Source organism: Macromonas nakdongensis, assembly GCF_002837145.1.
Classification (GTDB): Bacteria; Pseudomonadota; Gammaproteobacteria; order Burkholderiales; family Burkholderiaceae_C; genus Macromonas_B; species Macromonas_B nakdongensis.
In genome coordinates this window covers 1-49,810 of the sequence record NZ_NWMV01000054.1, presented here as the reverse complement: position 1 = coordinate 49,810, position 49,810 = coordinate 1, and the positions used below count along the sequence as shown (strand labels likewise).

45 protein-coding genes, 9 tRNA genes and 1 pseudogene are annotated in these 49,810 nt (G+C 67.0%); 14 read left to right on the top strand and 41 right to left on the bottom strand.

The annotated features are described in order from the left end of the window. Nucleotides 1-23 precede the first annotated feature (23 nt). The 24 genes from CON77_RS08610 to tsaD form a co-directional block, all read right to left on the bottom strand. Nucleotides 24-500 (bottom strand): DUF1178 family protein, encoded by a 477-nt coding sequence (locus CON77_RS08610; protein WP_101048748.1) that lies wholly within the window; start codon nucleotides 498-500, stop codon nucleotides 24-26. After that, on the bottom strand, nucleotides 497-1,099 hold the full coding sequence (locus CON77_RS08605; protein ID WP_101048747.1) for an NUDIX domain-containing protein: 603 nt from the start codon (nucleotides 1,097-1,099) through the stop codon (nucleotides 497-499). Before CON77_RS08605 ends, CON77_RS08610 begins: the two co-directional genes overlap by 4 nt. A gap of 4 nt (nucleotides 1,100-1,103) precedes the next feature. Next, complete coding sequence (locus tag CON77_RS08600) at nucleotides 1,104-1,406, bottom strand: DUF2818 family protein (protein WP_101048746.1); 303 nt, start codon at nucleotides 1,404-1,406, stop codon at nucleotides 1,104-1,106. A gap of 11 nt (nucleotides 1,407-1,417) precedes the next feature. After that, nucleotides 1,418-2,902 carry an NADH-quinone oxidoreductase subunit NuoN gene (gene nuoN, locus CON77_RS08595; protein ID WP_101048745.1) on the bottom strand — a complete coding sequence of 495 codons (1,485 nt, stop codon included), beginning with the start codon at nucleotides 2,900-2,902 and terminating at the stop codon, nucleotides 1,418-1,420. A 43-nt stretch (nucleotides 2,903-2,945) separates the two neighbouring features. Then, nucleotides 2,946-4,421, bottom strand: coding sequence for an NADH-quinone oxidoreductase subunit M (locus tag CON77_RS08590; RefSeq protein WP_101048744.1), 1,476 nt, complete (start codon nucleotides 4,419-4,421; stop codon nucleotides 2,946-2,948). Between the two features lie 13 nt (nucleotides 4,422-4,434). After that, nucleotides 4,435-6,474 (bottom strand): NADH-quinone oxidoreductase subunit L, encoded by a 2,040-nt coding sequence (nuoL, locus tag CON77_RS08585; protein ID WP_101048743.1) that lies wholly within the window; start codon nucleotides 6,472-6,474, stop codon nucleotides 4,435-4,437. A 30-nt stretch (nucleotides 6,475-6,504) separates the two neighbouring features. Further along, nucleotides 6,505-6,813 (bottom strand): NADH-quinone oxidoreductase subunit NuoK, encoded by a 309-nt coding sequence (nuoK, locus tag CON77_RS08580; RefSeq protein WP_101048742.1) that lies wholly within the window; start codon nucleotides 6,811-6,813, stop codon nucleotides 6,505-6,507. Beyond that, complete coding sequence (locus CON77_RS08575) at nucleotides 6,810-7,454, bottom strand: NADH-quinone oxidoreductase subunit J (RefSeq protein ID WP_101048741.1); 645 nt, start codon at nucleotides 7,452-7,454, stop codon at nucleotides 6,810-6,812. The genes nuoK and CON77_RS08575 overlap by 4 nt, the downstream gene beginning before the upstream one ends. A 19-nt stretch (nucleotides 7,455-7,473) precedes the next feature. After that, nucleotides 7,474-7,983, bottom strand: coding sequence for an NADH-quinone oxidoreductase subunit NuoI (nuoI, locus tag CON77_RS08570; protein WP_101048740.1), 510 nt, complete (start codon nucleotides 7,981-7,983; stop codon nucleotides 7,474-7,476). Between the two features lie 13 nt (nucleotides 7,984-7,996). Beyond that, nucleotides 7,997-9,073 (bottom strand): NADH-quinone oxidoreductase subunit NuoH, encoded by a 1,077-nt coding sequence (gene nuoH / locus CON77_RS08565; RefSeq protein ID WP_101048739.1) that lies wholly within the window; start codon nucleotides 9,071-9,073, stop codon nucleotides 7,997-7,999. Next, nucleotides 9,070-11,205 (bottom strand): NADH-quinone oxidoreductase subunit NuoG, encoded by a 2,136-nt coding sequence (nuoG, locus tag CON77_RS08560; RefSeq protein ID WP_101048738.1) that lies wholly within the window; start codon nucleotides 11,203-11,205, stop codon nucleotides 9,070-9,072. Before nuoG ends, nuoH begins: the two co-directional genes overlap by 4 nt. A gap of 12 nt (nucleotides 11,206-11,217) precedes the next feature. Beyond that, a complete protein-coding gene (gene nuoF, locus CON77_RS08555; protein ID WP_101048737.1) occupies nucleotides 11,218-12,570 on the bottom strand; it encodes an NADH-quinone oxidoreductase subunit NuoF in 1,353 nt (450 codons plus the stop codon). Then, a complete protein-coding gene (gene nuoE / locus CON77_RS08550) occupies nucleotides 12,567-13,091 on the bottom strand; it encodes an NADH-quinone oxidoreductase subunit NuoE (RefSeq protein WP_198552315.1) in 525 nt (174 codons plus the stop codon). Before nuoE ends, nuoF begins: the two co-directional genes overlap by 4 nt. Further along, the gene (locus CON77_RS08545; protein ID WP_101048736.1) at nucleotides 13,088-14,341 is read right to left on the bottom strand and encodes an NADH-quinone oxidoreductase subunit D; all 1,254 of its coding nucleotides are present in this window, start codon (nucleotides 14,339-14,341) and stop codon (nucleotides 13,088-13,090) included. Before CON77_RS08545 ends, nuoE begins: the two co-directional genes overlap by 4 nt. Nucleotides 14,342-14,367: 26 nt before the next feature. Further along, nucleotides 14,368-15,009 carry an NADH-quinone oxidoreductase subunit C gene (locus tag CON77_RS08540; RefSeq protein ID WP_101048735.1) on the bottom strand — a complete coding sequence of 214 codons (642 nt, stop codon included), beginning with the start codon at nucleotides 15,007-15,009 and terminating at the stop codon, nucleotides 14,368-14,370. Between the two features lie 22 nt (nucleotides 15,010-15,031). Next, complete coding sequence (locus CON77_RS08535; RefSeq protein WP_101048734.1) at nucleotides 15,032-15,511, bottom strand: NuoB/complex I 20 kDa subunit family protein; 480 nt, start codon at nucleotides 15,509-15,511, stop codon at nucleotides 15,032-15,034. Nucleotides 15,512-15,538: 27 nt separating this feature from the next. Next, nucleotides 15,539-15,898: an NADH-quinone oxidoreductase subunit A gene (locus CON77_RS08530; protein WP_101048733.1), complete on the bottom strand. Its 360-nt coding sequence runs from the start codon at nucleotides 15,896-15,898 to the stop codon at nucleotides 15,539-15,541. Nucleotides 15,899-15,939: 41 nt separating this feature from the next. Next, nucleotides 15,940-16,024: transfer RNA gene (locus CON77_RS08525), tRNA-Leu, on the bottom strand. A 108-nt stretch (nucleotides 16,025-16,132) separates the two neighbouring features. Then, on the bottom strand, nucleotides 16,133-16,495 hold the full coding sequence (gene secG, locus CON77_RS08520; RefSeq protein WP_101048751.1) for a preprotein translocase subunit SecG: 363 nt from the start codon (nucleotides 16,493-16,495) through the stop codon (nucleotides 16,133-16,135). 20 nt (nucleotides 16,496-16,515) lie between these two features. After that, complete coding sequence (gene tpiA, locus CON77_RS08515) at nucleotides 16,516-17,265, bottom strand: triose-phosphate isomerase (protein ID WP_101048750.1); 750 nt, start codon at nucleotides 17,263-17,265, stop codon at nucleotides 16,516-16,518. 41 nt (nucleotides 17,266-17,306) lie between these two features. Then, nucleotides 17,307-18,299 carry an NAD(P)H-quinone oxidoreductase gene (locus CON77_RS08510; RefSeq protein WP_198552316.1) on the bottom strand — a complete coding sequence of 331 codons (993 nt, stop codon included), beginning with the start codon at nucleotides 18,297-18,299 and terminating at the stop codon, nucleotides 17,307-17,309. Nucleotides 18,300-18,327: 28 nt separating this feature from the next. Then, on the bottom strand, nucleotides 18,328-20,457 hold the full coding sequence (gene pnp / locus CON77_RS08505) for a polyribonucleotide nucleotidyltransferase (RefSeq protein WP_101048731.1): 2,130 nt from the start codon (nucleotides 20,455-20,457) through the stop codon (nucleotides 18,328-18,330). Nucleotides 20,458-20,675: 218 nt separating this feature from the next. Continuing rightward, nucleotides 20,676-20,942, bottom strand: a complete 267-nt coding sequence (gene rpsO, locus CON77_RS08500; RefSeq protein ID WP_101048730.1) for a 30S ribosomal protein S15 — start codon at nucleotides 20,940-20,942, stop codon at nucleotides 20,676-20,678. A 176-nt stretch (nucleotides 20,943-21,118) separates the two neighbouring features. Next, the gene (gene tsaD, locus CON77_RS08495; RefSeq protein WP_101048729.1) at nucleotides 21,119-22,165 is read right to left on the bottom strand and encodes a tRNA (adenosine(37)-N6)-threonylcarbamoyltransferase complex transferase subunit TsaD; all 1,047 of its coding nucleotides are present in this window, start codon (nucleotides 22,163-22,165) and stop codon (nucleotides 21,119-21,121) included. A 61-nt stretch (nucleotides 22,166-22,226) separates the two neighbouring features. Between tsaD and CON77_RS08490 the strand changes: the two genes are divergently transcribed. The 9 genes from CON77_RS08490 to cobA all read left to right on the top strand — a co-directional run bounded on the left by CON77_RS08490 (nucleotide 22,227) and on the right by cobA (nucleotide 34,606). Beyond that, on the top strand, nucleotides 22,227-23,516 hold the full coding sequence (locus CON77_RS08490) for a nitrate regulatory protein (RefSeq protein ID WP_101048728.1): 1,290 nt from the start codon (nucleotides 22,227-22,229) through the stop codon (nucleotides 23,514-23,516). Nucleotides 23,517-23,809: 293 nt separating this feature from the next. Beyond that, entirely contained in the window at nucleotides 23,810-25,090 is a 1,281-nt protein-coding gene (locus CON77_RS08485; protein WP_101048727.1) for a CmpA/NrtA family ABC transporter substrate-binding protein, read from the top strand. Nucleotides 25,091-25,103: 13 nt separating this feature from the next. Continuing rightward, the gene (ntrB, locus tag CON77_RS08480) at nucleotides 25,104-26,015 is read left to right on the top strand and encodes a nitrate ABC transporter permease (RefSeq protein ID WP_101048726.1); all 912 of its coding nucleotides are present in this window, start codon (nucleotides 25,104-25,106) and stop codon (nucleotides 26,013-26,015) included. Then, a complete protein-coding gene (locus tag CON77_RS08475) occupies nucleotides 26,012-26,839 on the top strand; it encodes an ABC transporter ATP-binding protein (protein ID WP_101048725.1) in 828 nt (275 codons plus the stop codon). Before ntrB ends, CON77_RS08475 begins: the two co-directional genes overlap by 4 nt. Nucleotides 26,840-26,937: 98 nt before the next feature. After that, nucleotides 26,938-29,463, top strand: coding sequence for a nitrite reductase large subunit NirB (gene nirB / locus CON77_RS08470; protein ID WP_101048724.1), 2,526 nt, complete (start codon nucleotides 26,938-26,940; stop codon nucleotides 29,461-29,463). Then, nucleotides 29,460-29,852, top strand: a complete 393-nt coding sequence (gene nirD / locus CON77_RS08465; protein ID WP_101048723.1) for a nitrite reductase small subunit NirD — start codon at nucleotides 29,460-29,462, stop codon at nucleotides 29,850-29,852. The genes nirB and nirD overlap by 4 nt, the downstream gene beginning before the upstream one ends. Before the next feature lie 26 nt (nucleotides 29,853-29,878). Then, entirely contained in the window at nucleotides 29,879-32,818 is a 2,940-nt protein-coding gene (locus tag CON77_RS08460; protein WP_232788457.1) for a nitrate reductase, read from the top strand. A gap of 34 nt (nucleotides 32,819-32,852) precedes the next feature. Continuing rightward, the gene (ybiB, locus tag CON77_RS08455; protein ID WP_101048722.1) at nucleotides 32,853-33,809 is read left to right on the top strand and encodes a DNA-binding protein YbiB; all 957 of its coding nucleotides are present in this window, start codon (nucleotides 32,853-32,855) and stop codon (nucleotides 33,807-33,809) included. After that, nucleotides 33,806-34,606 carry a uroporphyrinogen-III C-methyltransferase gene (gene cobA, locus CON77_RS08450; protein ID WP_101048721.1) on the top strand — a complete coding sequence of 267 codons (801 nt, stop codon included), beginning with the start codon at nucleotides 33,806-33,808 and terminating at the stop codon, nucleotides 34,604-34,606. The genes ybiB and cobA overlap by 4 nt, the downstream gene beginning before the upstream one ends. 22 nt (nucleotides 34,607-34,628) lie before the next feature. Here cobA and CON77_RS08445 read toward each other — a convergent pair whose 3' ends face one another. The 15 genes from CON77_RS08445 to folC all read right to left on the bottom strand — a co-directional run bounded on the left by CON77_RS08445 (nucleotide 34,629) and on the right by folC (nucleotide 43,572). Then, a complete protein-coding gene (locus CON77_RS08445; RefSeq protein ID WP_101048720.1) occupies nucleotides 34,629-35,813 on the bottom strand; it encodes an MFS transporter in 1,185 nt (394 codons plus the stop codon). 137 nt (nucleotides 35,814-35,950) lie between these two features. Then, nucleotides 35,951-36,027: transfer RNA gene (locus CON77_RS08440), tRNA-Asp, on the bottom strand. 47 nt (nucleotides 36,028-36,074) lie between these two features. Further along, nucleotides 36,075-36,150: transfer RNA gene (locus CON77_RS08435), tRNA-Glu, on the bottom strand. A gap of 14 nt (nucleotides 36,151-36,164) precedes the next feature. Beyond that, nucleotides 36,165-36,241: transfer RNA gene (locus CON77_RS08430), tRNA-Asp, on the bottom strand. A 47-nt stretch (nucleotides 36,242-36,288) separates the two neighbouring features. After that, nucleotides 36,289-36,364, bottom strand: a tRNA-Glu gene (locus tag CON77_RS08425). A gap of 14 nt (nucleotides 36,365-36,378) precedes the next feature. Next, nucleotides 36,379-36,454 (bottom strand) — tRNA-Ala (locus CON77_RS08420). Between the two features lie 6 nt (nucleotides 36,455-36,460). Beyond that, nucleotides 36,461-36,537: transfer RNA gene (locus tag CON77_RS08415), tRNA-Asp, on the bottom strand. A gap of 3 nt (nucleotides 36,538-36,540) precedes the next feature. Further along, nucleotides 36,541-36,616 (bottom strand) — tRNA-Glu (locus CON77_RS08410). A gap of 40 nt (nucleotides 36,617-36,656) precedes the next feature. Then, nucleotides 36,657-36,732: transfer RNA gene (locus CON77_RS08405), tRNA-Ala, on the bottom strand. Nucleotides 36,733-36,808: 76 nt separating this feature from the next. After that, nucleotides 36,809-38,215, bottom strand: coding sequence for a glutamate--tRNA ligase (gltX, locus tag CON77_RS08400; RefSeq protein WP_101048719.1), 1,407 nt, complete (start codon nucleotides 38,213-38,215; stop codon nucleotides 36,809-36,811). After that, nucleotides 38,212-39,429 (bottom strand): O-succinylhomoserine sulfhydrylase, encoded by a 1,218-nt coding sequence (locus CON77_RS08395; protein WP_101048718.1) that lies wholly within the window; start codon nucleotides 39,427-39,429, stop codon nucleotides 38,212-38,214. Before CON77_RS08395 ends, gltX begins: the two co-directional genes overlap by 4 nt. Before the next feature lie 3 nt (nucleotides 39,430-39,432). Beyond that, a complete protein-coding gene (gene purF / locus CON77_RS08390) occupies nucleotides 39,433-40,938 on the bottom strand; it encodes an amidophosphoribosyltransferase (RefSeq protein WP_101048717.1) in 1,506 nt (501 codons plus the stop codon). Between the two features lie 15 nt (nucleotides 40,939-40,953). Continuing rightward, nucleotides 40,954-41,439: a CvpA family protein gene (locus CON77_RS08385; RefSeq protein ID WP_101048716.1), complete on the bottom strand. Its 486-nt coding sequence runs from the start codon at nucleotides 41,437-41,439 to the stop codon at nucleotides 40,954-40,956. Between the two features lie 2 nt (nucleotides 41,440-41,441). Then, on the bottom strand, nucleotides 41,442-42,176 hold the full coding sequence (locus CON77_RS08380; protein ID WP_101048715.1) for an SPOR domain-containing protein: 735 nt from the start codon (nucleotides 42,174-42,176) through the stop codon (nucleotides 41,442-41,444). A gap of 64 nt (nucleotides 42,177-42,240) precedes the next feature. Further along, nucleotides 42,241-43,572 carry a bifunctional tetrahydrofolate synthase/dihydrofolate synthase gene (folC, locus tag CON77_RS08375; protein ID WP_101048714.1) on the bottom strand — a complete coding sequence of 444 codons (1,332 nt, stop codon included), beginning with the start codon at nucleotides 43,570-43,572 and terminating at the stop codon, nucleotides 42,241-42,243. Nucleotides 43,573-43,659: 87 nt separating this feature from the next. Between folC and CON77_RS08370 the strand changes: the two genes are divergently transcribed. The 4 genes and pseudogenes from CON77_RS08370 to CON77_RS08355 form a co-directional block, all read left to right on the top strand. Then, complete coding sequence (locus tag CON77_RS08370) at nucleotides 43,660-44,007, top strand: arsenate reductase (protein ID WP_232788456.1); 348 nt, start codon at nucleotides 43,660-43,662, stop codon at nucleotides 44,005-44,007. Nucleotides 44,008-44,136: 129 nt separating this feature from the next. Next, a complete protein-coding gene (gene ppnP, locus CON77_RS08365; RefSeq protein WP_101048712.1) occupies nucleotides 44,137-44,454 on the top strand; it encodes a pyrimidine/purine nucleoside phosphorylase in 318 nt (105 codons plus the stop codon). A gap of 17 nt (nucleotides 44,455-44,471) precedes the next feature. Next, entirely contained in the window at nucleotides 44,472-45,800 is a 1,329-nt protein-coding gene (gene argG, locus CON77_RS08360; protein ID WP_101048711.1) for an argininosuccinate synthase, read from the top strand. A 20-nt stretch (nucleotides 45,801-45,820) separates the two neighbouring features. Then, nucleotides 45,821-47,071 (top strand): annotated as a pseudogene (locus CON77_RS08355) (MFS transporter); the annotation flags it as partial. Nucleotides 47,072-47,084: 13 nt separating this feature from the next. On the opposite strand, the gene CON77_RS08350 reads toward CON77_RS08355, so the two are convergent. Continuing rightward, nucleotides 47,085-48,080, bottom strand: a complete 996-nt coding sequence (locus CON77_RS08350; RefSeq protein WP_157826885.1) for an alpha/beta hydrolase — start codon at nucleotides 48,078-48,080, stop codon at nucleotides 47,085-47,087. A 16-nt stretch (nucleotides 48,081-48,096) separates the two neighbouring features. Further along, nucleotides 48,097-49,152: a UDP-N-acetylmuramate dehydrogenase gene (gene murB, locus CON77_RS08345; protein WP_101048708.1), complete on the bottom strand. Its 1,056-nt coding sequence runs from the start codon at nucleotides 49,150-49,152 to the stop codon at nucleotides 48,097-48,099. Nucleotides 49,153-49,183: 31 nt separating this feature from the next. Here murB and CON77_RS08340 point away from each other — a divergent pair, with 31 nt between their 5' ends. Continuing rightward, nucleotides 49,184-49,669, top strand: a complete 486-nt coding sequence (locus tag CON77_RS08340; protein ID WP_101048707.1) for a YajQ family cyclic di-GMP-binding protein — start codon at nucleotides 49,184-49,186, stop codon at nucleotides 49,667-49,669. Nucleotides 49,670-49,810 lie beyond the last annotated feature (141 nt).

The following is a 49,810-nucleotide window of genomic DNA, read 5'->3' as shown; positions in this document are numbered from 1 at the left end:
CCTGCGGGAGGTGCAGCGGTGGATCACTGCAAGGGTCCGTCGAACACCGGCAGGTCGGGCAGGGGCAGCACCACGATGCCCTCCTCCAGCAATTCCAGGGCCTGCGCGCCGCTGGCGCGGCCCCGGATGTCGCGGCGTTCGGCCTCGCCGTGGTGCATGCGCCGGGCCTCTTCGGCAAAACGCTCGCCCACGTCCTCGGTGCGCGCCGCCACCTCGCGCATGGCCTGCCACCAGGCGGCCTGCAGGTGTGCCGGCAGCCCACCGGGCGCCGCCTGCGGGGCGGAACCGGACGGCGCCGGCTTCACGGCCGATGCGGCCGGCTCGGGCGCCGAGCGCCCCAGGTTCAAACGCGGTGCACTCAGGCGCTTTTCGATCTGGCGGTCGCCACAACAGGGGCATTCGACCAAACCACGCGTGCGCTGGTCCAGAAAATCGGCTTCGGAGGCGAACCAACCCTCGAACACGTGCGCCTGTGCACACGCCAGGTCGAGCACCTTCATGGCGCCACCCGCTGCCAGTCGAGCGACCAGTCGCCGCGCAGCACGTTCTGCAACCAGAGCGCGCCGCTCAGGGTCTTGGCGTCGGTGACCACGCCGTCGCGGCAGGCGCAGAACAGTTCGTCCGGCGTCACCGCCAGCACGTCCAGGAACTCGCCGGCATCCAGCCGGCGCTCGCCCAAGGTCAGCCCGCGGGCAAACCAGATGTCGATGAATTCGGTGGCATAGGCAATCACCGGGTGCAGCACACCGGCACGCGCCCATTCGGCCGCGCGGTAACCGGTTTCCTCCCACAGTTCGCGCTGGGCACAGGCGAGCACCGACTCGCCCGGGTCCAGCTTGCCGGCGGGAAATTCGATCATGGCCCGCTGCAGGGGGTAGCGGTATTGCCGCTCGACGACGACGCGGCCGTCGTCCAGCCAGGGAATGACCATGACGGCGCCGGGATGCAGCACGTACTCGCGCACGCTGTCGGAGCCGTCGGGCAGGCGCACCGCGTCGCGCTGGACGCGCAAAAAACGGCCCTGGAACACCGTTTCGCTGGCCAGCGGTGTTTCCTTCAGGTGGCCCGGTTGCGGTTCGGGCAACAGGGGCGCCTGCATGGATTCAGCGCCGCCGCGCCAGGTAACGGTAGACGAAACCCGGGAAGGCGAAGGTCAGGAACATGGCGGCGGTCACCGCGTAGAACTCCCAGCCCTGCGGGTAAATCTGGCCCGCGTGCTGCTCCAGGGCCAGGCCCAGCCCGCCGACCACGGCGTACCAGACGAGCATCTCGAACAGCCGCAGCCACAGGCTCTTGTGCGGAGCCCGCGTGGGCCAGAAGGCCAGCACCCGTTCGTTGACAAAAGGCAGGTTGGCGGCCAGGAAACCCAAGGCCACCACCAGCCACACAGACACAGAGTCGTTCATGGCAGGGTGGTTCAGACCAGCAAGGCGCGGATGGCGTCGGCGCACAAGGCCATCAACCCGCCGGGCAGCAGACCCAGCACCAGCACCAGGGCGCCGTTGATGGAGAGCACCACGCGCACGTCCAAGGGGGCGGCTACGGGCGCCGTCTGGCTGGGCGCGTCAAAATACATGACCTTGACGATGCGCAGGTAGTAGAAAGCACCGATCAGCGACATCAGCACGGCGAACACGGCCAGGCCGACGTACAAGCCGCCACCGGCCTGCAACAGGGCCTGCAGCACGGACAGCTTGGCGTAGAAACCGACCAGGGGCGGCACACCGGCCAAGGAGAACATGCAGGCCGCCAGCACGCCGGCGTACAGCGGGCTGCGCTGGTTCAGGCCGGCCAGGTCGGCGATCTCTTCGGACTCGAAACCTTCGCGCGACAGCAACAGCACCACACCGAAGGTGGCCAGCGTGGTCAGCACGTAGGTGACCACGTAGAACATGGCCGCGCCGTAGGCGTTGGCGGCGTTGCTGGCATCGCCGTTGACCACGCCACCGACGAAGGCCAGCAGCATGAAGCCCATCTGTGCGATCGTGGAGAAGGCCAGCATGCGCTTGAGGTTGGTCTGCGCCACGGCGGCCAGGTTGCCAACGACGAGCGACACCACGGCCAGCACCGCCAGCATCTGCTGCCAGTCCACGGCCAGGGGCATCAGGCCCTCGACCAGCAAACGCATGACGATGGCGAACGCCGCCAGCTTGGGGGCACCACCGATCATCAGCGTGACGGCGGTGGGAGCGCCGTGGTACACGTCGGGCACCCACATGTGGAAGGGCACCACCCCCAGCTTGAAGGCCAGGCCGGCGACCACGAACACCAGGCCCAGCACCAACACCTGGGACTTGACGCCATTGGCCGCGATGGCCTGGGCCACCACGGCGATGTCCAGAGAACCGGTGGCGCCGTACAACAGCGACAGGCCATAGAGCAGGAAGCCGCTGGCCAAGGCACCGAGGACGAAATACTTCATGGCCGCTTCGGTGGCGCGTGCGTCGTCGCGGCGAAGGGCCACCAGGGCGTAGCCGGCCAGGGTCAGCAGCTCCAGACCGAGGTAGACCACCAGGAAGTGGTGGGCCGAGATCATGATGAACATGCCCAGCAGCGAGTACGAGGCCAGCGAGAACAGCTCGCCACCGCGCAGCATGCCGCGCTGCTGCGCATAGGGGCGTGCGTACACCAGGGTCACGATCATGGCCACCGCGGCAAAGCACTTCAGCCACGCGGCCATCGGATCGTTCACCACCATGCCGCCAAAGCCGCTCAGGGTCTGGCCGCTGCTGGCCATGTAGGCCTCCAGGCCGGCCACCACCGCCAGGGTCAGCAGGGTGAGGCGGTGGGTCGAGGCACGACCGGGCGACTGGATGAACAGGTCGTAAATCGCGATCAGGCTGGTCATCACCAGGAGGATGATCTCCGGCATGACCATGGCCAAGCTGATACTGTCAATCATGGAGGGCTCTCTCAAATCTGTGTCAGGCGTGGGCGTTCACGCCTCAGGGCAGCTTGGACACGGCCACGTGCTTGAGCAGCTCGGCGACCGAGGGGGTCATCACGTCGGTGAAGGGCTTGGGGTGGATGCCCATGTACAGCACCATCAGGGCCAGCAGCGACATCACCAGGAATTCGCGCGCGTTGATGTCCAGCAGGGCCTTGACGTGGTCGTTGCCGACCGGGCCCAGGTAGACGCGCTTGAACATCCACAGCGAATACGCCGCGCCGAAGATCAGGGCGGTGGCCGCGGCCATGCCCACCCAGAAGTTGGCCTTGACCGCCCCCAGAATGACCATCCACTCACCCACGAAACCGGCCGTGCCCGGCAGGCCGGCGTTGGCCATGGTGAACAGCAGGGCGAAGGCGGCGAAAGTCGGCATGGTGTTGATCACGCCGCCGTAATCGGCGATTTCACGCGAATGCACGCGGTCGTAGAGCACGCCGATGCCCAGGAACATGGCGGCCGAGACGAAGCCGTGCGAGACCATCTGCACGATGGCACCGGTCACCGACAGTTCGTTGAACAGGAAGAAACCGAGCGACACGAAACCCATGTGCGCCACGGACGAATACGCCACCAGCTTCTTCATGTCCTGCTGCACCATGGCGACCAGACCGACGTAGATCACCGCGATCAGCGACAGACCGATCATCAGACCGGCCCACTCGTGCGAGGCATCGGGGGCGATGGGCAGCGAGAAGCGCAGGAAGCCGTAGGCACCCAGTTTCAGCATGATGGCGGCCAGCACGGCGGAGCCACCGGTCGGGGCTTCCACGTGCACGTCGGGCAACCAGGTGTGCACCGGCCACATCGGCACCTTCACGGCGAAGGCGGCAAAGAAGGCGAAGAACAGCGCGGTCTGGACGCCGGCACCCAGCGGCAGCTTGTGCCACACGGCCAGGTCGAAACTGCCACCCGAGACGTTGTAGAGGTAGACCAGTGCCACCAACATCAGCAGCGAGCCGAGCAAGGTGTAGAGGAAGAACTTGAACGCCGCGTAAATCTTGTTCGGACCGCCCCAGATGCCGATGATCAGGTACATCGGGATCAGCGTGGCTTCGAAGAAGACGTAAAACAGCATCGCGTCGGCGGCGGCGAAGACGCCGATCATCAGGCCCGACAGGATGAGGAAGGCGCCCATGTACTGGTTGACGCGCTCGGTGATGACTTCCCAGCCGGCGATGACCACGATCACCGTGATGAAGGCCGTCAGCAGCACCAGCCAGAGCGATATGCCGTCCACTGCGAGGTGGTAGTGGACGTTGAAGCGCCCGATCCACACGCTCTTCTCGACGAATTGCAGCGCGGCGGAGCCGACTTCGAAGCCGGTGTAGAGGGGCACCGTCACCGCCAGACCCGCCAGGGCCCCGATGAGCGCCACCCAGCGCACGAAATTGGCGTGTTCGTCACGCCCGATCGCGAGCAGGACGACACCGAAGAAGATCGGCGTCCAGATCGCAAGGCTCAGCAAACCCATTTTCTTCTTCTCCTTATTTGGCGAGCCACACGAAGTAGGTCATGAAGGCCAGCACGCCGGCGATCATCACGAAGGCGTAGTGGTACAGGAAGCCGGTCTGGCCCTTGCGCACCAGGCCCGACACCGCACCGACGATCTTCCAGCTCAGGTTGACCACCGCGCCTTCGATCAGGCCACGGTCGCCGCCCTTCCACAGACCGATACCGACACCGCGGGCGGCCTTGGCGATGATGTTCTCGTTGATCCAGTCCATGAAGTACTTGTTCTCCAGGACCACCACCACCGGGCGCAAGGCCTTGCCGATGGCCTGGGGCACGGCCGGGTTGACCAGGTACATGTACCAGGCGGTCACGGCACCGGCCGCGGCCAGGTACAGCGGCGGGGTGGACAGGGCGTGTGCGGCCATGCCCAGCGGGCCGTGGAAGGTCTCGGCGAACTTGACCAGGGCCGGGTGCAGCGCGGCGTTGATGTGGATGGCGTCGGCCAGGAAGTCACCGAACAGCATGGGCTGGATGGTCATGTAACCGATCACCACCGAGGGGATGGCCAGCAGCAGCAGCGGCACCGTCACCACCCACGGCGACTCGTGCGGTTGGCCATCGCCATGGTGGCCGTGGTCGTCGTGGTGGTGGTCGTCGTGGTGCGCGTCCGGGTTCTGGTCGTAACGCTCTTTGCCGTGGAACACCAGGAAGTACAGACGGAACGAGTAGAAGGAGGTGACGAACACGCCGGCCAGCACCGCGAAGTGGGCGAAGCCCGCGGCCGGCAGGTGGCTGAAGTGCACCGCCTCGATGATGCTGTCCTTCGAGTAGAAACCGGAGAACAGCGGCGTGCCGATCAGCGCCAGGGTGCCCAGCACGAAGGTGATCCAGGTGATGGGCATGTACTTGCGCACATTGCCCATCCAGCGGATGTCCTGGTTGTGGTGCATGCCCATGATGACCGAGCCGGCCCCCAGGAACAGCAACGCCTTGAAGAAGGCGTGGGTCATCAGGTGGAACACCGCCACCGAGTAGGCCGAGGCGCCCAGCGCCACGGTCATGTAGCCCAGCTGCGACAGCGTGGAGTAGGCGATGACCCGCTTGATGTCGTTCTGGATGATACCCAGGAAGCCCATGAACAGCGCGGTGATGGCGCCGATCACCAGGATGAAGTTCAGCGCCGCGTCCGACAGTTCGTAGATGGGCGACATGCGCGCCACCATGAAGATGCCGGCGGTCACCATGGTGGCGGCGTGGATGAGCGCGGAGATCGGGGTCGGGCCTTCCATCGAGTCGGGCAGCCAGACGTGCAGCGGGAACTGGGCCGATTTGCCCATGGCACCGATGAACAGGCAGATGCCGATCACGGTCACCAACATCGCATCCTGGCCGAACACGTACCAGGGGAATTCGATGCCGGCCAGTTGCGGGGCCTTGGCAAAGATCTCGGTGTAGTTCAGCGAACCGGTGTAGGCCGCCAACAGGCCAATGCCCAGGATGAAGCCGAAGTCACCCACGCGGTTGACCAGAAAGGCCTTCATGTTGGCGAAGATCGCCGTCGGCTTGTTGAACCAGAAGCCGATCAGCAGGTAAGACACCAGGCCCACCGCTTCCCAGCCGAAGAACAGCTGCAGCAGGTTGTTGCTCATCACCAGCATCAGCATGCTGAAGGTGAACAGCGAGATGTAGGCGAAGAAGCGGTTGTAGCCGGCGTCTTCCTCCATGTAGCCGATGGTGTAGAGGTGCACCATCAACGACACGAAGGTGACCACGCACATCATCATGGCGGTCAGGCCATCGACCATGAAGCCGATTTCCATCTTCAGGCCGCCCACCACCATCCACTCGTAAATGGTCTGATTGAAACGGGCGCCGTCCACGGCCACGCTCTTCAGCGTCAGAGCCGACAGGACGAAGGCGATCAACACGCCCAGGATGGTGAAGGTGTGCGAGGCCCGGCGCCCGATGACGTTGCCACCGAACTTGGTGCCCAGGATACCGGCCAGGACCGAGCCCAGCAGCGGGGCCAGGGGCACCGCCAGCAGCGTGCTTGCAGAAAGGCTTGTACTCATCGTTGTGACTTTGCGTAAAACCCTTGAGCGTCAGCCCTTGAGCGTGTTGAGTTCGTCCACGTTGATGGAGGAACGGTTGCGGAACAGCAGCACCAGGATGGCCAGACCGATCGCCGATTCGGCCGCGGCCACCGTGAGGATGAAGAACACGAAGATCTGGCCGTGCAGATCCCCCAGGTAGTGGGAGAACGCGACGAAATTCATGTTCACCGCCAGCAGCATCAGTTCGATGGCCATCAGCAGCACGATCAGGTTCTTGCGGTTCAGGAAGATGCCGACCACCGACAGTGCGAACAGGATCGCGCCCAGCGACAGGAAATGCCCCAATGTCAGACTCATGACGTCTTCCCCTCCTCTTTCGGCTGCTCGACGGCAGCGGCTTTCGGCGTGGGCGCCAGCGCCACCACCGTCAGGCGGTCGGCGGCCTTGACGCGCACCTGGATGGCCGGATCGATGGCCTTGCTTTCCTTGCGCTCGCGCAGGGTCAGGCCAATGGCCGCGACCATGGCCAGCAGCAGGATCACCGCCGCCACTTCCACCGCGTAGCTGTACTGGCCGTACAGCAGCTTGCCCAGTTCACGGGTGTTCGAATGGTCGGCCCCGGCCACCGCAGCGGCGGTTTCCACGCCCAGCTTGGGGAAGCCGACCCACAGCACCGCGATCAGTTCGGCGCTGACCAGCGCCCCCAGCACGGCGGCCAGGGGGAAATGTTTCCAGAAGCCGACCCGCAGTTCGTCGACGTTGATGTCCAGCATCATCACCACGAACAGGAACAGCACCATCACGGCGCCCAGGTAGACCAGCACCAGGGTGATGCCCAGGAACTCGGCCTTGAGCAGCAGCCACACGGCGGCCGCCTGGGAGAAGGCCAGCATCAGGTACAGCACCGCGTGCACCGGGTTGCGCGCGGTGACCACGCGGAAGGCCGCGAACAGCAGCACCGCGGAAAACAGGTAGAAAAAGCCCGCTTGGTAATCCATGTTGTTCTCGCTTGGCCTTTCAGCGGTACTTGGCGTCGGCCGCCTTGGCCGCCGCGATCTCGGGCTCGTAGCGGTCGCCCACGGCCAGCAGCATCTCTTTGGTGAAATAGAGGTCGCCGCGTTTTTCGCCGTGGTATTCGAGGATCTGCGTCTCGACGATGGCGTCCACCGGGCAGGCCTCTTCGCAGAAGCCGCAGAAGATGCACTTGGTCAGGTCGATGTCGTAGCGCGTGGTGCGGCGGGTGCCGTCATCGCGCACGTCGGACTCGATGGTGATGGCCATGGCCGGGCACACGGCCTCGCACAGCTTGCAGGCAATGCAGCGTTCTTCGCCGTTGTCGTAACGGCGCTGGGCGTGCAGGCCACGGAAACGCGGCGACAGCGGGGTCTTTTCCTCGGGGAACTGCACCGTCACCTTGCGGCGCAGGGCGTAACGGCCGGTCAGGGCCATGCCCTTGAACAGTTCCACGAGCAAAAAGCTCTTGAAGAAATCCTTCAACGAGAAGGGAGCGACAGCGGTGGCAGACATGCTTGTGGGCTCCTTACTTCCAGAGGTTCCAGGACGTCTGCATCAGCGCACCGACCAGCAGCAGCCAGACCAGCGTGACGGGGATGAAGACCTTCCAGCCCAGACGCATGATCTGGTCGTAACGGAAGCGGGGGAAAGTGGCGCGAATCCAGATGAACATGGACACGACGACGAAGGTTTTGGCACCCAGCCAGATCCAGCCCGGGACGAAGTCCAGGAAGGGCACCGGCGCAGCCCAGCCACCCAGGAACATCAGCACGGCCAGGATGGACACCAGCCACATGCTGGCGTATTCGGCCAGGAAGAAGATGGCAAAGCCCATGCCCGAGTACTCGACCATGTGACCGGCGACGATCTCGGCCTCGCCTTCCACCACGTCAAAGGGGTGGCGGTTGGTTTCGGCCACGCCGGAAATCAGGTAGACCAGGAAAATCGGCAACAGTGGCAGCCAGTTCCACGACAAGAAGGTCAGGCCCATGTCGGCGCCCATGCCGCGGTTCTGCGAGTTGACGATGTCGATCAGGTTCAGGCTGCCGGCGGTCATGACCACCACCAGGAAGCAAAAACCGATGGCCAGCTCGTAGCTCACCATCTGCGCCGAAGCACGCAGCGCGCCCAGGAAAGCGTACTTGGAGTTCGATGCCCAGCCGGCGATGATGACGCCGTAGACCTCGATGGAGGTGATGGCCAAAATCACCAGCACGCCGGCGTTGACGTTGGCCAGCACGGCTTCGGGGCCGAAGGGCACCACCACCCAGGCGGCCAGCGCCGGCATGATGGCCATGATCGGCCCCAGGCGGAACAGACCCTTGGCGGCGGCGGTCGGGTTGATCAATTCCTTGCTCAGCAGCTTGAGCGCGTCGGCGATCGGTTGCAACAGACCGAAGGGGCCCACGCGGTTCGGACCCAGGCGCACCTGCATGAAACCCAGCAGGCGGCGCTCCCACAGCGTCAGGTAGGCCACGGCCCCCATCAGGGGCGCCAGAACGGCAACGATTTTGATCAGGTTCCACAGCACCGGCCAGGCCGCCGTCTGCCACCAGGCGGCGGCGATCAGGTTCAGGCCACCGTTGTACATCGCGTCGATCATGCGCACACTCCCTCTTCAGCGCGTTGGGCGGCACGGCCGTCGGCGGTCAGTTGCAGCGACGGGGCGCGGCGCACCAGACCGTCGAGCTGGTAGATCGGCGCCACGCAGGGCGTGCCGCTGGTGACTGTGGTGTCCACGGCGGCGGCGGTGGCATTGCTCAGGCGTTGCGCGGGCACGCAATCACCCAACTCCACCCCCGGCAGGGCCTGGGCCAGCACCGCCTGCGACGATTCGGCGTCGAAGCCCGGCAAGCCCAGCAGGTTGCCCAGCACGCGCAGCACTTTCCAGGCCGGGCGGGCTTCGCCCAGGGGCTTGACCACGGCGTGGAAGCCTTGCAAACGGCCTTCGGCGTTGACGAAAGAGCCGGACGTTTCGGTGAACGGCGCGATGGGCAGCAGCACGTCGCTCACGTCCAGGTTGGTCTTGAACGGGCTGAGTGTGACCACCATGTCGGTCTGCTGCAGGCCCTGGGTGCAGACGGCCGTGTCGGCGCCCGGCTCCACGCTCAGCAGCAGCGCGGCTTTCAGGCCGCCGGTCAGCATCTGGGTGGCGTTCAGGCCAGCATCGCCCGGCAGGGCACGCACCAGTTGCGCGCCCACGGTGTTGGCGGCCTCGGTCAGGTAACCGACGCGGGCACCGGTCTGGGTCGCGATCCACTGCGCCAGCGCCAGCAGGCCGGACGCCTGTTCGTGGTGGGCCGCGGCGTTGCCCAGCAGCACGGCTTTGCGCTCGCCCGACAGCAAAGACGCCGCCACGGCACGCGCCTCTGCGGTGATTTCGACATGGGCCGGTGCGGCCACGCCCTGGCTTTCTGCCACGGCGGCGGCAATGCCCGCCAAGGCCACGGCCCAGTAGCCGGCGTCGGCTTGCACGGCGTTGGCCACCGGCAGGGCCCAGTCCTGGGCGGCCGCCCACAGCACGTTCACCTGGGCCCCTTTGCGGGCCGCCTGGCGGATGCGCTGAGCGAAGAGCGGGTGGTCTTTGCGCAGGTTGGAGCCCACGACCAGCACGCGGTCCAGGGTGGACAGTTCGGCGATGGGCAGACCCAGCCAACGGGCTTGACCGGCCGCTGCGGCGTTGCCGTAGTCGGCCGCACGCAGGCGGCTGTCGATGTTCTGGCTGCCCAGACCGCGCACCAATGCGCCGGCCAGGTACAGCTCTTCCACGGTGCTGTGCGGACTGGCCAACAAGCCAATGGCGCCAGCGCCCTGCTCAGACTGCACCTGCTTCAGACCATTGGCCACGTATTCCAGCGCGGTCTGCCAGTCCACCGTGGTCCACTCGCCGCCCTGCTTGAGCATGGGGTGGGTCAGGCGGTCTTCGCCGTTGACGGCTTCGTAGCTGAAACGGTCGCGGTCGGCGATCCAGCATTCGTTCACCGCCTCGTTTTCCAGTGGCACCACGCGCATCACGCGGTTGTTCTTGACCTGAACGATCAGGTTGGCACCGGTGGAATCGTGCGGGCTCACGCTCTTGCGGCGCGACAATTCCCAGGTACGCGCCTGGTAGCGGAAGGGCTTGCTGGTCAGGGCACCGACCGGGCAGATGTCGACCATGCTGCCCGACAGCTCGGAGTCCACGCTCTCGCCGACGAAGGTTTCGATCTCGGAATGCTCGCCGCGGTGCGACATGCCGAGTTCCATGATGCCGGCGATTTCCTGGCCGAAGCGCACACAGCGGGTGCAGTGGATGCAGCGGCTCATCTCCTCCATGGAGATCAGCGGGCCCACGTCCTTGTGGAACACCACGCGCTTTTCTTCCTCGTAGCGCGAAGCACCGCCACCGTAACCCACGGCCAGGTCCTGCAGCTGGCACTCACCGCCCTGGTCGCAGATCGGGCAATCCAGCGGGTGGTTGATCAGCAGGAACTCCATGACCGACTTCTGCGCCTTGACGGCCTTGTCGGACTGGGTACGCACGACCATGCCCTGGGTCACCGGGGTGGCACAGGCGGGCATGGGCTTGGGGGCCTTTTCCACGTCCACCAGACACATGCGGCAGTTGGCCGCGATGGACAGCTTCTTGTGGTAGCAGAAGTGGGGAATGTAGGTGCCTGCCTTGTCGGCCGCATGCATCACCATGCTGCCGGGCGGCACTTCCACCTTCTTGCCGTCGAGTTCGATTTCAACCATGTTCAGCTCTGGTTAAACGTATGCCGGGACCATGCAGGTCTTGTGTTCGATGTGGTGTTCGAACTCGTGGCGGAAGTGCTTGATCATGCCGCGCACCGGCATGGCGGCCGCGTCACCCAGGGCGCAGATGGTGCGCCCCATGATGTTCTCGGCCACGTTGTCGAGCAAGGCCAGGTCGCTGGGCTTGCCCTCGCCGCGTTCGATGCGGTCCACCATGCGCCACAGCCAGCCCGTGCCTTCGCGGCAGGGGGTGCACTGGCCACAGGACTCGTGCATGTAGAAATAGCTCAAGCGCTGCAGCGACTTGACCATGCAGCGGCTGTCGTCCATCACGATCACCGCACCCGAACCCAGCATGGAGCCGGCCTTGCTGATGGAGTCGTAGTCCATCGTGCAGTCCATGATGATGTTCGCCGGCAGCACCGGGGCCGACGAACCACCGGGGATCACCGCCTTGAGTTGGCGGCCGGCGCGCACGCCACCGGCCAGTTCCAACAGCTTGCTGAACGGTGTGCCGAGCGGAATCTCGTAGTTGCCGGGTCGCTCCACGTCACCGCTGACCGAGAAGATCTTGGTGCCGCCGTTGTTGGGCTTGCCGCATTCGAGGTAGGCCTGGCCGCCGTTGCGGATGATCCAGGGCACCGCCGCGAAGGTCTCGGTGTTGTTGATGGTGGTGGGCTTGCCGTAGAGGCCAAAGCTGGCCGGGAACGGCGGCTTGAAGCGCGGCTGGCCCTTTTTGCCTTCCAGCGATTCGAGCAGCGCGGTTTCTTCGCCACAGATGTAGGCGCCGAAACCGTGGTGGGCGTGTAACTGGAAGCTGAAACCCGAACCCAGGATGCTGTCGCCCAGGTAGCCGGCGGCACGGGCCTCTTCCAGCGCGGCCTCGAAGCGTTCGTAGACCTGGAAAATCTCGCCGTGGATGTAGTTGTAACCCACGGCAATGCCCATCGCGTACGCGGCAATGATCATGCCTTCGATCACGATGTGCGGGTTGTACATCAGGATGTCGCGGTCCTTGCAGGTGCCCGGCTCGCCTTCGTCGGAGTTGCAGACGAGGTGCTTGACGCCCGGGAACTGGCGTGGCATGAAGCTCCACTTCAGTCCGGTGGGGAAACCGGCGCCACCGCGACCGCGCAGCGAGGACTCTTTCATGGTGGCGATCACCTGGTCCTGGCTCAGGCCATCGCCGCCGTCCTTGCCCAGGATTTTGCGCAAGGCCTGGTAGCCACCGCGCGCTTCGTAGTCCTGGATGGACCAGTTGCTGCCGTTCAGCCCGGCGTAGATCTGCGGGTTGATGTGGCGGTCGTGGAAGCAGGTTTCCAGACCCTTGGCCTGGAACTGGGCGAGCACTTGGTTCGCGTTCATGCCTGGCCCTCCGCGGCCTTCAGGCCGTCGATCAGCTGGTCGAGCTTGTCGTTGCTCATAAAGCTGCACATGTGGCGGTCGTTCACCAGCATCACCGGCGAATCGGCGCAGGCGCCCAGGCATTCGCTCTGCTGCAGGGTGAACAGGCCGTCGGCCGTGGTCTCGCCCATGTGGATGCCGAGCTTGCGCTCCAGGTGCTGCAAGGCCTTACCACCGTCGCGCAGGGTGCACGGCAGGTTGGTGCACACGTTCAGCTTGAACTTGCCGAGCGGACGCTGGTTGTACATGTTGTAGAAGGTGGTCACCTCGTGCACGGCAATGGCCGGCATGCCGAGGTAATCGCCAATGCCCTTCTCGGCTTCGGGGCTGACCCAGCCCTGCTCCTGCTGCACGATAGACAGGCAGGCCATCACGGCGGATTGCTTCTGTTCGGCCGGGTACTTGGCCACCTCGCGGGCGAAACGCCCCAGCGTGGCGTCGGTGAACGCCATGGCCTGCACGGCGGTATGGTGTGCGCTCATCGGTCAATCTCTCCAAACACGATGTCCATGGTGCCGATGATGGCCACCGCGTCGGCCAGCATGTGGCCCTTGGCCATTTCGTCCAGCGTCGCCAGGTGGGCGAAACCGGGGGCACGGATCTTCAGGCGGTAGGGCTTGTTGGCACCGTCGCTCACCAGGTAGATGCCGAACTCGCCTTTCGGATGCTCCACCGCCGCATAGGCCTCGCCCTCGGGCACGTGGAAACCTTCGGTGAAGAGCTTGAAGTGGTGGATGAGCTCTTCCATGCTTGACTTCATGGATTCGCGCGAGGGCGGCGCCACCTTGTGGTTGTCGGTGATGACCGGGCCCGGGTTGGCACGCAGCCAGTCCACGCACTGCTTGATGATGCGGTTGGACTGCTTCATCTCCTCCATGCGGACGAGGTAGCGGTCGTAGGTGTCGCCGGTCTTGCCGACCGGGATGTCGAAGTCCAGGCGATCGTACACATCGTAGGGCTGCTTCTTGCGCAGGTCCCAGGCGATGCCGGAGCCACGCAGCATGGGGCCGGTCATGCCCAGGTTGAGGGCACGTTCCGGGCTGACCACACCGATGCCCACGGTGCGCTGTTTCCAGATCCGGTTGTCGGTCAGCAGGGTGTGGTATTCGTCGAGGTAGGTCGGGAAGCGCTGGGTGAAGTCGTCGATGAAGTCGAGCAGCGAACCCTGGCGGTTGGTGTTCATCTCCGCCAGCGCCTTGGCGTTGCGGATCTTGCTGACCTTGTATTGCGGCATGGTGTCCGGCAGGTCGCGGTAGACGCCACCCGGGCGGAAATAGGCCGCGTGCATGCGCGCGCCCGACACCGCCTCGTACATGTCGAACAGGTCTTCGCGTTCACGGAAGGCGTAGATTAGGATGGTGGAGCTGCCGCAGTCGTTGCCGTGCGAACCCAGCCACATCAGGTGATTCAGCAGGCGTGTGATCTCGCTGAACATCACGCGGATGTACTGCGCGCGCACCGGCACCTCGATGCCCAGCAGCTTCTCGATGGCCAGGCAGTAGGCGTGCTCGTTGCACATCATGGACACGTAGTCCAGCCGGTCCATGTAGGGCAGCGACTGGATGAAGGTCTTGCTTTCGGCCAGCTTCTCGGTGGCGCGGTGCAGCAGGCCGATGTGCGGGTCGGCGCGTTGCACGACTTCGCCGTCCAGCTCCAGCACCAGGCGCAGCACGCCGTGCGCGGCCGGGTGCTGCGGACCGAAGTTCAGGGTGTAGTTCTTGATTTCAGCCATGTTTCATCTCACGACGAGGCGGCGCCTCAGTGCAGCCCCCCGTAGTTGTCTTCGCGGATGATGCGCGGCGTGATTTCGCGCGGCTCGATGCTCACCGGTTCGTACACCACGCGGCGGCGCTCGGCGTCGTAACGCATTTCGACGTGACCCGACACCGGGAAATCCTTGCGGAAGGGGTGACCGATGAAGCCGTAATCGGTCAGGATGCGACGCAGGTCGTTGTGGCCTTCGAAGACGATGCCGTAGAGGTCGAAGGCCTCGCGCTCGTACCAGTTGGCCGAGGACCACAGGGCGGTGACGGAATCGACCACCGGGAAATCATCGTCCGGGGCGAACACGCGCACGCGCACGCGCTGGTTCAGGCTGACGGACAGGAGGTGCGACACCGCAGCAAAGCGCAAGCCTTCCCAGCGGCCATCGCGGTAATCGGAGTAGTCCAGACCACAGAGGTCCAGCAGTTGCTCGAACTGGCAACCGGGAGCGTCGCGCAGGACCTGCATGGCGGCCAGGTACTGGGCCGCCGGCACCTGCACGGTCACTTCACCGCGCTCGATGGAAACTTCGGCGCCACACGCGGCCAAAGCCTGGGCGACGGTGTCGCGCAGGGCCTCCGGCGCCACCGCCGACCAGGCACCCACGTGCGCTGCACCACTGACTGCTTGCGTCATCTTCAGAAACCTCCCGAGCGCCTCAGGCGCGCGCAATCGTGTTGGTCCGGCGGATCTTCTGCTGGAGCTGGATGATGCCGTAGAGCAATGCCTCGGCCGTGGGCGGACAGCCCGGCACATAAACATCGACCGGCACGATGCGGTCGCAGCCCCGCACCACCGAGTAGCTGTAGTGGTAATAACCACCACCGTTGGCACAGGAACCCATGGACAGCACCCAGCGCGGCTCGGCCATCTGGTCGTAGACCTTGCGCAGGGCCGGAGCCATTTTGTTGCACAGGGTGCCGGCCACGATCATCAGATCGGACTGGCGCGGACTGGCGCGAAAGACCTCGGCGCCGAAACGGGCCAGGTCGTAACGGGCGGTGGCCGCGTGCATCATTTCCACGGCACAGCACGCCAAGCCGAACGTCATGGGCCACAAGGAACCGGTTTTGGCCCAATTCACCACCGAGTCGTAACTGGTGGTGATGAAGCCTTCTTTGAAGACGCCTTCGATCATCTAGAACTCCTGCGCTTTACGCCGACCTCATTCCCAATCCAGGGCGCCGACTTTCCAGGCGTACACAAACCCCACGATCAGGTCGACCAGAAACACCACCCCCACCCAGAAGCCGTAGGAGCCGATGTCGGTGAACGCCACCGCCCAGGGCACCAGGAAGGTGATTTCGAGATCGAACAGAATGAACAGGATGGCGACGAGGTAGTAACGCACGTCGAACTTCATCCGTGCGTCTTCAAAGGCCTCGAAACCACATTCGTAGGGGGAATTTTTTGCGGCGTCAGGACGGTTGGGGCCCAAGATGTAGCCCAACACCTGGGGGAGTACCCCGACCGCCATACCGACCAAGACAAACAAGAGAACTGGAAGGTATTGCTCTAGGTTCATTTGGCGGTCCCGCGGGCGCCCCTGGGGCGCCTCGTTTGAATTGGTGCCGACGGCGAGACTCGAACTCGCACAGCTTTCGCCACTACCCCCTCAAGATAGCGTGTCTACCAATTTCACCACGTCGGCATGAATTATTGTTGCGCTGTTGATACAAGCCTGGCATTTGAGGCATCGGCTTGCTCAACAGACCGCGATTCTACCCCGAAAACTCAGGGATTTTCCTTACAAACCGGGTCACTGCCCCGGGATCTGTGCGGCACCGGTCGGTGCGGCCGAGGTGGTCGGCGCAGCCGTGCCAGCGGGGGCGCTGGAGGCCGGCACGTTCTCGAGCACGCTGCCGGACGCGGCCGGGCGTGCATTGCCAAAATAGGCCAGACCCAGGGTGCACACCAGGAACACCGTGGCCAGGGCCGCCGTGCTGCGCGACAGAAAATTGGCGCTGCCCGAAGCCCCGAACAAGCTGGCCGAGCCACCACCGCCACCACCGAAAGCCGCTCCCGCATCGGCACCCTTGCCGTGCTGCACGAGGATCAGGCCGATCATGGCAATGGCCGACAGCAGTTGCACCGCCAGCAGAATGGTCATCAAAACGCTCATGTTCACTCCAGAAAAAGACTTCAGGCCGCGGCGGGCACCGAAGCGATGATGCTGAGAAATTCGGGGGCCTTCAGCGAGGCGCCGCCGATGAGGCCGCCGTCGATGTCGGGCTGGCGCAGCAATTCGGCCGCATTGGCCGGGTTCATGCTGCCGCCGTACAGGATGCGGATGCGCCCCGCGTGGGCGGTGGCCGCCTGCAACTGGGCGCGCAGCACGGCGTGCACCGCCTGCGCCTGTTCGGGCGTGGCCGTCTGGCCGGTGCCGATGGCCCAGACCGGCTCGTAGGCCACCACGATTTCGCTGGTGCAATGCCCCACGGTGTGGACGACCGAGGCGAGCTGGCGCTTGACCACCAGCTCGGTCCGGCCGGCCTGGCGTTCGGCCAGGGTCTCGCCCACGCAGACGATGGGTGTGATGCCCGCCGCCAGCGCGCGCTGGGCCTTGGTGGCCACGGTGTCGTCGCTTTCCCCGTGGTACTGGCGCCGCTCCGAATGGCCCACCAGGGCGTAGCGGCAGGCAAAGTCGCGCAGCATGGTGGCGCTGGTTTCCCCGGTGTAGGCGCCCTGCTCGTGGGCCGAGGCATCCTGCGCCCCCCAGGCCAGGGGCGAGCCCTGCAGCAACTGCTGCATCTGCCCCAGGTAAGGCATGGGCACGCACACAGCCGCCTCGACGCCTGCGCGTGGCAGCCCCTGCAACAGGGCCTGGACCAAGGCGGCGTTCTCCAGGAGCCCGCCGTTCATTTTCCAGTTGCCAACGATGAGTTTTTTCATGTTGCTCGTATTTTGCGCCCAGGCACCGCTCGCACCGGGGTTCACAACCGCCAATCCAGCACGATCTTGCCGATGTGCTGGTTGGATTCCATCAGGGCATGCGCCCGGTCCGCCTGCGCGGGCGGGAACACCTGGAACACCACCGGACGGATGGCGCCACTGACCAGCAAAGGCCAGACGCGCTGGTGCAGGCGGGCGGCGATGGCCGCCTTGAACGCCACCGGGCGCGGCCGCAGGGTGGACCCCGTGACCGTCAGGCGGCGCCGCAGCACCTTGCCGGCGTTGACCTCGGCATTCACCCCACCTTGCACGGCGATGATGACCAGGCGGCCGTCTTCGACCAGGCAATCGATCTCGCGCGCCACGTAAGGTCCGGCCACCATGTCGAGGATGACGTCCACCCCGCGACCTGCGGTCAGTTCGGCCACGGCGGCAACGAAATCCTGCGTCTTGTAATTGATGGCGTGGTCGGCCCCCAGCGCCCGACAGGCCTGCGCCTTGTCCTCGCTGCCCACGGTGACGATGACCGTGGCGCCCAGCGCCTTGGCCATCTGGATGGCGGTGACGCCAATGCCACTGGAGCCGCCTTGCACCAGCAGGGTTTCGCCGGGCTGCAGACGGCCACGGTCGAAGACGTTGCTCCAGACGGTGAAAAAGGTTTCGGGCAGGCCGGCGGCCTCCACGTCCGTCCAGCCGGCGGGCACCGGCAGGCACTGCCCGACCGGGGCCACGCAGTACTCGGCGTAACCGCCACCGGCCACCAGGGCACAGACGCGGTCGCCCAACTGCAAGCCCGCCTCGGCCAGGGCCGCGGCGTCACCGGCCTCGACCACCCCGGCCACTTCCAGGCCGGGAATGTCCGAAGCACCGGGTGGCACCGGGTAGTTGCCGGTACGCTGCAGCACGTCCGGGCGGTTCACGCCCGAAGCGGTCACGCGGACCAGCAGTTCACCCGGCCCGGGCACCGGCCGCTCGCGCTCACCGAGGCGCAACACCTCGGGCGCCCCATAGGCGGTGATCTCGACGGCTCGCATCGTCTGACTCATGCCCGCCACCCCAGGCTTATTGCTGCTGTTGCTGCTGTTGCACGCCGGCGTCGTCGCGGTCGAGCAGCGCCTTCATGGACAGCTTGATGCGGCCCTTTTCGTCGGTTTCCAGCACCTTGACCTTGACGATCTGGCCTTCCTTGAGGAAGTCGGTGACCTTCTCCACGCGCTGGTGGGCGATCTGGCTGATGTGCAGCAGGCCGTCCTTGCCGGGCAGCAGGTTGATCAGGGCGCCGAAGTCCAAGATCTTGGTGACCGGACCTTCGTAGACCTTGCCGATTTCGACTTCGGCGGTGATCTGCTCGATGCGGCGCTTGGCTTCGTCGGCCTTGGCGGCCTCGGTGGCGGCGATGGTGATGGTGCCGTCTTCCTCGATGTTGATCTGGCAGCCGGTCTCTTCGGTCAGCGCGCGGATCACGGCGCCGCCTTTGCCGATCACGTCACGGATCTTCTCGGGATTGATCTTCATGGTGAACAGCTTGGGCGCGAAGTTGCTCACTTCGGTCTTGGCTTCGCCCATGGCGTCCTGCATCTTGCCCAGGATGTGCATGCGGGCTTCCTTGGCCTGGGCCAGCGCGACCTGCATGATTTCCTTGGTGATGCCCTGGATCTTGATGTCCATCTGCAGGGCGGTCACGCCGTTGGTGGTGCCCGCCACCTTGAAGTCCATGTCGCCGAGGTGGTCCTCGTCACCCAGGATGTCGGTCAGCACGGCGAAGCGGTTGCCGTCCTTGATCAGGCCCATGGCGATGCCGGCCACGTGGGCCTTCATGGGCACGCCGGCGTCCATCAGCGCCAGGCAGCCGCCGCAAACGGAGGCCATGGACGAGGAACCGTTGGATTCGGTGATTTCCGACACCACGCGCAGGGTGTAGGGGAATTCTTCCTTGCTCGGCAGCGCGGCGACCAGGGCACGCTTGGCCAGACGGCCGTGGCCGATCTCGCGGCGCTTCGGCGAACCCACGCGCCCGGTTTCGCCGGTGGCAAACGGGGGCATGTTGTAGTGCAGCATGAAGCGGTCTTCGAACTCGCCGGCCAGCGCGTCGATGCGCTGGGCGTCGCGGTCGGTGCCGAGGGTGGCCACGACCAAGGCCTGGGTTTCACCGCGGGTGAACAGGGCGGAACCGTGGGTGCGCGGCAGCACGCTGTTGCGGATTTCGATGGCGCGCACGGTGCGGGTGTCGCGGCCGTCGATGCGGGGCTCGCCGGCCAGGATCTGGCCACGCACGATGGAGGCTTCGATGTTGAACAGCAGGTCCTGCACCTTGACGCTGTCGAACTCCACGGCGTCGGCCTTCAGGCCGGCCATCACGTCGGCGTAGGCGCCGCGGCAGGCCTGGGTGCGGGCCTGCTTGTTGCGGATTTGGTAGGCGGCCACCAGCTTGTCGCGGCCCAGGGCCTCAACCTTGGCGATCAGGGCCTCGTCGCGTGCCGGGGCTTCCCAGTTCCATTCCGGCTTGCCGGCGTCGCGCACCAGTTCATTGATGGCGGCGATGGCGATGTTGCCCTGCTCGTGGCCGAACACCACGGCGCCCAACATCACCTCTTCGCTCAGTTGCTGGGCTTCGGATTCGACCATCAGCACGGCGGCCTCGGTGCCGGCCACCACCAGGTCCATCTGGCTGTTCTTGCGGGCGGTCTGGCCCGGGTTCAACACGTATTCACCGTTGACGTAACCCACGCGCGCGGCGCCGATGGGGCCGTTGAACGGGATGCCGGAGATCGACAGGGCCGCCGAGGTGGCGATCATGGCGGCGATGTCGGCGTCGACTTCGGGGTTCAGCGACAGGGTGTGGATGACCACCTGCACTTCGTTGAAGAAGCCTTCGGGGAACAGCGGGCGGATCGGGCGGTCGATCAGGCGGCTGGTCAGGGTTTCAAATTCGCTCGGGCGGCCTTCGCGCTTGAAGAAGCTGCCGGGGATCTTGCCGGCGGCGTAGGTTTTCTCGATGTAATCGACGGTCAGCGGGAAGAAGTCCTGACCGGCCTTGGCTTCGGACTTGGCGACGACGGTGGCCAGCACCACGGTGCCGTCCATGTCGAGCAGGACGGCGCCACTGGACTGGCGGGCGATTTCGCCGGTTTCCATGCGGACGGTGTTTTGACCCCACTGGAAGGTCTTGGTGACTTTGTTGAACATGGTCATGCTCTGCTCCTGTGTTGTGTGCGTGTGAGGCCACGCACATGGCCTGGAGATCCGCCCTCAGAACACGATGCCATTCCAGCAAGCCCCCGCGCGGCGGGCACCCCCTGCTGGAATGACACAGCTTCGATCTGAACGACAGCGCTCCGGTGAAAAAGCAAAAAACGCCTGGGGCGGCTGAGCAACCCAGGCGTTCGGGATTCAGTAAAACACCAAACCGATTACTTGCGCAGGCCCAGCTTCTGGATCAGGGCGACGTAACGGTCGGAGTCCTTGGACTTCAGGTAGTCCAACAGCTTGCGGCGGCGGCTCACCATCTTCAGCAGACCACGGCGACCGTGGTGGTCTTTGGCGTGGGTCTTGAAGTGGGGGGTCAGCTCGTTGATGCGGGCGGTCAGGATGGCGACCTGCACTTCGGGGCTGCCGGTGTCGTTGGCGGCGCGGGCGTTGGACGCAATCACTTCGGCCTTGGCGGCGTGAGAAATCATGGGAATCTTCCTTCTTAGAACAAGCATCCCGTCGCAGGGGGCCGTCTGGCTGTGGACAGCCAGCGGTTTGCCGCAACGGGCGTGAAATGCCCACCCGAACGGATAAGCAACTTTGGATTATAGCCGGGAGCGGCCCTGCGGTCGACTGGTCCAGACCGCGCGGCCCGCCCTGGACTTCAGGGGGCCGACAGTTCGGCCAGCGGCCAGCGCGGTTTCACGTCGAAGCGGTAAGACGGCTCGCCCTCCTCCACCAACCCGGCCTGCAAGCGCATCCCGGCGGCCAGCGCGATCATCGCGCCATTGTCGGTGCACAGGTGCAGCTCGGGGTAGTGCACGCGCACGCCGCGGCGCTGACAAGCGGCGTCCAGTTCGGCACGCAGCTGGCGATTGGCACCCACACCACCGGCCACCACCAGGCGCCGCAGGCCGGTTTGCGTCAGGGCCGCGAGCGATTTTTTCACCAGCACCTCCACGATCGCCGCCTGGGTGGCGGCGGCCAGGTCGGCGCGGCGCGCGTCCAGCTCGGCACCGAGTTTTTTGGTCTGGGTCAGCACCGCGGTCTTGAGGCCGGCGAAGGAAAAGTCCAGATCGCCGCTGTGCAGCAGGGGGCGTGGCAGCTTGAAGGCGTCGGACTGCCCCTGCTCGGCCAGGCGCGACAAGGCCGGTCCGCCCGGGTAGCCCAGACCCAGCAGCTTGGCGGATTTGTCGAAGGCCTCGCCGGCCGCGTCGTCGATGGTTTCCCCCAGCAGCTCGTAGCGCCCGACCCCGTCGACCCGCATCAGCTGGGTGTGGCCACCCGACACCAGCAAGGCGACGAAGGGAAAGTCGGGCGGGTCGGCGCTGAGGAAGGGCGACAGCAGATGCCCTTCCAGGTGGTGCACCCCCAAGGTGGGGCGCCCCAGGGCCGCGGCGATGGCACAGGCCACGCCCGCCCCCACCAGCAAGGCCCCGGCCAGCCCCGGGCCGCGGGTGTAGGCCACCAGCTCGACCTGCTCCAGGCGCCGACCGGCCTGGTGCAAGGCCGCATCGGTCAGGGGCAGGACCCGGCGGATGTGGTCGCGGCTGGCCAGCTCGGGCACCACGCCGCCGTAGGCCTGGTGCATCTCGATCTGGCTGTGCAGGGCATGACCCAGCAGGCGTGGCGTGTGGCCATCGCCCACGGCCGCCTCGACCAGGGCCACCCCGGTTTCGTCACAGGACGATTCGATTCCCAAAATCAGCATGGGCCGAGTGTACGGCGGTGCACAATAGCGGGGTCACCCCACGAACGCCACCCTGGCCCCGATGAAAACCGGTTTGAGCTTCCTGATGGCCGCCAAGCAGTGCGAGATGGCCGACCTGCGCCAACTGCAGCAGACCAGCGCGCTGGTGCAGGTCACGTCGCGCATGATCCACGAACTGCAGCGGGAACGCGGCCTGAGCAACCTGTTCCTGGGCTCGCGCGGGGAGCGCTTTGGCGAGGCGCTGCAAAACCAGCGGGCCACCAGCGACGCCACCGCCCTGGAACTGCGCACCGCCTTCGACGGCCTGGAAACCGGGGCCGGTCGGCACGACAACGGTGCCCGGCTGTTCAGCCGCATCGCCTACGTGCTGCACGGCCTGGGCGCCCTGCCCGGTCTGCGCAGCGGCATCCAGGCCTTGGAGTGGACGCCCACCACCGCCACGGCGGCGTACGTGCAGCTCATCGCCGGCCTGCTGGCGGTGGTCTGCGAAGCGGCGGACACGGCCAGCGACCCGACCATTTCGCGCCTGCTGGTGGCGCTGTTCAATTTCATGCAAGGCAAGGAATTCGCCGGGCAGGAACGCGCAACCGGCGCCGCGATGTTCGCGGGCGGCGTGACCGGGCACGACGCCCAGCAGCGCCTGCTGCACCTGATCGACTCCCAGGAACGCTGCCTGCAGGTGTTCACCGACTTTGCCAGCCACGACACCCGCAGCCTGTGGCGCGAATGCCAGCGGGCCTCGGCCCTGGCAGACTTGGAACGCATGCGCCGCCTGCTGGGCACGGCCAGCGTGGGCGGCCCGCTGAACACGCAATTCAGCCAGGTCTGGTTCGACTGCTGCAGCCAGCGCATGGACGAGATGCGCTTGGTGGAAAACCAGATGACGCGCGAACTGCTGGACCGCTGTGCCAGCCAACTGGCCACGGCAGCGCGCGAGCTGGAACAATTGCAGGCCCTGGAATTGCGCCTGCACACCCCGGGCGCGAACGCCGACGCGGACCCGGACCCGCGCCTGCTGGAACAATTTTTCCAAGGCGCGCTGCCCGCCGCCAGCGTGCCGCCGAGCCAGCCGGTCGGCTCGCAGCTCGAACGGTCGGTGCTGGAGATGGTGCAGGCCCAGGCGCAGCGCCTGCAGTCCATGGCCGACGAGCTCGACACCGTACGCGCCAGCCTGAACGAGCGCAAGGTGATCGAGCGCGCCAAAGGCCTGCTGATGGCCCACCGCCAGCTCAACGAAGAAGCCGCCCACAAGGCCATGCGCCAAATGGCGATGAGCCAGAACAAGCGCCTGGTGGACGTGGCCGAGGCGGTGCTGGCCATGCGCGACGTGCTCGCGGCCGGCGCGCCCTGAGCGGCCGACGCGCACCGACTCAGTGCCACAGCGCACCGCGGTGCGCACCCACCGCACCGAAGCGGGACCAAACAGCCTGGGCGCCCGCCCTGCCGGGGCACAAGCGGCGGGAAAAACACACCTGGCACGACTCCTGCATTGATTGGGGCAACGGCTTGCGCCAACGGCGGCGCGAACCGACGTCTTCCCGGACACATGGACAACGGCGTCCATCGCCCATTGGCTGGCCCAGTGGTGTGATGGACGCCGTTTGTCGTTGGCCGGGGCCTTGAAGCCTTGCCCCAGGAGTTGACATGCCCAACACCCCGTCTGCCACCGCCACCGCCGAAACCTGCACCCCCGCCTCCCCCAGCCGCCGCGAATGGATCAAGCAGGGCAGCGCCGTGGCCGGGGCCGCCCTGTTCTCCAGCCTGGGCCACCATGGCGTGTGGGCCGCCGGCTCCGACGCCCCGGAAAAGAAGGAAGTCAAGATCGGCTTCATCCCGCTGACCGATTGCGCCAGCGTGGTCATGGCCTCGGTGCTGGGTTTCGACCAGAAGTATGGCGTCAAGATCATCCCGACCAAAGAGGCCAGCTGGGCCGGCGTACGCGACAAGCTGGTCAACGGCGAACTGGACCTGGCCCACGTGCTCTACGGCCTGGTGTACGGCGTGCACATGGGCACCGCCGGCCCCAAGAAGGACATGGCCATCCTGATGAACCTGAACCACAACGGCCAGGCCATCACCCTGAGCAAGGCGCTGGCCGGCCAGGGCGCGGTGGACGGCCCCAGCCTGGCCAAGGTGATGGCGCAGAAACCGCGTGAATACACCTTCGCCGGCACCTTCCCCACCGGCACCCACGCCATGTGGATGCACTACTGGCTGGCGGCCGCGGGCATCAACCCGCTGTCGGGCGCCAAGCTGATCACCGTGCCGCCGCCGCAAATGGTGGCCAACATGCGCATCGGCAACATGGACGGCTTCTGCGTGGGCGAGCCCTGGAACCACCGCGCGATCATGGACGGCATCGGCATCACCGCCAACACCACCCAGGACATCTGGAAAGACCACCCGGAAAAGGTGCTGGGCACCACCAGCGAATTCGTGAGCAAGTACCCCAATACCACCCGCGCGGTGATGATGGCGGTGCTGGAGGCCAGCCGCTGGATCGACGCCGGCCTGCAGAACAAGCTGAAGATGGCCGAAACGGTGGCGCAGAAGAGCTACATCAACACCAGCGTGGACGCGATCAACCAGCGCATTTTGGGCCGCTACCAAAACGGCCTGGGCAAGACCTGGGACGACCCGAACCACATGAAGTTCTTCAACGACGGGCTGGTGAACTTCCCCTTCCTGAGCGACGGCATGTGGTTCCTGACCCAGCACAAGCGCTGGGGTTTGCTCAAGAGCCACCCCGACTACCTGGGTATCGCCAAACAGGTCAACCGGGTGGACCTGTACAAGTCGGTGGCCGGCGCGATGGGCATCGGCGTGCCCAAGGACGCGATGCGCAGCAGCAAGTTCATCGACGGTGTGACCTGGGACGGCAAGAACCCGGCCCAGTACGCCGACGCCTTCAAGATCAAGGCCTGAGGAGGGTTGCACCATGGTCAGCGCCGTGTTTCACGCCCCCCTGGACGCTGCTGTGGCGGCGCCCGCCGCCACCGGCCCTGCGCCGGCGGCCCCCGCCCGCCGCACCGAGCCGGCAGAGCCGCCCGCACGCGCCAGCGGTTTCGACTGGTCGGCCCTGGCGATGGCCGTGGTGCCCCCGGTGCTGGGCCTGGCCCTGCTGGTGGGCCTGTGGTACCTGGTGTCGGTGTCCACCGGCAGCAGCATCCCGACCCCGCTGGACACCTGGAAGCAGGCCGTGGCGATTTTTTCCGACCCCTTCTACCGCAACGGCCCGAACGACCAGGGCGTGGGCTGGAACGTGCTGATGTCGCTGCAGCGCGTGGCCATGGGCTTCGGCCTGGCCGCTCTGGTGGGCATTCCGGCGGGCTTTGCCATCGGCCGCTTCGATTTTCTGAGCCGCATGTTCAACCCGCTCATCAGCCTGCTGCGCCCGGTCTCGCCGCTGGCCTGGCTGCCGATCGGCCTGCTGGTGTTCAAGGGCGCCAACCCGGCCGCCATCTGGACCATCTTCATCTGCTCCATCTGGCCGATGGTCATCAACACCGCGGTGGGCGTGCAGCGCGTGCCGCAGGACTACATGAACGTGGCCCGCGTGCTCAACCTGAGTGAGTGGAAGATCGTCACCAAGATCCTGTTCCCGGCGGTGCTGCCCTACATGCTGACCGGCGTGCGCCTGGCGGTGGGCACGGCCTGGCTGGTGATCGTGGCGGCCGAGATGCTGACCGGCGGCGTGGGCATCGGCTTCTGGGTCTGGGACGAGTGGAACAACCTGAACGTGACCAACATCATCGTGGCGATCTTCGTCATCGGCATCGTCGGCCTGCTGCTGGAACACGCCCTGATCCAACTGGCCACGGCCTTCACGTTCGAAGAGGTGAAATCATGAGCGACAGCAAGTACATCCGCATCGAAGGCGTGGCCCAGACCTTCAAGACGAAAAAGGGCCTGTTCCCGGCGCTGCGCGACATCGACCTGACGATCGCCAAAGGCGAGTTCGTGGCCCTGATCGGGCACTCGGGCTGCGGCAAGTCCACCTTGCTCAACCTGATCGCCGGTCTGACCAGCCCGACCCAGGGGGTGCTGCTGTGCGCCGGGCGCGAGATCGCCGGCCCCGGCCCGGAGCGCGCGGTGGTGTTCCAGAACCATTCGCTGCTGCCGTGGCTGACCTGCTTCGACAACGTCTACCTGGGGGTGGAGCGGGTGTTCGGCTCTGGGGCGCGCAGCACCGGTCAGAAGGCCGAAAGCAAGGCCCAGCTGACCGAACGCACCCACGCCGCGCTGGCCCTGGTGGGGCTGACGCACGCGGCGCAGAAGCGCCCAGGCGAAATCAGCGGCGGCATGAAGCAGCGCGTGGGCATTGCCCGCGCCCTGGCCATGGAGCCCAAGGTGCTGCTGATGGACGAGCCCTTCGGCGCCCTGGACGCGCTGACCCGCGCCAAGCTGCAGGACGAGCTGCTGGAGATCGTGGCCCGCACCCAGAGCACGGTGGTGATGGTGACGCACGACGTGGACGAAGCGGTGCTGCTGTCCGACAAGATCGTGATGATGACCAACGGCCCCGCCGCCACCATTGGCGAGGTGCTGACGGTGGACCTGCCACGCCCGCGCCACCGGGTGGAACTGGCCGAAGACCCGGCCTACCTGCACTGCCGCAAGGCGGTGATCGACTTCCTTTACACGCGCCAGGCGCACGTGGAAAAGGCCGCCTGACCGAGCCCGGTCACCCCCCCGAAACCCCAGCGAACCACGGCCGGTCGGACACCGGTCGGGGGGTCGCTCACCCCTGAATGTGGAGTTGGAGCTGCGCCATGGACATGCGAGTCGAACCCAAAAGCAAAATGAAACTGGTGATGGTGGGCAACGGCATGGCCGGCGTCCGGGCGCTGGAGGAGCTGTTCAAGCTCGCCCCGGACCTGTACGACATCACCGTCTTCGGCGCCGAGCCGCACCCCAACTACAACCGCATCCTGCTGTCGCCGGTGCTGGCCGGTGAGCAGACGCTGGAGGAGATCGTCCTCAACGACTGGTCCTGGTATCAGGAGCACGGGATCACCCTGCACGCGGGCTGGACGGTGACCGCGGTGGACCGCACCCGCCGCCTGGTGCACGCCCGCAACGCCCAGGGCCAGACCCAGAGCGTGGCCTACGACCGGCTGGTGCTGGCCACCGGTTCCAACCCCTTCATGCTGCCCGTCCCCGGCAAGGACCTGCCGGGCGTGCTGGCCTACCGCGACATCGCCGACACCCAGGCCATGATTGACGCGGCCACGGTGCACAAACACGCGGTGGTGATCGGCGGCGGGCTGCTCGGCCTGGAAGCCGCCAACGGCCTGATGAAGCGCGGCATGGACGTGACGGTGGTGCACGTGGGCCCCTGGCTGATGGAGCGCCAGCTCGACGAAGTGGCGGGCCAGCTGCTGCAACAGTCGCTGGAACAGCGCGGCATGAAATTCCTCATGGGCGCGCAGACCCAGGCGCTGCTGGCCAACGACAGTGGCCGCGTGGCCCAGGTGCAGTTCAAGGACGGCAGCACCGTGCCCGCCGACCTGGTGGTGATGGCCGTGGGCATCCGCCCCAACACCGCGCTGGCCGAGAGCATGCACCTGCATGTGAACCGCGGCATCGTCGTCAGCGACACGCTGCAGACCGTGACCGACCCGCGCATCTACGCCGTGGGCGAATGCGCGGCGCACCGCGGCATCGCCTACGGCCTGGTGGCGCCGCTGTTCGAGCAGGGCAAGGTGCTGGCCAACCACCTGGCCGAATTCGGCATCGGCCGCTACACCGGCTCGCTCACCTCGACCAAGCTCAAGGTCACCGGCATCGACCTGTTCAGCGCCGGCAACTTCACCGGCGGCGAAGGCTGCGAAGAAATCCTGATGAGCGACCCGGTGGGCGGCGTCTACAAAAAGCTGGTGATCCAGAACGACCAGCTGGTGGGCGCCTGCCTGTACGGCGACACGGTAGACGGCTCCTGGTACTTCAAGCTGCTGCGCGAGGGCCGCAACGTGGCCGACATCCGCGACAAGCTGATGTTCGGCGAAAGCCACATCGGCGACGTGGGCCACGAGGGCCACACCAAGGCCGCCAGCATGCCCGACGACGCCGAGGTCTGCGGCTGCAACGGCGTGAACAAGGGTGCGATCTGCAAGGCCATCAAAGACAAAGGCCTGTTCACCCTGGACGAGGTGCGCAAGCACACCAAGGCCAGCGCATCGTGCGGCTCGTGCACCGGCCTGGTCGAGCAAATTTTGATGTTCACCGCCGGCGGCGACTACAGCGCCACCCCGAAGAAAAAACCGATGTGCGGATGCACCGATCACAGCCACGCCGACGTGCGCGCCGCCATCGCCACCCCGCTGGCGGACGGCGGCAAGCTGCTCACCACGGGCGCCGTGTTCCAGCACCTGGGCTGGAAAACCCCGAACGGCTGCGCCAGCTGCCGCCCGGCGGTGAATTACTACCTCATCAGCACCTGGCCCAAACTGGCCAAAGACGACCCGCAGAGCCGCTTCATCAACGAACGCAGCCACGCCAACATCCAGAAGGACGGCACCTACAGCGTCATCCCGCGCATGTGGGGCGGCGAGACCACGGCCAGCGAATTGCGCCGCATCGCCGACGTGGTGGACAAATACGCCATCCCGACCGTCAAGGTGACCGGCGGCCAGCGCATTGACCTGCTGGGCGTGAAGAAGGAAGACCTGGTGGCCGTGTGGAAAGACCTGGACATGCCCAGCGGCCACGCCTACGCCAAGGCGCTGCGCACCGTGAAGACTTGCGTGGGCAGCGAATGGTGCCGCATGGGCACGCAGGACAGCACCCAGATGGGCAAGGACCTGGAGCGCGCCATGTGGCGCATGTACGCCCCACACAAGGTCAAGTTCGCCGTGTCGGGTTGCCCGCGCAACTGCGCCGAGGCCGGCATCAAGGACGTGGGCATCATCGGCGTGGACAGCGGCTGGGAGATGTACATCGCCGGCAACGGTGGCATCAAAACCGAGGTGGCGCACTTCCTGTGCAAGCTGAAAACCGCTGAGGAGGTGCTGGAATACACCGGTGCCTTCATGCAGCTCTACCGCCTGGAAGGCTGGTACCTGGAACGCACGGTGCACTACGTCAACCGCGTGGGACTGGATCACGTGAAAGAAAAAATCCTGAACGACCACGCCGGCCGCCAGGCCCTGTGGGCGCAGTTGCAGGCCGCCTTGGAGGGCGAGCCCGACCCCTGGTTCGAATTCGCCAAGGCCGAAGTGGACGTGCGCCAGTTCAGCCCCGTGACCACCGTGGCGGCCGACGCCACCCTGACCCCGCTGGAAGGAGCCTCCGCATGACCGCACCCGCCTGGACCCTGATCTGCCGCGTCGACGACATCCCCGTGCTCGGCTCGCGCCGCGTGGCCCGCGCCGCGGGATTGGACGTCGCCGTGTTCCGCAACGCCGACGACGAGGTGTTTGCCCTGCTCGACCGCTGCCCGCACAAGGGCGGGCCCTTGAGCCAGGGCATTGTGTTCGGCCGCAGTGTGGCCTGCCCGCTGCACAACTGGACCATCGGCTTGTGCAACGGCCAGGCCGCGGCCCCCGACGAAGGCTGCACCCCGCGCTTCGCCGTCAAGGTGGAAAACGGCGACGTGTGGCTGGATGCACACGAACTGGCGACCCAGGCCACCGACCTGGCCCGCCCCATCGCCGGTCCGGCGCGGCGCTGCACGCCCGCCGCCTGAACGCACTGCCCGCAGAGGACCCCACCGTGACCGCCGCACCGACCGCCCTGGCCCGGGAAACCCGCTCCACCTGCCCCTACTGCGGCGTGGGCTGTGGCGTGATCATCGAATCCGTGGGCGAACACATCACCCACGTGCGTGGCGACCCGCAGCACCCGGCCAACTTCGGGCGCCTCTGCACCAAGGGCTCCACCCTGCACCTCACGGCCACGCCGGCCATCGCCCAGCAGGTGCGGCTGCTGCAACCCATGCGCCGGTTGCAGCGCGGTGCCGCCCCCGAGCCCCTGGGCTGGAACACGGCCCTCGACCTGGCCGCCGACCGCCTGGCGACCACCGTGCGCGAGCACGGCCCCGACGCCGTCGGCTTCTACGTCAGCGGCCAGTTGCTGACCGAGGACTACTACGTCTTCAACAAACTCGCCAAAGGCCTGCTGGGCAGCAACAACATCGACACCAATTCGCGCCTGTGCATGAGCAGCGCCGTCGCCGGCTACAAGCTCACCCTGGGCGCCGACGCCCCACCGGCCTGCTACGACGACGTGAACCACGCCGACTGCCTGTTCATCGTCGGCAGCAACGCCGCCTGGGCGCACCCGGTGCTGTTCCGTCGCATCGAAGACGCCAAGGCACAGCGCCCAGGCATGAAGGTCATCGTCGCCGACCCGCGCCGCACCGACACCGCCAGCCTGGCCGACCTGTACCTGCCGCTGCAACCCGGCACCGATGTGATGCTGTTCCACGGCCTGCTGCACATCCTGCTGGCCAAGGGCTGGGTCGATGCCGACTACATCGAGCGCCACACCACCGGCTTCGCCGCCTTGCGCGAACTGGTGCAAGCCCACACCCCCGAGGTGGTGGCCCAGGTCTGCGGCCTGCCCGTGGCCGACCTGTTCACCGCGGCGCGCTGGTTCGCCGGCGTACCCGACGCAGACACACCCTCCGCCGGGGCCATCGCCGCCTCGCAGCGCCTGCGCACGCTCAGCCTCTACTGCCAGGGCCTGAACCAGTCCAGCAACGGCACCGCCAAAAACGCCAGCCTGATCAACCTGCACCTGGCCACGGGCCAGATCGGCCGCGCCGGCGCCGGCCCGTTTTCGCTCACCGGCCAGCCCAACGCCATGGGCGGGCGCGAGGTGGGTGGCCTGGCCAACCTGCTGTCGGCGCACCGCGACCTGGCCAACCCCACGCACCGCGCCGAAGTGGCCGCCCTGTGGGGCCTGAACCCAGGCCTGGACCTGCCCGCCACCCCAGGCAAGACCGCCATCGAGCTGTTCCAGGCCACCGCCGATGGCGAGGTCAAAGCCCTGTGGATCGCCTGCACCAACCCGGCCCAGTCCCTGCCCGACCAGGCCACGGTGCGCCGAGCCCTGGAGCGCGCCGAATTCGTGGTGGTGCAAGATGCCTATGCCAGCGCCGCCACCTGCGACTGGGCCGACCTGCTGCTGCCCGCCACCACCTGGGGCGAAAAAGACGGCACCGTCACCAACAGCGAGCGCCGCATCAGCCGGGTGCGCCCGGCGGTCGCGCCCCCTTCGGTCAACGCAGACGGCCCGCGCCACGACTGGCAGATCGCCGTGGACCTGGCCCGCCGTCTGGAAGCGCGCCTGCCTTCCCGGGCGCCCCGCCCCCTGTTTCCCTACGAAACGCCGGAACAGGTCTGGAACGAGCACCGGGAGAGCACCCGCGGCCGCGACCTCGACATCACCGGACTGACTTATGCCCAACTGGAACAGGCCCCGCAACACTGGCCCTACCCGACCAGCGCGAGCCAGGCCACCGAGCGCCTCTACACCGACGGCCAGTTTCCCACGCCCGACGGCAAAGCCCGCTTTGCCGCCCTGCCCTACCGCCCGGTGGCGGAGGAGCGCGAATCGCGTTACCCCTACGCCCTCACCACCGGCCGGCTGCGCGACCAGTGGCACGGCATGACGCGCACCGGCGCCGTCGGCAGCCTGTTCGGCCACGCCAGCGAACCCGAGGTGGCCCTGCACCCCGACGACCTGGCCGAGCTCGGCCTGCAGGCCGGCGACTGGGTGCGCCTCACCAGCAAGCGCGGCCAGGTGGTGCTGCCGGCCCAACCCTCGACCGACGTGGCCCGGCGCCAGGCCTTCGTCGCCATGCACTGGGGCAGCGAATACCTCGGGGGGCGCGACGCCCAGGGCCGCCCACTCAGCGGCATCAACGGCCTGACCACCTCGGCCCACTGCCCCACGTCCAAACAGCCCGAACTCAAGCACGCCGCGGTGCGCATCGAAGCCGCACGCCTGCCCTGGGCCCTCTGCGCCATGGCCTGGCTCCCCGCCGACCAGGCCTTGCGCACCCAGCAGGCCCTGCGCCCCTGGCTGCAGCGCTTCGACCACGCCGTCTGCGTGCCCATCGCCGACGCGCAAACGCCGCGCGATGGTGCCCCCCCACGCGTCGGCCTGTGGTTCCAGGCCGGTGCGGCCCAGGCCCCGTCACCGGGCGAATGGGCCGCCGTCGCCCAGGCCCTGGGTCTGGACGGCCCCGGTCTGCTGCGCTACGAAGACCCGCCCCGGCACCAGCACCGGCGCGTGCGCTGGGCCGACGACGGCAGCGGCCGCCTAAAAGGTTTTCTGCTCGCTGGCGATACCCGATCCCGGCTCTGGCTGGCCGACGTCTTGCGCGGCGGCGGGGTGCCCCCTGTCACCGGCCTGGAACTGCTCGTCCCCTCGGCCACCCCGCCCGGGGGCGCCCCCAACCCGCGCAACAAACCGGTGTGCAACTGCCTGGGCGTGGGCGAGCGCGACATCGTCGAAGTACTGGCCGACACCCCCGGTGCCCCGGCAGAGCGCCTGGCCACCTTGCAAGGGCGCTTGCGTTGCGGCACCCAATGCGGTTCCTGCGTGCCCGAACTCAAGCGCCTGGTCCAGCACACGCCCTGCGCCGCCCGCACCGCAGACACCGACAGCACCCCGGCCCCGGTCCTGGGCGGTATCTGCTCATGACTTTTTGTAATCAAAAAACCAGGAAAATGCGGGCATGAGCATTTCCGCTTACCTCAAAGAGATCGGCCGTGGCAAAGACGGCGCCCGGGCGCTCGACCGCGCCCAGGCGGCGGACCTGTTCGGCCAACTCCTCGACGGTCAGGTGCCCGACCTGGCCCTGGGCGCGTTCTGCATCGCCATGCGGGTCAAGGGCGAAACGCCGGAAGAGCTGGCCGGCTTCCTCGACGCCATTCACGCCCGCCTCGTCCCGCTGCCCGCCGGTGACGTGCCCACCGTGGTGCTGCCCAGCTACAACGGCGCGCGCAAACTGCCGGTGCTCACCCCCCTGCTGGCGCTGTCGCTGGCCCGGCACGGACTGCGCGTGCTGCTGCATGGCCAGACGCAAGACCCGGGCCGCGTCACCAGCCACCAGGTGCTGCGGGCCGTGGCCGCCGAGCTGCCCCCCGGGCAACTGGCCTTTCCCGACACCCTCGCCCAGACCGGCCAGACCGCCGGCGTCTACGCCCTGACCACGGCGGGCCTGCTGCCTGGCCTGCAACGCCTGCTCGACGCGCGGCGCGTCATCGGTCTGCGCAACCCGGCGCACAGCCTGGTCAAGCTGCTCAACCCCTGCGCCCCGCCCAGCCTGCTGGTCAGCAGCTACACCCACCCCGAATACCTGCACAGCATGTCGGCCCTGTTCCGTCTGACCGGCCAGCACGCGCTGCTGCTGCGCGGGACCGAAGGCGAACCCGTGGCCGACGCGCGCCGCACCCCGCAGATGGACCTGTTCGCCCACGGCCGTGGCCACACCGTGCAGGCCACACAAGCCGGCCCGCTGACCCAGCTGCCCACCCTGCCCCCCGGGCACGACGTGGCCGCCACCGCGGCCTACACCCTGGCCGTGTTGCGCGGCCAGGTTGCCCTGCCCACACCCATCGCCCTGCAGGTCCAGCAGGTGCTGGCCGCCTTGCCATCCCACGTCCACCCCACATCGGAGACCGCCACATGAACACCATCTTTTGTGCACCGGGCAGCGTCACCTTGGTGGGCGCCGGCCCCGGCGACCCGGACCTGCTCACCCTCAAAGCGGTCAAGGCCATCGCCTCGGCCACAGTACTGCTGGTGGACGACCTCGTCAACGACGCGGTGCTGACCCATGCCCGGCCCAGCGCCCGGGTGGTGCACGTCGGCAAGCGCGGCGGTTGCCAGTCCACCCCCCAGGCCTTCATCGAAAAACTCATGATCCAGGCCGCCCGCGAAGGCGAAGTCGTGGTCCGCCTCAAAGGCGGTGACCCCTTCGTTTTCGGGCGGGGCGGCGAAGAAGTGGAACACCTGCAGCACGAAGGCATCCCGGTGCAGGTGGTCAACGGCATCACTTCGGGTCTGGCGGCGGTCACCTCGCTCAACCTGCCCTTGACGCACCGCGACCACGCCCATGGGGTGGTTTTCGTCACCGGCCACGCCAAGCCCGGCGACCAGGGGACCGACTGGGCTGCGCTGGCCCGCTGCGCCGCGCAGGCCAAACTGACGCTGGTGATCTACATGGGCGTCAGCAGCGCCGAGGCCATCGAACACGGTTTGCTCCAGGGCCTGCCGGCCGACACGCCCCTGGCCATCGTCCAGCACGCCACGCTGCCCCAGCAGCGCCACGCCGTGGGCACACTGGGCCGCCTGCAATCCACCCTGCACACGCACCGGCTGGGCAGCCCGGCCATCATCGTGGTCGGCGACGTGCTGCAGGGTCTGGCCGCGGCCCAGATTCCGGCCACCGACACGGCTGGCCTTCCCTGGTCGGCCGCCGCCTGAAGTCCACGGGATCTGCGGGCGCTCAGGCCGGGACGCGGGCCACGCGTTCCTCTGCCAGCAACGGCCGCATCGCCCACAGGCCCAAGGCCGGCCCCACGGCCAGCCACGGCAGCACCTGCGCCAAAGGCGCCGACTCCGCCCAGGCGGTGAAGCCCAGGATGCTGACGATGGAAATGGCAAACCCCAGGCTGTTGGTCAGGGTGAGCACACTGCCCACCGCCTGCGGCGGGGCGTTGCGCGCCGTCAGGGCCGAAAACTGCGGCGAATCGCCTGAGACGGTGACGCCCCAGGCCAGCAACCACGCCGCGAACAGCACGTCGGGGGCGTCCAGGGCCCAAGGGGTGAGCAGGCAGCACGCCCCGCTGACGGCCAACTGCACCGACGCCACGCGGGCCCCGCCCCAGCGCCGCACCAGCAAGCCGCCCACGATGCAACCGATGGCACCACCCCCCAGCACCACAAAGGCCGCGAGCGACACCGCCTGCCCCTGCAAGCGGGTGGCCAGCACCAGCGGCACCATCACCCACACGGTGTACAGCTCCCACATGTGGCCGAAATACCCCAACACCGAACTGCGCACGCGGCGGTCCGTCCAGACGGTGGCCACCGCCGACCAGCGCAAGGGCACGGCGGCACCGGGCCGCTGCGGCGGCTCGCCCAACGCCACATACAACAGCACCCCGCCCCCGGCCGCCAAGGCCGCCACCGTCCACATCAGGCGGTCCCAGGGCAGGTCCTGCCCCCAGGCACGCAGACCGTGGGCACTCGCCGAACCCAGGACCAGCGCACCGATCAAGAGCCCCAGCGCCGCACCGAGACCTTGCCGGTACCACTGGGCCGCGATCTTCATGCCCACCGGGTAAATGCCGGCCAGGCAGAAGCCGGTGGCGAACCGCCAGGCCATGAGCGCGTGCTGGTCGCGCACCCACCACCAGGCCCCCAGGGTGCACAAGGCCCCCGCCAGCGAACAGCACAGGAAAACGAGGCGGGCGGGAAAACGGTCGGCGATCGCCCCCAGGGCAAACACCAAGGTGCCCGCAATGAAGCCGAACTGCAACGCCGAGGTGACCGTGCCCAAGGCCGTGTCAGGCCAGCCCAGCTCGGCCTGCAGGTCGGGCATGATGGCGTTGACGGCAAACCACAGAGACGTGCCGGCGAACTGCGCAAGCACCAGGACCGGGAGCACATGGCGGGGAACGGCATCCATGCCCGCGACTGTACGCCAGCGGCCGCGACCCACCAAGCCGGGCCGGGTCGCCCGGGGTCACTTGCGAGACGGCGCGGAAAGGCCGCCGCAGGCAACAAAAAACCGCTGGCGGTGAAAAACCGACAGCGGTGCGGTGGTGGCGGAGTGGACGGGACTCGAACCCGCGACCCCCGGCGTGACAGGCCGGTATTCTAACCAACTGAACTACCACTCCTGGTAGACAGCTTTGCCAACCTTGCGGCTGACCAAGTGCTGCAAACTTGGCGACCCTACGGGGATTCGAACCCCGGTACTCACCGTGAAAGGGTGATGTCCTAGGCCTCTAGACGATAGGGTCAAAACCTAGAAATCTGGCGGAGTGGACGGGACTCGAACCCGCGACCCCCGGCGTGACAGGCCGGTATTCTAACCAACTGAACTACCACTCCTGGTAGACAGCTTTGCCAACCTTGCGGCTGACCAAGTGCTGCAAACTTGGCGACCCTACGGGGATTCGAACCCCGGTACTCACCGTGAAAGGGTGATGTCCTAGGCCTCTAGACGATAGGGTCAAAACCTAGAAATTTGGTGGAGGTAAGCGGGATCGAACCGCTGACCTCTTGCATGCCATGCAAGCGCTCTCCCAGCTGAGCTATACCCCCAAATTGTGGCGGAGTGGACGGGACTCGAACCCGCGACCCCCGGCGTGACAGGCCGGTATTCTAACCAACTGAACTACCACTCCAAGTGGCGACCCTACGGGGATTCGAACCCCGGTACTCACCGTGAAAGGGTGATGTCCTAGGCCTCTAGACGATAGGGTCAAACCTAGAAAACTCGATGCCTGTTTGTGCTGCGACCCATTGGTGGAGGTAAGCGGGATCGAACCGCTGACCTCTTGCATGCCATGCAAGCGCTCTCCCAGCTGAGCTATACCCCCATGGTCTGCAACACACACAAACCGCCTTCTCTCAAAAGCCGTCTGCGCTGGCAAGACTTGAATTCTATACCGTATTTCAAACCTTTTGAAGTGCGGCCAAAACTTTTTCGCGCCCCTGCAAGGCCAGCACCGCGTCCACCGACGGCGTTTGCGGCGTGCCCATGACCAGCACGCGCACCGGCATGGCCAGTTGCGGCATTTTCAGACCACACTCGGCCAAGGTCTGCTTCATGGCGGTGGCCACCCCCTCTTTGCTCCAGTCGCCGGTGGACAGCTTGGCGGCCAGGGCGGCCAGGGCGGGCTTGACGGCCTCGGTCACGTGTTGGGCCAGGTCTTCCGGCTGGGGCAACACCTCGGTGTAGAAAGCAGCGGCCCAATCGGCCAGCACCACCACGGTGTCACAGCGGTCCTTGAACAAGGCACAGATGGCAGGCAGGCGCTCGTCCACCTGCACACCGCGCTTTGCGAGTTGCGCCGCCACCAGGGGGGCCAGCGCGTCGTCGGCCATGGCCTTGAGGTGCTGGGCGTTGACCCAGCGCAACTTGGCCTCGTCGAACTGCGCGGCGCTGCGACCCAGGTGGTCCAGGTCGAACCATTCCAGGAACTGCGCGCGGCTGAAGATTTCGTCGTCGCCGTGGCTCCAGCCCAGGCGGGCCAGGTAGTTCACCATCGCGTCGGGCAGGTAGCCTTCGTCGCGGTACTGGGTGACAGGCTTGGCGCCGTTGCGCTTGCTCATCTTTTCGCCCTGCTCGTTGAGCACGGTGGGCAGGTGGGCGTACACCGGCGGCTCGACGCCCAGGGCGCGGAAGATATTGATCTGGCGCGGCGTGTTGTTGACGTGGTCATCGCCCCGGATGACGTGGGTGATGGCCATGTCGATGTCGTCCACCACCACGCAGAAGTTGTAGGTGGGCGTGCCCACGGCCTCGCCTTCGGGCGCCGGACGGGCAATCACCAAGTCGTCCAGCTCAGCGTTGCGGATTTCGATGCGGCCCTTGACCTTGTCGTCCCAGGCCACCACGCCGTCTTGCGGGTTCTTGAAACGCAGCACAGGCTTGACGCCTTCAGGCACCGGCGGCAAGGTCTTGCCGGGTTCGGGGCGCCAGGTGCCGTCGTAGCGCGGCTTCTCCTTGTTGGCCATCTGGCGCTCGCGCAGGGCGTCCAGTTCCTCCACGCCCATGTAGCAGGGGTACACATGGCCGGCGGCGATCAACTGTTGCAGAACCTCCTTGTAGCGGTCCATGCGCTGCATCTGGTAGAACGGACCTTCGTCATGGTCCAGGCCCAGCCAGGCCATGCCTTCGAGGATCACGTCCACCGCGGCCTGGGTGGAACGTTCCTGGTCGGTGTCTTCGATGCGCAGGACGAAGTCGCCGCCGTGGGCGCGGGCAAAGGCCCAGGGGTACAGGGCAGAGCGGATGTTGCCCAGGTGGATGAAGCCGGTGGGCGACGGGGCGAAACGGGTGCGGACGCGTTGGGTCATAGGGTATCCAGGGTGTTCAGGCCACGGGCCAGGTCGTCTTGCACGTCTTGCGGGTGTTCCAGGCCGACGGCGACGCGGACCAGACCCTGGCCGATGCCGGCGGCCTGGCGCTGCGCTTCGGTGAGCTTGCCGTGCGAGGTGCTGGCGGGGTGGGTGCACAGGGTTTTGGTGTCGCCCAGGTTGGTGCAGAGCGACAGCACCTGCAGCTGGTCCAGCACATGGAAAGCGCGGGCGCGGGCCTGCTCGGAGCTGCTGGCTTTCACGTCAAACGACAGCACCGCGCCACCCAGTCCGTTCATCTGCCGCATGGCCAGTTCGTGCTGCGGGTGACTGGCCAAGCCGGGGTAATAGACCCGGGCCACGGCGGGGTGGGCTTCCAGCCACTGCGCCAGTTCCAGCGTGAGGGCGCTTTGCGCCTGCATGCGCAGGTCCAGCGTTTCCAGGCCTTTGAGCACGACCCAGGCGTTGAAGGGCGACAGCACCATGCCCGAGTTCTTCTGCACCGGCAGGAATTTCTCGACCACCAACTGCTCGCGGGCGCACAGGGCGCCGGCCATCACGCGGCCTTGTCCGTCCAGGTACTTGGTGCCGGAGTGCATGACGATGTCGGCGCCCAGCTCGATCGGGCGCTGCAACGCGGGGGTGGCAAAGCAGTTGTCCACCGCCAACAGCGCACCAACGTTATGCGCCAGCGCGGCCAGGGCGGCGATGTCGCACACCTCGCCCAGCGGGTTGGTGGGGGTTTCGGCGAACAGCAGGCGGGTGCTGGGCCGGATGGCCGCTTGCCAGGCCGCCAGGTCGGTCTGCGGCACGATGGACGTTTCCACCCCGAAGCGGCCGAACTCGCTGCCGATCAGCTTGAGCGTGGAGCCGAACATCGACTGCGAAATGATGACGTGGTCGCCGGCCTTGAGCAGGCTGAAGCACATCAGCATGATGGCCGACATGCCCGACGCGGTGGCCATGCAGGCCTCGGCGCCTTCCAGCGCGGCCAGGCGCTGCTCGAAGCTGGTGACGGTGGGGTTGCCGGAGCGGCCGTAGGTGTAACCGTCTTCCTCGCCGCCGAAACGGCGCGCCGAGGTGGCCGCGTCGGGCTGCACGTAGCCACTGGTCAGGTACAGCGCCTCGGAATTTTCACCGTACTGGCTGCGCGGCACCGCCGCGCGCACCGCCAGGGTCTCGCGCCGCAGGTGTTGCCACGAAGAATCGGCCACGGCTCAGGACTCCTGGGAGTTCGGCAGCGACAGGCGCGAGGTGTCGGTGTCGCCTTCCTCGGTGCCCACGCGCTTTTCGTTCAGGCGCACCACGTCCTCGGAAGTCACGTCGCCGGTGACGTAGACGCCATCGAAACACGAGGCTTCGAAACCACACAGCTGGGTGCTCAGGGCACCCACGGCCTTCTTCATCGCGTCCACGTCCTGGTAAATCAGGGCGTCGCAGCCGATGATCTGGCGGATTTCCTCGGTGCTGCGGCCGTGCGCCACCAGTTCGTCCTTGGTCGGCATGTCGATGCCGTAGACGTTGGGGTAGATCACCGGCGGCGCGGCGCTGGCCATGTAGACCTTGTTGGCCCCGGCCTCGCGCGCCATCTGCACGATTTCACGGCTGGTGGTGCCGCGCACGATGGAGTCGTCCACCAGCAGCACGTTGCGGCCCTTGAACTCGCTGGCGATCACGTTGAGCTTCTGGCGCACCGATTTCTTGCGCACGGCCTGGCCCGGCATGATGAAGGTGCGGCCGACGTAGCGGTTTTTGACGAAGCCTTCGCGGTAGGGCTTGCCCAGCAGCTGGGCCAGCTCGGTGGCAGAAGGGCGGCTGGATTCGGGGATGGGGATGACGACGTCGATCTCGTTCGGCGGCACGGTGGAGACGACCCGCTTGGCCAGGGTCTCGCCCATGTTCAGGCGCGCCTGGTAGACCGAAATGCCGTCCATGGTCGAGTCCGGGCGGGCCAGGTAGACGTACTCGAAAATGCAGGGGAAGAGCTGCGGATTGTCGGCGCACTGGCGGAATTCGTATTGCCCGTCCAGGCCGATGAACACCGCTTCGCCGGGCGCCACGTCGCGCACCAGCTCGTGGCTCGTGCCTTCCAGCGCCACCGATTCGCTCGCCACCATGACGGTGCCGTCCTTGCCCACGCCCAGACACAGCGGGCGGATGCCGTAGGGGTCGCGGAAGGCCAGCAGGCCGTGGCCGGCGATCAGCGCGACCACGGCGTAAGACCCCTTGAGCCGCTTGTGCACCGCGCGCACCGCGGCGAACACCGCTTCGGTGTGCAGCTGGCCGTGCTCGCTGGCCTGCCCCAGTTCGTGCGCCAGCACGTTGAGCAGCACCTCGGAATCGCTCTCGGTGTTGATGTGCCGGTGGTCCGACTGGACCATCTCCTGCTTGAGCGCGTGGGCATTGGTCAGGTTGCCGTTGTGCGACATGACGATGCCGAAGGGCGCGTTCACGTAGAAGGGCTGGGCCTCTTCTTCGCTGAAGGCGTTGCCGGCCGTGGGGTAGCGCACCTGGCCCAGGCCGCTGTTGCCCGGCAGGGCCCGCATGTTGCGCGTGCGGAACACGTCACGCACCATGCCTTTGGCCTTGTGCATGAAGAACTTGCGCTCCAACTGGGTCACGATGCCGGCGGCATCCTGGCCACGGTGCTGCAAGAGCAGCAACGCGTCATAGATCAACTGGTTGACCGGCGCTTGACTGACGACACCAACGATTCCACACATGTACAGGTCCTGGATTCAAGGGAAATACTGGGCAATGTTTTCGGGCATGGCGCCTTTGGCGGTGCGCAGGCCGGCATGGAGCCACCCTGCCCCGACCGAAGTGCGCCAGGCCTCTTCTTCTTTCAGGGGCGTCATGTTCACCACCAGCGCCAGCGCCAGCAGGATGACCACACCGCGCAGGGCACCGAAAGCGGCCCCCAGGGCCCGGTCCACCGGGCGCAGGCCCACACTTTCGATGCCTTTTTGGATGAGCCAGGCGACGAACGCCGACGCGAAGGCCGTGGCGATGAAGACCACCGCAAAACCGGCGGCGTAGCGCAAGGGCTCGGCGGTGCTGCCCAGGGGCAGATAGGCGGCCGCGTCTTCGGCGTACCACTGGGCCAGGAAAAAGGCCAGGACCCAGCCAACGAGGGACAACACTTCGTAGACCAGGCCGCGCCACAGCCCCAGCACCAGCGAGGCCAGCAGCACCAGCAGAAAGAAAATATCGACGCCGCCCATACTCACAGGGTCAGGAGGGCCGCCGGCAGGCCCAGGGCCTTGACCTTGTCGGCGGCTTTCTGGGCTTCGGCGCGCGACGCGAACGGCCCCAGGCGCACGCGGATGCGCTTACCCTCGGAGGTTTCGGCCACGTGGGTGTAGGTTTTCAGACCGGCGCGCTCCAGCCGGCTGCGCACCTCCTGGGCCCGGGCCTGCTCGGCAAAGGCACCCACCTGCACGACGATGCGGGCGGCGGCAGGCGCTGCGGGTTTGTCGTCGAGCAGGGCCTGGGCCCGAGCCGCTTCGGAGGGCGGCGCCGGTTGGACGGGCGCAGCCGGTTCGGCCGGGGCCTTGGGGGCCGCAGGAGCGGGGGATGCGACCACCGCGGACGGGACCGCGGGCGTGCCCGATCCGACCGGACGGGCCGCTTCCGGCGCGGCGGACTCGGGTTGGGGCGCCGGGGTGGCCGGCACCACTTCCTCGCGCTCGGCCAGGCCCTCCACCTTCACGGCGGCCGGGCCGGTCGCCCCGGGCATGGCCAGGGGCGGCACCGCGTTCTTGGCGGGAATGTCGATCGGGATGTCCACGGCGATCGGGCGTGGCTGGGTGTCGAACAACAGCGGGAAACCCACCACACCGGCCAGCACCAGCACGCTGGCACCGATCAGGCGGTGGCGCGCGCGGCGACGAATGGCCTCGATGGAAGGGGGCTGCGACGGGCTGGAACTGCCCTGCCCGCCAGAACGGAGATTGAACATTCGCCGGTTTCGCTAAGGGTGGCCCGGCGGCGCCGGGGGTGCGTGGGCAGCGGGCGCCGAGGCGTCAGGCCTGCAGGTGCTTGGCGGACAAGCGCGGCACACCGTCGTGCAGCACGCCACCCACGGTGAAAAAGGATCCGAAAACCACGATTCTATCAGCCGGGTCGGCGGCCGCGACCGCCGCCGCCAGCGCCGCCTGGGGCGAGGCGTGCTGGCTGGCGCGGGCATCGGGGCGGGTGTTGACACCCTGCCAGATGGCGGCCAGGTCCAACGCCGGGGCCGCACGCGGCAGGGGCAGGTCGGTGAAATACCAGCGGTCGATCATCGGGTTGACGCGCTCGAACATGGGGCGCAGGTCCTTGTCGGCCATGGCCCCGAACACCGCATGGGTGGTGGGGTAGAAGCCCATGGCGTCCAGGTTTTCGGCCAGGGCGGCCACGGCGTGGGGGTTGTGCGCCACGTCCAGCACCAGGGTGGGCTGGCCGGGCACGATCTGGAAGCGCCCAGGCAACTCCACCAGCGCCAGGCCGTTGCGCACCGCCTGCGCGGTGACCGGCAGGCGCGGGTGCAGGGCCTCCACCACCGCCAGCACCCCGGCGGCGTTGACCAGTTGGTTGGCACCGCGCAAGGCCGGGTAGGCGAGGCCGGCGTAGCGGCGGCTGCGCCCGGCCCAGTTCCACTGCTGCTTGTCGCCCCCGCAGGTGAAGTCGCGCCCAGCGCGGTACAGGTCGGCACCGATTTCCAGCGCCCGGTCGAGCACGCTCTGCGGCGGCACCGGGTCGCTCACCACCACCGGGCGGCCGGTGCGCATGATGCCGGCTTTTTCGTAACCGATGGATTCGCGGTCCGGGCCCAGGTATTCCACGTGGTCCAGGTCCACGCTGGTGATGACGGCGCAATCGGTGTCGAACACGTTGACCGCGTCCAGGCGGCCGCCCAACCCCACCTCCAGCACGATCACGTCCAGCCCGGCACGGGCCAGGGTGAGCACGATGGCCAGGGTGGTGAACTCGAAGTAACTGAGCGACACCTCGGCTTGGCCGGGGCCACCGCGGCGCGCGGCCTCGACCTCGGCAAACGCCGGCAACAGGGCTTCGGGCGCCACGGCCTCGCCCTGCACCCGACAGCGTTCCTGGAAATGCACCAGGTGCGGCGAGGTGTAGACGCCCGTGCGGTAGCCGGCCTGCAGGTAGATGGCCTCCAGCATGGCGCAGGTGGAACCCTTGCCGTTGGTGCCGCCGACGGTGATGAGCGGGCACGGCAGCACCAGGCCCTGACCGCCGTTGAGGCGCGCAGCCACCTCGCGCACCCGGTCCAGCCCCATGTCGATGGTCTTGGGGTGCAGGCGTTCGCAATGGGCGAGCCAATCGGCCAGGGTGGTAGGGAGCGCGTTCATGGGCAAAGGGTGGTGGCAATTCGAAAACGGTATTGTCGCAGTGCCACCAGCCCGGTCGGGCACAGATATTCCGGCACAATGCCCTGCATGATCAAGGTTTACGGCATCCCCAACTGCGACACCGTGAAAAAAGCCCGCACCTGGCTGGACGAACACGGGGTGGCACACGAGTTCCACGACTTTAAGAAGCAGGGCGTGCCGGAACCCCGGCTGCCACACTGGGTGGCGCAGGTCGGGCTGGAAAAACTGGTCAACCGCAAAGGCACCACCTGGCGCAAGCTGGACCCTGCCGTGCAGGCCGGCCTGACCGACGAAGCCAGCGCCCACGGCCTGATGGCGCAGCACGCCAGCGTGATCAAGCGACCCGTGGTGGAGTGGAGCAACGGCGACGTGACCGTGGGTTTTGCCCCGGACGACTGGGCCGAACGCGGCTGAAACCCCACCCCGGCCGACGCGTCCAGGCACCTGCCCGCCTGCGGCACCAACGCCTCCCCTAAAATGCAGGGTTGACCTGGCCGTTCTGCGCGGCCACCCCCTGTTCAGCCACCTTTCCACCCCACCCCCATGAGCACCACCCAAATCTCCGGCGTGTCCGTCAACACCCAAGCCAGCGTGTACTTCGACGGCAAGTGCGTCAGCCACGGCATCACCTTCCCCGATGGCACCAAGAAGTCGGTCGGTGTGGTGCTGCCCGCCACCCTGACCTTCAACACCGGCGCGCCCGAAATCATGGAATGCGTGGCCGGTGGCTGCGAATACAAACTGGCCGGCACCGACGTTTGGCTGAAATCCGGCCCCGGCGAGAAATTCAGCATCCCGGGCAACAGCAGCTTCGAGATCCGTGTGACCGAGGCCTACCACTACATCTGCCACTTCGGTTGATTCCAGGGAGCTGACGCATGGCCACCATCCTGCAACAACTGCCCACCGGGCAAAAAGTGGGCATTGCCTTTTCAGGCGGCCTGGACACCTCTGCCGCGCTGCTGTGGATGAAGAAGAAGGGCGCCCTGCCCTACGCCTACACCGCCAACCTGGGCCAGCCGGACGAGTCGGACTACGACGAAATCCCGCGCAAGGCCATGGGCTACGGCGCCATCCAGGCCCGCTTGGTGGACTGCCGCCCGCAACTCGCGGCCGAAGGCATTGCCGCGCTGCAAGCCGGCGCCTTCCACATCAGCACCGCGGGCGTGACCTACTTCAACACCACCCCGCTGGGCCGCGCCGTGACCGGTACCATGCTGGTGGCCGCCATGAAGGAAGACGACGTCCACATCTGGGGCGACGGTTCCACCTTCAAGGGCAACGACATCGAGCGCTTCTACCGCTACGGCCTGCTGACCAACCCGGCGCTGAAAATCTACAAGCCCTGGCTGGACCAGACCTTCATCGACGAGCTGGGCGGCCGCAAGGAGATGAGCGAATTCCTCATCGCCAACGGCTACGACTACAAGATGTCGGTCGAGAAAGCCTACAGCACCGACTCCAACATGCTGGGCGCGACGCACGAGGCCAAGGACCTGGAGCACCTGAACAGCGGCATCCGCATCGTCAACCCCATCATGGGCGTGGCGTTCTGGAAGGACGAGGTGGCGGTGAAGGCCGAGGAAGTGACCGTGCGCTTTGAAGAAGGCGTGCCGGTGGCGCTGAACGGCCAGAGCTTCGACAACCTGGCGGACCTGATCCTGAAGGCCAACGAAATCGGCGGCCGCCACGGCCTGGGCATGAGCGACCAGATCGAGAACCGCATCATCGAAGCCAAGAGCCGCGGCATTTACGAGGCCCCGGGCCTGGCGCTGCTGCACATCGCCTACGAGCGCCTGGTCACCGGCATCCACAATGAAGACACCATCGAGCAGTACCGCATGAACGGCCTGAAGCTGGGCCGCCTGCTGTACCAGGGCCGCTGGTTCGACCCGCAGGCCATCATGCTGCGCGAAACCGCCCAACGCTGGGTGGCCCGTGCCATCACCGGCGAGGTGACGCTGGAGCTGCGCCGTGGCAACGACTACTCGATCCTGAACACCGAGTCGCCCAACCTGACCTACGCGCCCGAGCGCCTGAGCATGGAAAAGGTGGAAGAAGCGCCGTTCAGCCCGCTGGACCGCATCGGCCAGTTGACGATGCGCAACCTGGACATCGTGGACACGCGCGCCAAGCTGGGCGTGTATTCCAACGCCGGCCTGCTGTCGCTGGGCCAGGGCGACGATTTCCTGAAGCTGGGCCAGTAAGCCCCGGCAGGCAGACACCGAAGGCCGGGCGACCGGCCTTTTCTGCATTTCAGCGGTCCATGGTTGCTTCCAAACGCCTTCTGGCCCGGCTCATCGTCGGTCAGGTGTCGGTGCACGCCTGCATGACCGGCCTGCGCATGGCCTTGCCGCTGTACGCGCTGCACCACGGGCATGGGGCGCTCGCCATCGGCGGGCTGATCGCGCTGTTCGCCGCCAGCAACGTGCTCATGGCCCTGCCCTGGGGCAAGCTGGTGGACCGCCGCGGCCTGCAGTTGCCCTGGCGGCTGTGTCTGGCCCTGTCGGGTGGCGGCGCGGCGGTGGCGGCCATTGGGGCCAGCTACGCCGCGTTCTGCGTGGCGGCGCTGCTGGCCGGCGGCGCCATGGGGCTGGCCCAGGTGTCGGTGCAGCGGCGCGCGGGTATGGTGGAATGCAGCGTGCAGGAACGGCGCGAGCTGTGGGGCTGGCTGTCGCTGGCGCCGCCCATGGCCAACCTGATCGGACCGGCCCTGTGCGGGCTGATCCTGGACCACGCCGGCGCCACGGCATTGGACACCACCGCGCTGCGCTGGGCCTGTGCCACCGTGGGTGTGCTGGCCCTGTCGAGCTGGTTCTGGGTGCGCGGCGTGCCCGAAAAAACGGCCCCACGCGGCGCCGCGGCACCGGCCACCGCCGCCAGCGGCAGGCTGCTGCAGCACACGCGCATGCGCCGCCTGCTGGCCACGGCCTGGATCGTGGCCACCTGCTGGGACGTGCACGCCTTCGTCGTGCCCATGCTGGGACACGAGCGCGGCTTCAGCGCGTCGGTGATCGGCTTCATCCTGGCCGCTTTCGCCGCGTCGGCCGCGATCGCTCGGCCCATGCTGCCGCGCCTGACCGCGGGCTGGCCGGAACACGCCCTGATGGGCAGTTGCCTGGCCGCCACCGGGGGGCTGCTGGCGCTCTACCCCTTCGTGCCCAACGCCTGGGTGGCCGCGGCCTGCTCGCTGGTGCTGGGCTGGACCCTGGGCGCGCTGCAGCCCATGGTGTTGAGCACGCTGCACCAGATCACCCCGCCCGAACGCATCGGCAAGGCCCTGGGCCTGCGGCTGATGACGGTGAGCGCCTCCAGCGTGTGCATGCCCCTGGTGTTCGGCTCGTCCGGCACGGTGGTTGGGGTGGCGGCCATCTTCTGGGTCGCGGGGCTGATGGCGACAGTAGGCGCGCGGCTGGCCTGGACGCTGGCACTGCCCCCAGCGACGCCGAGCCGGCACCCCGACGCCGCCGATCACTGAGCTGGCTGCAGGCTCACAAATCCTGTTCGGCGAGCCAGCCCAGGATGCGTTCGGTCATGGGCCCGGTGGCCCGGGGCGCACGGATGTCGCCGGCCAGCACGTGCTGGCCTTCGGCCTCGCTGTAATTGACGGCTTCCAGCGTCTTGCGCGGGCTGCCCAGGCGCGCGAACACCTGGCGGGTCTGCTCGGGCTCCACGGTGCGGTCGCCCGGGGCGTAGAACACCAGCACCGGGGTGCGAAACGCCGACAAATCGCTGTCGCGCACGTGTTGGACCAGCGCCATCATGGGGAACAGCGCCCGGGTGGCGTAGCGCTCGGTCCAGCCACGCGCCTCGTCGGGCTTGCCCGAGACCTCGCCGCGCATCTCACCCTCCAGCCAGAACGCCAGCTGCTGGCCCCAGGGTCCGTTGATCAGCTCGGACAGGCGGTTCTTCGGGCCGAAGTTGGGCGAGATGAAGACGTAGGCGCTCACGTCCGCGCCTTCGGGGCGGGTGGCCAGCCAGGTGCCCAGGGTGCCGCCGGTGGACGTGGCCAGCACCAGCACCCGATCGCCCAAGAGGCGGCCGATGCGCACCGCCTCGACCGTGTCGGCCAACCAGTCCTGCACACGGGCTTCGCCCATGGCCTGCCCGGTGCGCCCATTGCCGCTGAGGCGGGTGTAGAAGACGTTGGCGCCCAGCCGCTGCGCCACCCGTTCCGGCAGCGGCGCCACCTCCAGCCGCGAGGCGCTGAAGCCGTGCAGGTACACCACCGCCCACGGCGTGCGCTGTCCCGTCTCGCCGTGCCAGACGACGCCTTTGGCGGTACCCGGCCGGATGTCGGGGTAGGCGCTTTCGGACTGCACCAGCCAGGCGTCGAGTTGCTTCGGGTCGACCGGCAAGGCCGGCCGGGGGGCGGGCTCATCGGGCCCGTAGGCGTTGCGCGGCCCCAGGGCCACGGCCAGCACCACCGCCAACAGGCCCGCCAGGACCCACACGGCGGCACGTCGCCAGCCACGCTGCTTGCTCACCATGCGCACCTCACGATCAGCCCACCACCACCGGCTCCGGCTCCAGCCGGATGCCAAAACGCTCGTACACGCTGGTCTGGATGGCCTTGGCCAGCGTCATCACCTCGCCACCGGTGCAGGGGTGTTCGGCATCGCCGCGGTTCACCAGCACCAGCGCCTGCTTCTCGTAGACGCCGGCGTGGCCCACGGTCTTGCCTTTCCAGCCGCAGGCGTCGATCAACCAGCCCGCGGCCAATTTGATGCTGCCGTCCGGCATGGGGTAGTGCACCACCTTCGGGTCGCGGCCGATGATGTCGACGCACTGCTCGGGCGTGACCGTGGGGTTCTTGAAAAAGCTGCCGGCGTTGCCGATGACGGCCGGGTCCGGCAGCTTGGCGCGGCGGATGTCACAGATCCAGTCAAACAGCTGCTGGGCCGACGGCGCATGGATGCCGGTCTCGGCCATCTTGCGTTCCAGGTCCAGGTAACCCAGCACCGGCTGCCACGGCTTGGGCAACCAGAAGCGCACGCGGGTGATGAGCGCCCGCCCGGCCAGGCCGAAGCCATGTGCGCCGGCACGGGCGTGCTTGAAGACAGAATCGCGGTAGCCGAAACCGCACTGCGCCGCGTTCAGGCTGAAGGGCTCGCCGGTTTCCAGGTCGATGGCGTCCAGGCCGTGAAAACGGTCCTGCAGCTCCACCCCGTAGGCGCCGATGTTCTGCACCGGCGAAGCGCCCACCGTGCCCGGGATCAGCGCCAGGTTCTCCAGCCCCGGCCAGCCCTGGGCCAGCGTCCAGGCCACAAAGCCGTGCCACGGCTCGCCAGCGCCGGCCTCCACCAGCCAGCCCTTGTCGGTTTCCTGCAGCAGGCGGCGGCCCGCCACTTCCACCTTCAGCACCAGTGCGCGCAGGTCGCCGGTCAGCACGATGTTGCTGCCCCCGCCGAGTACGAACACCTCGTCGGCGCGCCAGTCCGGGTGGCGGATCAGGGCCTGCAATTCGGCCTCGCTGCGCACCCGCGCCAGCCGGTGCGCGCGCGCTGCGATGCCAAAAGTGTTCAGGCGCTGGAGCGCCACGTGGTTCTCGACTAACATGCGCGGATTGTCTCATCCGTGATCGAACCCCATGCCTTCTTTTGACACCGTCCTGGAACCCAATCTCGTCGAAGTGAAAAACGCCGTGGAGCAAACCGCCAAGGAAATCGGCACCCGCTTCGACTTCAAGGGCAGCTCGGCCGCCGTCGAGCTGAAAGACAAGGAAATCACCCTGTACGCCGACAGCGATTTCCAGATCACCCAGGTCGACGACATCCTGAAAAACAAGCTGACCAAGCGCAGCGTGGACGTGCGCTTCATCGACGCCGGCAAGGTAGAAAAGATCGGCGGCGACAAGGTCAAACAGGTGCTGAAGGTGCGCAACGGCATCGCCACCGAAGACGGCAAGAAAATCCAGCAGGCCATCAAGGGCAGCAAGCTCAAGGTGCAGGCCGCCATCCAGGGCGAGGAGGTGCGCGTCACCGGCGCCAAGCGCGACGACCTGCAGGCCGCCATGGCCGTGATCAAGAAAGAGCTGAGCGACCTGCCGCTGTCGTTCAAGAACTTCCGCGACTGACCCCCGCGCCGCCTCCGCCATGCCCACCCGCCACCTCCCCGCGCCCTGGCTGCTGATGGCGGCGCTGGCCGGTGCGGCGGGTGCCCAGGCACAAACGGTGGCGCTCGGCGGCTTGAGCGCCGGCCGGGCGCTGCTGGCGGT

Excerpts from the sequence above, each read along its gene's own strand:
- tsaD (WP_101048729.1), bottom strand. The coding sequence starts at position 22,165 with ATGCTGATTTTGGGAATCGAATCGTCCTGTGACGAAACCGGGGTGGCC.
- nuoK (WP_101048742.1), bottom strand. The coding sequence starts at position 6,813 with ATGAGTCTGACATTGGGGCATTTCCTGTCGCTGGGCGCGATCCTGTTC.
- nirD (WP_101048723.1), top strand. The coding sequence starts at position 29,460 with ATGACCGCACCCGCCTGGACCCTGATCTGCCGCGTCGACGACATCCCC.
- CON77_RS08445 (WP_101048720.1), bottom strand. The coding sequence starts at position 35,813 with ATGGATGCCGTTCCCCGCCATGTGCTCCCGGTCCTGGTGCTTGCGCAG.
- nuoG (WP_101048738.1), bottom strand. The coding sequence starts at position 11,205 with ATGGTTGAAATCGAACTCGACGGCAAGAAGGTGGAAGTGCCGCCCGGC.
- cobA (WP_101048721.1), top strand. The coding sequence starts at position 33,806 with ATGAACACCATCTTTTGTGCACCGGGCAGCGTCACCTTGGTGGGCGCC.
- pnp (WP_101048731.1), bottom strand. The coding sequence starts at position 20,457 with ATGACCATGTTCAACAAAGTCACCAAGACCTTCCAGTGGGGTCAAAAC.
- nuoF (WP_101048737.1), bottom strand. The coding sequence starts at position 12,570 with ATGAACGCGAACCAAGTGCTCGCCCAGTTCCAGGCCAAGGGTCTGGAA.
- CON77_RS08380 (WP_101048715.1), bottom strand. The coding sequence starts at position 42,176 with ATGTTCAATCTCCGTTCTGGCGGGCAGGGCAGTTCCAGCCCGTCGCAG.
- nuoN (WP_101048745.1), bottom strand. The coding sequence starts at position 2,902 with ATGATTGACAGTATCAGCTTGGCCATGGTCATGCCGGAGATCATCCTC.
- murB (WP_101048708.1), bottom strand. The coding sequence starts at position 49,152 with ATGTTAGTCGAGAACCACGTGGCGCTCCAGCGCCTGAACACTTTTGGC.
- CON77_RS08370 (WP_232788456.1), top strand. The coding sequence starts at position 43,660 with ATGATCAAGGTTTACGGCATCCCCAACTGCGACACCGTGAAAAAAGCC.
- nirB (WP_101048724.1), top strand. The coding sequence starts at position 26,938 with ATGGACATGCGAGTCGAACCCAAAAGCAAAATGAAACTGGTGATGGTG.
- purF (WP_101048717.1), bottom strand. The coding sequence starts at position 40,938 with ATGTGTGGAATCGTTGGTGTCGTCAGTCAAGCGCCGGTCAACCAGTTG.
- rpsO (WP_101048730.1), bottom strand. The coding sequence starts at position 20,942 with ATGATTTCTCACGCCGCCAAGGCCGAAGTGATTGCGTCCAACGCCCGC.
- gltX (WP_101048719.1), bottom strand. The coding sequence starts at position 38,215 with ATGACCCAACGCGTCCGCACCCGTTTCGCCCCGTCGCCCACCGGCTTC.
- CON77_RS08540 (WP_101048735.1), bottom strand. The coding sequence starts at position 15,009 with ATGACGCAAGCAGTCAGTGGTGCAGCGCACGTGGGTGCCTGGTCGGCG.
- nuoH (WP_101048739.1), bottom strand. The coding sequence starts at position 9,073 with ATGATCGACGCGATGTACAACGGTGGCCTGAACCTGATCGCCGCCGCC.
- CON77_RS08545 (WP_101048736.1), bottom strand. The coding sequence starts at position 14,341 with ATGGCTGAAATCAAGAACTACACCCTGAACTTCGGTCCGCAGCACCCG.
- CON77_RS08510 (WP_198552316.1), bottom strand. The coding sequence starts at position 18,299 with ATGCGAGCCGTCGAGATCACCGCCTATGGGGCGCCCGAGGTGTTGCGC.
- argG (WP_101048711.1), top strand. The coding sequence starts at position 44,472 with ATGGCCACCATCCTGCAACAACTGCCCACCGGGCAAAAAGTGGGCATT.
- CON77_RS08485 (WP_101048727.1), top strand. The coding sequence starts at position 23,810 with ATGCCCAACACCCCGTCTGCCACCGCCACCGCCGAAACCTGCACCCCC.
- CON77_RS08490 (WP_101048728.1), top strand. The coding sequence starts at position 22,227 with ATGAAAACCGGTTTGAGCTTCCTGATGGCCGCCAAGCAGTGCGAGATG.
- ntrB (WP_101048726.1), top strand. The coding sequence starts at position 25,104 with ATGGTCAGCGCCGTGTTTCACGCCCCCCTGGACGCTGCTGTGGCGGCG.
- tpiA (WP_101048750.1), bottom strand. The coding sequence starts at position 17,265 with ATGAAAAAACTCATCGTTGGCAACTGGAAAATGAACGGCGGGCTCCTG.
- CON77_RS08575 (WP_101048741.1), bottom strand. The coding sequence starts at position 7,454 with ATGGATTACCAAGCGGGCTTTTTCTACCTGTTTTCCGCGGTGCTGCTG.
- secG (WP_101048751.1), bottom strand. The coding sequence starts at position 16,495 with ATGAGCGTTTTGATGACCATTCTGCTGGCGGTGCAACTGCTGTCGGCC.
- CON77_RS08590 (WP_101048744.1), bottom strand. The coding sequence starts at position 4,421 with ATGGGTTTGCTGAGCCTTGCGATCTGGACGCCGATCTTCTTCGGTGTC.
- CON77_RS08535 (WP_101048734.1), bottom strand. The coding sequence starts at position 15,511 with ATGATCGAAGGCGTCTTCAAAGAAGGCTTCATCACCACCAGTTACGAC.
- CON77_RS08610 (WP_101048748.1), bottom strand. The coding sequence starts at position 500 with ATGAAGGTGCTCGACCTGGCGTGTGCACAGGCGCACGTGTTCGAGGGT.
- nuoI (WP_101048740.1), bottom strand. The coding sequence starts at position 7,983 with ATGTCTGCCACCGCTGTCGCTCCCTTCTCGTTGAAGGATTTCTTCAAG.
- ybiB (WP_101048722.1), top strand. The coding sequence starts at position 32,853 with ATGAGCATTTCCGCTTACCTCAAAGAGATCGGCCGTGGCAAAGACGGC.
- folC (WP_101048714.1), bottom strand. The coding sequence starts at position 43,572 with ATGAACGCGCTCCCTACCACCCTGGCCGATTGGCTCGCCCATTGCGAA.
- ppnP (WP_101048712.1), top strand. The coding sequence starts at position 44,137 with ATGAGCACCACCCAAATCTCCGGCGTGTCCGTCAACACCCAAGCCAGC.
- CON77_RS08340 (WP_101048707.1), top strand. The coding sequence starts at position 49,184 with ATGCCTTCTTTTGACACCGTCCTGGAACCCAATCTCGTCGAAGTGAAA.
- nuoE (WP_198552315.1), bottom strand. The coding sequence starts at position 13,091 with ATGAGCGCACACCATACCGCCGTGCAGGCCATGGCGTTCACCGACGCC.
- CON77_RS08475 (WP_101048725.1), top strand. The coding sequence starts at position 26,012 with ATGAGCGACAGCAAGTACATCCGCATCGAAGGCGTGGCCCAGACCTTC.
- CON77_RS08605 (WP_101048747.1), bottom strand. The coding sequence starts at position 1,099 with ATGCAGGCGCCCCTGTTGCCCGAACCGCAACCGGGCCACCTGAAGGAA.
- CON77_RS08530 (WP_101048733.1), bottom strand. The coding sequence starts at position 15,898 with ATGAACCTAGAGCAATACCTTCCAGTTCTCTTGTTTGTCTTGGTCGGT.
- CON77_RS08600 (WP_101048746.1), bottom strand. The coding sequence starts at position 1,406 with ATGAACGACTCTGTGTCTGTGTGGCTGGTGGTGGCCTTGGGTTTCCTG.
- nuoL (WP_101048743.1), bottom strand. The coding sequence starts at position 6,474 with ATGAGTACAAGCCTTTCTGCAAGCACGCTGCTGGCGGTGCCCCTGGCC.
- CON77_RS08385 (WP_101048716.1), bottom strand. The coding sequence starts at position 41,439 with ATGGGCGGCGTCGATATTTTCTTTCTGCTGGTGCTGCTGGCCTCGCTG.